A 57671-nucleotide genomic window follows, 5' to 3' on the forward strand; every position below is an offset into this window, starting at 1 on the left:
ATGCTTTCTGTACTGTCAAAACACTGATATGAAGTGATTTTGCCATTGAACGAATAGACGGGATAGCCTCACCCGCTTGTAGTTCCCCACTCATTATCAACGCTTTTATCTGGTCTGATATTTGTTCGTATATAGGTTTACTTGTGTGGTTATTAATAAATAATTCCAACTGTCCTCCTCCTGCTCATACTGTATTGCTTAAACAAGTACAGTATAAGTCATGGTAAGGCAGATGTCAATATAAATATGCCAGAGATTTCTCCCTGCCATTAATATGTCTATGTGTAAATAATTTCTTCGTTCACAATCTCCCTCGCACAAGCTCTTATGTTATTCATTCTTCCTGAAATCCAAACTTAGGAGAAATCCAAACTTTTCTGAAAATGGCTTGATAATAGGGGATTCTTGTAGAAAAAAGTTTGGATTTCATTTCGCCAAATGCAATGCTCCAATTATGACAAAATGAGAAAAACACTGTTATTTAGCTCTGTTCCAACTAATTTATTTCCATTTTTGACAAAAGAAAGCCAAAACAAAATCCAAACTTTTTGTCAGAAAACGCCTTAAATAAAGGATTTACAGAAGAAAGTTTGGATTTCTCAAAAGTTGGGATTTTCGGGAAAATATAAACTTTTGGATTTTCCCCATCCATTCTAAGGCGTTTTCCTCCTTCAACTGTTCCGTTATGCCTTGTGCCTGTTTCATGCCCTCTATGAGCCTTTCAAAGCGTTCCTGCGCCTGCCTGTCGATGTCGGCAAGGTAGGTGTTGAGCCTGCCGCTTGTGAGAAGATTGGTGTATGTAACCTTATGGCACTGTTTCAGATAGTCCAAGTGCCGCTGTCCCCATATGCCTATCGGCTGTTCTTCTTCTGCGGGTACAGTTAAGCACGGTATTAAGTAATCTCCTCGCCGTTCGTATTTGCCGCCCAGTTCCTCAAAAATCGTCTTTGCCATTGTCTGTTACCTCCACATTCTTTTTTATTTTGAATGTCCGCAAAATCCGTCCTACATCCGAGGGTCGCCAAGGGCAGTCGCAGTTGTGAATTGCGATTAGCCTGTCCTGTACATTCGTACCCGCCCCCATCTTCGGGGTAGAGCCTAAAAGGACACGCACCTCGCCGCTCCTTACCTTTGCAAACAGCTCCTTTTTCTGTGCGTCGGTATTCGCTTCATGGATGAAACGCACCTGCTCCGCAGGGATTCCACGGGCTATGAGCTTCTCTCGGATGTCGTCATAAATATTAAAAGTTCCGTCATTCTTCGGCGTTGAAAGGTCGGAGAAAACAAGCTGCGCCGCCTTTGTGTCGGCGTGTTCCTCCCAGATGCGGTAGATATTGTCCACGCAGGCGTTGACTTTGCTGTTCGGGTCGTCTGGCAGCATCGGGTCAATCAATCTCTGGTCTAGGGCAAGCTGCCGCCCGTCGTTTGTCACTTTGAGCATATTATCTGTTTGTGGCTTTACCAGTTTGGCTCGGATTTTCTCTGCCCGTTTCGCAAGCCCCGCCACCATTTCCGTCTGGATTTGGCTCGGCTTGGTCTTGATGTTGTGGTAATTGACCTTTGGCACGGGCAGCTTTAGCATATCGGCGGTCTGGATGTCCGCAACCTCACGGAACATCTGCATCAATTCTGGCAGGTTGTAGAACTTCGCAAACCTCGTCTTGGCTCGGTAATTCGTCCCCTCTGGGGCAAGTTCCAGAGCTGTGACCGTTTCTCCGAACGTGGAAGCCCAACTGTCAAAATGCTGCAATCCGTTCCTTGCGAGGGTGTCATACTGCAAGTACCTCTGCACAGAATACATCTCGACCATCGAGTTACTTATAGGCGTTCCTGTTGCGAAAACTACGCCACGGTTGCCCGTGATTTCGTCCAGATAGCGGCACTTCATAAAGAGGTCGGAGCTTTTCTGGGCTTCGGTCTGGGCGATGCCGCCGACATTCCGCATCTTGGTGTAAAGGTAAAGGTTCTTGTAAAAATGACTTTCGTCTATAAAGAGCCTGTCTATGCCCAATTCCTCAAAGTTTATCACGCTGTCTTTCCGCTTGGTATCGTTGAGTTTATCGAGCTTTGCCTTGATTGCTTTCCTTGTTTTCATGAGTTGCTTGACCGTGAACTGCTCCCCGTGGGATGCCTGCACGTCGTCTATCCCCATCTCTATATCGTCAAGCTGGCGCATAAGCTGTTCCCGCTGTCGTTCCTCGCTGATGGGGATTTTCTCGAACTGACTATGCCCGATAATCACCGCATCATACGCCCCCGTCGCAATCCTGCCGCAGAACTTCTTGCGGTTTCCCGTTTCAAAATCCCGCTTGGTAGTCACAAGGATATTGGCAGATGGATAGAGCCTTAAATACTCCGACGCCCACTGCCCGACAAGGTGGTTCGGCACGACAAACATGGATTTCTGGCATAAGCCGAGCCGCTTGCTTTCCTGTGCGGCGGCGACCATTTCAAAAGTTTTTCCCGCCCCTACTTTATGGGCAAGGAGCGTGTTGCCGCCGTAAAGGATATGGGCAATCGCATTGACTTGGTGTGGTCTTAGCTGGATTTCTGGGCTGATGCCGCCGAACGTGATATGGCTTCCGTCATATTCACGGGGTCGGATGGAATTAAATGTGTCATTATAATAGCGTACAAGCCTGTTCCTCCGCTCTGGGTCTTTCCATATCCAGTCTTGAAACGCCTGCTTTATCACCTCCTGCTTTGCCTGCGCCGCCGTTGTTTCCTTATGGTTCAGCACCGCTTTTTTATTGTTGTGTTCGTCATAAACATAGTCAAAGATGCGGGTGTCACGGAGATTCAAGGTGTCCTCCATGATGCGGTATGCGCTTGCCCGCTTCGTGCCGTAAGTGCTGTCCGCCTTGACATTCCCTACGTCGGAACTCTTATTCTCAATGAACCAGTCCCCGTTATATGCCGTGTAGCGTACTTTCAATCTGCCCGCCGCATAGCTTGACGGCGTTAAAAGCTCCATCATAAACTGCTGTATATCTTCCTGCGGTATCCATGTCGTGCCAAGACGGACGGAGATTTCGCTTGCGGGCAAATCCTTTGGGATGACCTTTTCCAGAGCCGCCACGTTGACTGTAAGCTCTGGGTCTGACTTTGCCGCTATCCCTGCAATTTTCAGTTTCTCCCGCACATTCCCCGACAAATACTCGTCTGCGGTCACATACCTTGCAGACTCGGATGACGGCACTTTGTAGATTACGCCCTGCAATTCCTTAATGATTTCTTCCTCTGACCTGCAAGTGAGCCGTGCCATATATTCCAAATCGACACGGGCTTTCTCCACGATAGAGAGGGCGAGGGCTTCACTGGCGGTTTCCACAAAGGTCACTTCTCGGTGGGGCTTTATCGTCCGTTTCGTGAACATATCCGCCTTGCGTTTGAATTTCCCCTCATCGTCAAGCACTTCAAGGGAACAGAGTAAGAAATAACTTTCATCCGCCGCAAAAGCGAGGTAGTTCCCCCTGCTGTTAATCAAGCCGTACTTTTTGGTAAAGGCATCGTATAATCGGTTTAGGTTTTCCTGCTCGGTCTGTATCATTTCCTCTGGGCAGTCGTCGGTCTGGTATTGGATGAGCTTCCTCACGCAGTCACGAATTTCCAGCAGCCCCTTGATGCGGCTCTCCGCCGTCATGGACACGTTTGCAGGGGTCATCTCGTTATTCTCTCGGAAGTAGACTTTGCCGCCCACAAGGGCAAACGAGAAGTTCCGCACGTTCGGGTCGGCGGGGATGGCTTTCTCATTCTCATCGGATATTTCGTCAATCCCAACATCCTGCTCCGTGATTTCGCCGTCTATCCGCTGCATGGCTTCATGGAGAAGCCCCGCAAGCGGCACGTCTGGGTAGGCTTTGCAGGCACTGTCCATGCCGAACCTTGTGCTTTCCATCCTCATCTCGCCAAGCACCATCTCTGGATGCTGGACAAAGTAGCTGTTCATCGTGATTCCATTTGCATCTGTGTCAAGGTGTACCCACTCTGGCTCAATGTCAATTATATTGTCACGCTTTTGCAGGATAAGGATGTCGCTCGTGACCTCCGTTCCTGCATTTGCCCGAAACGTATTGTCGGGAAGCCTTACCGCCCCTAAAAGCTCGGCTCTCTGTGCAACATACTTCCGCACCTCTGGGCTTGCCTTGTCCATCGTCCCCTTAGAGGTGATGAACATCACAACGCCGCCTGCCCGCACTTTATCCAGAGCCTTTGCAATAAAATAGTCGTGGATTAGGAACTTCTGGGCGTTGTAGCGGCTGTCGTTGACTTTGAACTCCCCGAACGGGATATTGCCAAGCACCACGTCAAAGTGGTTGTCTGGGAGCTTCGTTTCCTCAAATCCTTCAATGGCGATGCTGGCTTTCTGGTAGAGCTGCTTTGCAATCCTGCCCGATAACGGGTCAATCTCGATGCCGTGCAGCTTTGATTTCTCCATGCTTTCGGGCAATAATCCTAAAAAATTGCCCGTGCCGCAGGACGGCTCCAAGATGTTCCCCTGTGAAAATCCCAGACGGTCAAGTGCTTCGTACATTGCCTTGATGACAATGGGCGGCGTATAAAAAGCGGTCAGCGTGGATTCCATAGCGGCATGGTATTCTTCGTCGGAGAGTGCTGATTTTAATTCCTTATATTCATTTGCCCAAGCCGCATTGCTGCTGTCAAATGCCATCGACAGACCGCCCCATCCGACATACTTTGCAAGGGTTTCCTGTTCTTCGGGCGTGGCAAGGCGGTTTTCTATCTGAAGGTCGTGGAGAAGTCGGATTGCTGCCATATTGTTTTGGAACTTCTCTTTCGCACCGCCAACGCCTAACGCATCGTTGGCAATGCGGTAGTTGCGGCGTTCAGCGGAGAGGGCAGGGGCGGACGGTTTCGCCGTAACGGGTGTTTCCCTCGGTTTCCCATGCTCTGGCTCGTCAAAGCGTATCTTCTCCACCACAATGTCATAGGGAAGCCCGTTCTCCACGGCAGGGTACTCCGCCACGGTTTCCGTAGTCGTCTTTACGGGAGATTCTATCTTTTCTTCGGGCTGTGGTTCTTTTTCTGCCTGCTCCAAGAGCCTGCGGACATAGCTCACTTTCTCCACACGGTTTATCGGGAAGCCCATGTTGTTCTGAAATGTGATGTCACGCATGGAAACATCGCCGCTGATTTTCCCGACGCTCTCGATAAGATAACGGCGGTTGTCAATCATAAGCTCTTTGCCGATAAGGTCAGAATTATCCTGCTTTTCATCCGTCCCAGACGGGGCAGGCTCTGATTTCTGCTGTTCCTCACGCTCCGCATCTTTCGCTGCAAATAGCTCCGTGATATGCTCCGCACTGTTTAAGGTGTCGGCGTATTCCTGTGCTTCTTCCTCGGTTTCAAAGGTCTGGTAGATGCCGCCTACGTCGTAATATCGGTCGGTACTGTCCTCTGGGGCTTCATTATTCCGTATGATAAATGGGTCAGCAAAAGCATCGGAAGTCTGCTCTACCGTGTAATGGGGCTTCTGTTCTGTTTCATCAGAGATGATGTCTGGGCTTGGGTTTTCAGCCGCCTTTTTGTTTTCCTCCCGATAGAACGGCTCAAGCTGTTCCTCCGTCAAGGACACTAAATCGTGGTAGTACAGATTAGAAAGTGCGTTCTGGATAAGGTCTGCAAGGTCATTATACTGCGTATATTCTGCAAGAACGCCGTCCACATACGTTTCCATGCGGTACTGCAAGAGGTTGGCGGATGCCTGTATCCCGTGCAAGCCGTCCTCGGTATTCTGAAAGGCAATCTTGACGTTGGATAAATCCGTATAGTCCACTTCGGCATCGCCGCCAAACTCCGCATCGCAGTATGCGTCGATACAGCCTTTCGCCTGTTCCAGAAGTTCTTCCTCGGCAGGCTCTTTCCTCCTGTGAAACCAGTCATCCTCGGTAGCCATTATCTCGCCAAGCCGCTTTTCATCCTCTGGGAACAGCTCGGTGTTTCGCTCTAAGAACGGGATAAACACGTCATGCCCCAGACGCAGGGATTCCATTTTCTCTCGGTAATAATCTTCGCCCTGCCGTTTCCATTCTGGGATAAACGGGCAGTCGGGGGAGAGGGAATATTCATAAAAATTTCGGATATGGGCGATTAAATCCCCCTCGCCGTCGCCGATGTCAAACCGCCCTTCATAATTAAATTCCTCGCCGCCGATGACGGCATGGATTTCAAAATCGGTCTTATGATACCATCCGACATGGTTCTCCTCATTCTCCCTTTCACGGTTCTGTTTTTCGTCCAGAATGCCGAGCAGTTTATTTCCCAGAGCGAAACTCAAATCCGTAAATCGGTCGTTCAGCTCCTTGTCATAAAAAGCGGGATGCTCGGAGAAGCCGATTGAGAGGGTGATGCTGTCGGGCTTTTCCTCGGCAAGTGTTTCTGTTTTCTGGCTTTCGGTGATGACCGTTTTTAAATGGTCGTTCGCAGGGTTCTCCTTTAATTTCTGCTCAAAATCCTCCCTGCTAAACTCTTTTCCGAACAACGGGAACTCCGCATTTCGCAGGGACACGGCGTTCTCATCAAAGGCGGTAATCTCATATTTGTCCGCCCCGATATACACCACGTCGCCCTCGTGGTAGAGGTAGCGGAGAGGGTAAAGCTCTGTAAGCTCCTGCGAGAAACGCCACGCATTGCTGCGGCTGTAAACGCTGGTCGTCTTTTTCTGCACAAGGGAGAGGAAGTCTAACATCTCCTGCACGTTGTCTGGATGCTGTAATGTCTGTTCCATAAGGTCAGCGGGCATATCCGCAAAATCCCTACATCCAATCACGCCCAACAAGTCTTTCTCATAGCCGTCCAAGTCACGGATAAAGTCAGAAAGCCGCAGGGCGAGCGTGTCCCGCTTGTCCGCAGGGGGCAGTTCCCTTTTTTCCTCAATAAAACGCTGCCTTGCCAGTTTCCTCTGGGTGTCGATTTCATACTGCGGGGCAGACACGCTTTCCAGATAATCGGCATAATGGTCTTTTTCTTTGGGATTGAGGTAGCGATTATCCTTAACCAGCTCACGCAGCCGTTTTTCCGCTTTCGACCAGCTCAGAACAAGGTCGTGTTCGGTGGAAATGCCGTCACGGTCAATGGTGATGCCCTTGCCGCTGTACCACACATACCCCTCCGTGCCGTCTGAAAAATCAACGAAAAAGCCGCCCGTGCCGTATTCCCTTTTCAGAAAATCAATGTTCTTCTTTTTATCTTCCTGCTTCTGGAACTGATGATAAATACGGTATTTCCCGTTCGCAACGCTGTTCCCTTTTACAAGGACGGCATCAATATCCTCCTGTGAAACGGCAAAAGCAGAGGCTTTCTCGTCCTCTGCTTCAGCTATCCTTTCAATCTGTTCGTCCACGGTCGGGAGATTTGCGGCAACTTCTTCCTCATTGGCAACGCTGCCTTTTTCTGTCTGTCCTTCTGGCTCTGCCGTCTGTGCCGCAGCTGCTTTTTCTTCCTGCCTGCCGCCGTCCGACTGCGGCTCTTGTTCTGAATTTCCTAATTGTAAATCAGTTCGCTCAAGATGGCTTCCTCCGCTTGGCTGCGGATATTGTTCATCATGCCGAGCCACTGCATCGGGGCTTTCTCTTTCAGTTCCTCCGTCACTCCCTGCTCGGCTGCTAACTGCTTCGTCAGAAGCTCCAGCCGCTGCAACGCCGTCTGCTCGGTCTGGTATAAGTGTGCGTTCAGCCTGCCCGACGTCAGCAGATTGAGATAGGTCACTCTTTTGTGCTGTTCCAGATAATCCCTGTGCATCAAAGCGTACCTGCCAAGCGGAAGCTCTGGCTCTGTCGGTAATGTCAGGTCGGGTATAAGGTAGTCCGCCTGTTTCGTGTAAGTGATTTCGCTCATTATTTTCGCTCCTCGTATAATAAGTTTGTAAGCAAGAAAAACTGCTTACAGACTTATTCTTTTTGATTAGACAGAAGGATAATTCTAAACATCCTTTCCGAAGATTCTTCTTCAATCACGCTGGTTCATCCATTCTCTGTCTATTGGTTAATAAGTTACTTTATAGTCATGGTCCCAGATGTTACAATAAGTTCCATAAGAATTGTAGCTATGGTCATTGCTTCATCGCTCCTGCAAAGCGTTTGCTATTGCCAAGAAAGCATGCAACCCTAATACTGCGCTAAGACTTATTACACAAATGCTGCATCCTGGTATCTAGCCACCAGCAGGGTATTTCTTCCAGGTAATGCTCATAACGCGAGGTTTAGGCCGGCGTAGTGGTCTGGGATAACCCATGATTACTCTTCTTCACTTTTATTGAAAGGTGGTGATGATCCGTGAAAGAACATATTGATTACCTCTCAACACTGTTTGTTGGGATTGATATTGCATCCCGTGTTCATGTTATCTCTGCACTTGATTTCAACGAGGAATTCTACATCAGGATGAAATCTGTAGAAAACACTCAGGAAGGTGCAGCTTTTATTGAACAGATGATTTCTGATGTATTAAAACACAACCATCAGTTCAAATACGTTATGATCGGTATGGAAGCTACTGGTTTCTATGGTGTCCATCTGGCGAATTATCTTTCTGCCAGTGACCTGCTTGCTCCATTCTCTGTCAGAGTTTACTGTCTCAATCCGAAAGAAGTTAAGAACTACAAAAAGTCCTTTAACGATATCGGAAAAAATGATGGCATTGACTCTTATGTGATTGCCGATTTTGCCCGTGTGGGACGTATTGCAATCAAACCCTGGCGTGGCTCCCAATACCTTGCCTTACAGCGTCTTACCAGACACCGTATGCACATCACTGAATGTATCGCAAGAGAAAAGACTTACATGCTTAACAACATTTATCTCAAGTTCAGTGAATACGCATTACTCCGTGATGGGCAGCATCCATTCGCAAACAAATATGGTGCTACAGCCGAAGCCATTCTTACCGAGTACACAACGAATGAAGATATCGCAAAATCATCCGTAGAAGACCTCGTTGCTTTTATTAACTCCAAGAGCAAAGGCCGTATTGCTGATCCGGAAGAAACAGCAAAAATCTTACAGGCTGCAGCCCGCAACTCATACCGGCTTGATAAATGCCTCTATGAGCCGCTTACTATCTCAATCGCTTCTTCCTTTAACTGTATCAGTTCCTTTGAAAGAGAACTCAAAGCGATTGATAAAGCAGTCCTTCAAACAGTTCAGGGACTAAACCCTGACGAGTACACTGTACTGAATTCCATTCCTGGGATTGGTAAAGTTTATTCAGCCGGTATCTTGGCCGAAATGGGTTCCATTAAGGCTTTTCCTAATGCCAATGCCCTCGCAAAATACTGTGGTATCGTTTGGAACGATAATGACTCTGGCGATTTCGTAGCCGAAGACAAACACATGAGCAAAGCTGGCAACAGATATCTGCGCTACTACATCATAGAAGCTGCCGGAAGTGTTATAAGACACTGTCCTGAATACAAAGCTTTCTATGACAAAAATATGCTGAGACAAGAAACCATCAGCATAAACGAGCACTCGCGTTGACTTCCCGTAAATTTATACGTCTGCTCTTTGGTCTGCTGGACAAGGGCCAACTCTACTCTCCGGAAAAGAGTAGGTAATCCATACTGCATATCGAACTTACGTTCTTAATAGACCGTAGGTCTATTAAGGTTACCCTTTTCCAAGAAAATCTTTTTCATTTTCCTCTTGACATATTACCAAATTGCTTTCGGGTTGTTTCCTGCCTTTATCATACTGGCTTGCAATGTTCCTTGCAAATGTGCGGTTCTGACATTTTGCTTCGATTTGCACATTTCGGACTGCCGCAGAGATTTCCCTTAACGCCATCTCGGAAATGTCACTTGTGGCGATGCCGATGGCGTTCAATGTCTGGGGCGTGTTGAAATTTATAATCTCCGCAAAATCCTCACGCTCAAAATACCCGTCCGCATACAGTCCGCAGCGGCTCAACAGCATATAAGCGACGCTGTTTGCGGCAAGCCGTCTGTAAATCACTTCTATATTATAGTCGTCCAGCTCCTCCAAAAAGCTGTCTTTCATGCAGTCCTTTAGCTGTGAGAGGTAATCGGGTAAATTGTCCTCCACGGCGTTCTCCGCCGTCCCTATTAAAAATGTGGCAAAATCGCCGCCCTCCGTGCCGCCGAACCTGTCCGCAAGCCGTTCCATGACGGGCTGCTCGTACCGCTTATCCATCCGCCATATCGGGACGGGTCGGCTGCCATAATAGCCCTCATGGGTGTCGGAAACGTCAAAATAATATTTCAGCGTGTTCCTGCGTCCTTTCGGGTCAAAGACCGCTATGCCTTTGCTGTCCTTATTCACCCACCTTTTAAAAAGCCTGTTCCATGTGCCAATCTCGGCGACTGCCGTGGCGTCTGGGCGTTGGGCGTAGATTAAGAGCTGCTCGTCAAAGCGGCACTTGTAATTGCGGCAGGCAGAGGATAAAAAGCCCTGCCACGCCTGCGGGTTTCTCGTGACGTCCCTCCCCGTGCGGCGGTACAGCTCTGTAATAAGCTGGTATTTTGCAGCCACAGGCTCACACCTCCTTATCGTTCCAAATCTTTGTTTTTCTGCTTCCTGTCGTATTCCCCGCACCGTTCAGCGATTTCGGAATACATCTTTTCCCTCATGTCCCGCTCATAGGCTCGGTATTCCTTTGCCTTTTCCGTGGGCTTGTACCAGACGCTTTTCTGGTCGGCTTCGTCCATCTGCCCATAGCGGTCGTCTATATTATCCATATATTTCTGATAGACGGCACGGGCGGCGGGTGTATCCTTTGCGTATCGGTAGCGTTCAAGGCTCTTATGCGAGCCACGCAGTTCGGCATACTCGTAGAGCATACGGATAACCTCACGGTCAAGCCCTTTCTGCCCCTCGGCGGCATAGATTTCCGACAAGCCCCTGCACCTCCATGAATGATACGGAGAGGTGTCGTTGGAGCTGTGGGAAGATACATACACGCCGTCTTTCTTTACTGTGATACGGTTGATAAGCTCGGTACTCAATCCCTATCACCGCCCGATAAAACAGTCTGTTCCATAAAAATATCAATCCTCCTGTTGTCCATGCCCCGCCTTTAAGCAGGGGCATAGCTGATTCTGTTTTGTTCCATCCTCTGTGCAAACTCCCGAACGGCACACCTTACGCCGTCAATCTCTGCATGGGTTTCGTCCAGATAGCGGCAGACGGCAAAATAATCCTCCCCGTTCCCATAAAACATACGGATGATGTCGCCATCGGGGACAGAAAAAAGCGTCCTGCCTTTGCTGTCCGTCATGCAGACCTGCCTTGCTGCGTTCACTCCGTGCCACCTCCCAGAAATGAGATGACCCTGTTCCCCTTGATGCTTTTTTGCAGCTCGTTGATGAGCGTGATGTCCGCCACCGTGATTCCCTGCATGGAGAGAATGTCGTCCATCGTCATGGCGGCGATAGCTTTTTCTTCGGTAAAGCCCGCTTCAAATATCTTATTTAGAACCTTAACGGCTTTCTGGTTGACTGCCATATCCCATACCTCCTATCGCTCATGGTCTTTGTGCTTCGGGGCTTTCTGTGCGGACGGCGGCTCTTGCGGCTTCGGTTCGCAGCTATGCCCGTTCCTTTCCATACGCTCGGCAAACTCGCAGATGTGGTAGAGGTTGCTGCCCACCTCGGTATGGTATTCGTCAATGAAACGGCAGCTTTTTTCCGCCTTTTCTCCCCAATCATAAGTGATAATGATTTTCCCGCCGTCTGGGATGCGGAACAGCTCTTTGTAATGGGGGTCAATAAAGCGGATTCCCTGTTCTGCTCTGGATATATGCCTGTCGAGCCATTCTTTCACATAGCAGTAGCAGTAAAAATTGTAATCGCCCTTTGTGGGGTTGCAGCGGAGCAGGAAAGCGTGCTTGTCGATGTCCACACGGAAACCGTACTCAGTACAGTAGTTCCCCATAAAGGCGGCATCGGGGGATTGCCTTGCAGCCGACGACATATCACGGCGGCTGTGCAGAAGCCCCTTATCTTCACGCAGGGCATTGATTACATCGTCAAGCCCCGACTTAAATTCATCGGTTTTCCACTGTTCCCTCGTATCAGACCAATCGGTATGAAACTCGTTCCCAGAGCCGCCAAAGTCCCCACGGAGATGCCCAATGCATCCCGTCTGCCCCTCAAGCTGCATACTCTGGGCGTAGGTGTATTTCTGTTCGGATTGCGTTAAAGCCCGTATCTCCATCAGCGTTCCTCCCTGCTCTTTGATTTCTTCGCCTTTTCCTGCGATTGGATTTTTGCGAGGGCTTCTTTTGCCCAGACGGGCATCTTCTCTGGCTTGATTTCCCCAAGCACGTCGCACCGTTCCCATCGGGCGTGCTTTCCGTCCGCAAGGGAAGTGCCGAACACCGCCTGCCCTCTGCCGCCCAACGCACCGTGACCGCCGTCCGCCAGTACAAGCTGGTAGGCAGAATGCCTGTACTCATGGCGGTTGACCTCGGCATTGATGACAACGACCTTTCCCACAATGCTGCCGCATTTGTCGTCTGGGATGCAGTCGTCTATGGTAAACGGGGTCATGTCAAACTTGAACTGTTCCTGCTCGGCTCTTACACTTTCTATCTGTTCCTGCACCCTGTCGGTAAACATCTGCATGGCTTCCAGATAGTCGTCAGAGCCGACCGCATCCGTTACCCATTCTGCGGACAGCGGGTTGTCGTAAGTGCAGCAGCAGACAAGATACGGGTATTCCTCTTTCTCATCTATGCCGAACACGACTTCCTTTTTTCCGATGTGGATGCTCTGCGTGACCTCATAGGAGCTAATCATCCGTTTTTCTTCATTCTCCATCGGGGTTCTCCTTTCTTTGCTTTTTCTCCCTCTGCTCATCTAAAATCTTTTGGATGCAGACATCGCAGAAAATAGTACGGCTGTCCTTATATCGGGGATAAGGACAGGTCGTGCAGTCATATTTCTTATGGTTTTCATTGCTGCTCATGCTACCGCTCACGCCCATCGTGCTGCTTCACTTTTTTATCTGGCTGTTGATTGTATGGCATCTGGCACTCTGACTGGTAGCGTTCGTTCAGCTTCTCCCTCGCCGCTTCAAGGGTATTGCAGTAACAGCCCCAGTAATAGTTGTCGCCGCCCTTGCAGTACCAGCATACATACGGGTTCGGGGCTTTCGGGTGATGCCCGATGACAAGCTCCGTGTTCCCGATTGTGCAGCCCTCTATGATTTCATAGCCCTGATTGGAGCGTGTTTCACCGTCCATAGGCGTTCCTCCTCTCTTTCAATTTTTTACTCACTTCAAGATTCTTTGGCATATCTGCGGTATGCCTTTTCCCCTTTGGCTCTGATTTTCTGCATCCGCACACTCCCTAAAAGTTCTGGGCATTTCTCCTGCAATTTGCGGCGTGTCCTGCCCACGCTCTCAAAGCTCGGCAAGCCAAGCTCCTTATGGTTCAAAAGTATCTGGGCAAGCGGCATATTTCCCGCATCTTTCAGATAAAGGTTGCAGAGGGCAAGGTACAGCACCATGTCGTCGTTTCTGGCGTCCTCATTCTCTTGCAGGACGGCTCTGACTTTGCCCTCAATGGTTTTCAGACTGTCCATAAATTCCTCCGTTCCGTGTGTTTCTTTGCACAAACATCCTTTATAAATGGAAAGAGAGCGGTATTTTTCAACCACCCCAATCCACATCAATCTGTCTTAATTTATTTCTTCCTGTTACGGATTTTCAGCCATACCGCCGCACTTACCATGAATACGGCAAGAATGGCTGCAATGATTGTCTTTCCCCTCATCCTGCTTAGTCCTCCTTTTTCTTTCTTCCGCACTGGTAGCCTGCAAACCCGAAGATTCCCGCACCGGCTGTAAATGCCGCCGCAAGGCTCACCCACAAGCCAAGATTAAAATCGTCGCCTGTTTTCGGGGTGTCACGCAGTTCGTTGTGCATGGTTACGGTTGCTGTTTCATCTGTCTTAATGGTCACTTTCTGGTCGGCGGGCAGGATATAGCCAGAGGATGCCTTGTCGCTGACCTCGGACACGGTGTACTCGCCGATACGCAAGCCGTCAACTACGATTTCGCCGTTCTTGTCCGTCTTGAATGTCTGGTCGTAATCTTTGCCGATGACACGGAAAGAGAATCCCTCCACTTTTCCGTCAGAGGAAGTCTTGACGATTTTAAGGCTTCCTTTCTGTGCTTCATTTAAAAATCCTTTGCCCGCTTCATTCTCCACGTTGTAGGTCTTGCCGTTTTCCTCAATGGATACGGGATAAACATTCTCGTCCAGAACAAAGCCTGTCGGGGCGGTTTTCTCACTGACAAGGTACTTGCCGTATCTGAGGTCGTTCATCTGGTAAACGCCTTTTTCTACCTCTCCCATCTCGCCGAGCAGTTCATCCTTTTTATCCAATTTCCCGTCGCCGTCCGTATCAGCGTAAACCTCAAATACCGCACCTGTGAGCTTGTTGTCTGGGTAGTCCTTGTCTACTTTCGTCAGAGCGATGTTGCCCATAATAAAGTAGTTGACAAGCTCTATCTCCACAACTTCATCAACCTCGCTGATTGTCACGCTGATTTCTTCCTCGGAGAGTACATATCCTTTCGGGCTTTCGATTTCACGGATTATCCATATGCCATACGGAACTTTATCAAAAGAAAAACTGCCGTCATCCTCGGATGTGGCAGTGGCAATCGCATTTTCCTTTGTATATTCTGTTGTCCCCGTCTGAAAGATGCCGATGAACGCACCGCCTAAATCCTCGCCATCCTCGTTGGACTTTTTGCCGCTGACAGAGCCGTAAATCAGTTCGTTTTCAATGGCTTCTCCCTCGTTTGCCGTGATATTCACGACGGCTGTTTCCTGCCCTGCGTACTCAAAATCAACAGGGTACTTCTCGTCGCTGACAAGGTAAGCGACATTTGTTGATATTTCCTGCACATAATAGCTGCCTATCGGCAGGTCGCTGACTGCCTTTCCGTGACCGTTCTCGTCAAGGAAAATAACTTCAATCAATCCATCGACAGGGATAACAGAGCCGTCGGCGGCGGTCAGCTCCTCGGCGGCATACAGACCGAACGTAACGTCTTTGATTTCGCCGTTGCTGCCCACGCCGTATGCTTCATCAACCTCAAGGCTCTTGTTTAAATCAATTTCTACACGCTGACGCTCGTTGTAAAACTCCGTGCCTGTTTCCGTCACTTCGATTTCCTGCCCCGCATACACAAGCTCAACCGCATGGATTTCATCGTTTAATACCATGCCATACGGGGCGGTCACTTCCTTTACCCCATACTTTCCGAGATAAAGCTCTTTGCTTTCCGCCGTGCCATCTTCCCCTGTGGTAAGCGTGTCCACGACCTCGCCTTTCTCGGCTCTGACCGTTCCGTCCGTTGTAATAATGTCCTCGGCTGCGGTAATCTCGTAAACTGCACCCTCTAAATTATCCACGGCAAAAATCGGCTGGTACAGCCCCTTGTTTCCCGATACCCTGCTGAATACCTCCCCAGACTTGGATACTGTAATCTTGCCTTTCTGTGCCACGTTGGAGCGTTCTACCTTGACAATAGTGATTCCGCTTTCCTCCTCGGAGTTTTCCTGCTCCACGTCAAAATAAACTGGCTCGGAATCCAGAACATAGCCGTATGGGGCTTGCACTTCCACAAGCGAATAGCCCTTGCCGTATTCTAAGGTCTGCGGCGTGATAAGCCCGCCGTCCGCCGTGGTGTAGAACGTGTCAATCTCCGTCACTTCGGGATAAGTGAATTTCATTGTTACAAGGTTTCCCTCTGGGTCGTAAATCTGGAAGCCTGCGCCCGCATACGGGATAACCCTGCCTGTTTCTATATCCTTTTTCACAATCTTGATATAGCTCTCAAAGTTGGCGTTGTTGATAAGGTAGCGGTAAGTCTGGCTGTCCTTGCAGATGAACACGTCAAAGTCTTTCATCAGCTCACGCCCATCCCATCCAGAGGTCTGGTGAACCGTATAGATGCCGTATGGCATATCCTTTGTCTGGGCAAATCCGTTCTCATCACAAATGAGCGTGTCACGTTCCGTTTCCTCCGCCGCATCAAAGCTGCCTGCGGATTTTAAATATACCTCAAAAACAGCCCCCTCCTCTGGCGTTTCAATCTGGGTTTCGCCGTTATCGGTATGCTTGATGATAGCGATATTTCCCTTAATGACCTGCTCGTTTACGTCATTCTTTGCAGAATTATATTCCACGGTGTAAAGCTGCGGCTCTACACCTACATGGTGGATTGTGGTGTCCAGAAGATAGCCCTCGGACGGGGTAATCTCACGGATGCTCCAGTCATCGCCGCAGATATAATATTTCGTTGTGAACTGCCCGTTTTCATCGGTGGTGTAAGTGTCAACCAGTTCCTCCCCTTTATAGATGCCGTAAACCGCACCTGCAAGGGAAGCGTCGCCCTGCGGCTTCTTTCCTGTTTCCACGTCGGTCTTTAATACCGTGACATTGAACTTCTTCAAAATGTTGTGGAAGCTGCGGTTTGTGACCTTTTTCCACTCAATCGGGGCTGTCTGGGATGCAGGCACAACATAGCGGACTGCCGTATCCACTTCCTCAAGAGTATAAGGCGTGCTGCCGCTGATAAGGACGTTCTCAAACTTTGCCAATCCGTTCTTATCGGTTATGGCATATTCATCAATAGCCAAGCCGCTCAATGATGTTCCGTAAAGGTGGAACTTCACGCCCTCCACAAGATTATCCTCGGATGTTTTTACAACTTCCAGACTGCCACGTTTTAAAGTATTGCTGAATGTGACCGTAGAGGTTTTCCCTCCGATAATCGTCACGGTCTGGGTTTTCTGCGGCTCATAGCGGTCAATGGACTGCTCGGTAACGGTATAAGTGCCAGGGAATAAGCCCTCCACTGTGATATTTCCATTCTTGTCGGTTTTTACAGTCTTATTGAAGCCGTCACCTTTGATGGTAAAGGAAATCCCCACAACAACGCCGTCCTCAGAAGTTTTCTTTAAAGCTACTGTTCCTGTCGGGGTTTCCACGTTGATATATGCCATCATGGTATCTACGTTTTCCACGCCCGTAATGACGTCCTGCAAGTTGGGGTCGCCGTAAGCAATCATCATCGCCCCGCTGCTGACCGTTGGCGTGTTGTTCCTCGTTGCCGTAATCCTCGCCTTGCCGTCAATCGCCTTTTTTGACGTGATGGTGAGCTTGTTCCCAGATTTGGAAACTTTCACATTGCTGTCGGAACTGGTAAAGGAATACTCGGAAAGAGCATTATTCTTATCCGTCAATGTCAGACTGTACTTCCCGTCCTTATAGGCAAGCTCCTTTGTGATGTCTTTCTTGCCCGCCGACATGAAGCTTGGAATCGTGCTGTGCCTTGTCATCAGCGACACAATCTGGTCGTAAGCCGCCCTCGCCCCGCTGTTGGCATAGTTAGAGCCAAAGTGCAGGCTGTAAACGGTCGTGCTTGTCTGGCTGTACGGGCTTGTGGCGTTGCGGCATCCCGTAACAAACTCCCATACAAGGGTCTGGGTGGCAAGCCATTTCTCGTCATCGCTCCCAGATAAATTCCCGCTGTTGCCCTGATAGCCGTAGAGCAGGGCAAGCCCCACCGCCTTTTTCTGGTCTGCGGAGAGGGCGTTCCAAGCGTTGGAAGAAGCCTTTGCCAATGTGTTCCCCGTTTTCAGCGGCACGCCTGGCTGAAGGCAGAACGCCGTTTCCCCGTCCACATACATACGGTATTTGTATTCGCCTGTCCCTCCTGCGGTATGACCGCCAATGTTGGCACTGGAATTATATCTGATTGCGTTCCCTGCACCGTCATAGGTGTGGGTAAAGCTAATCGTGCCGATGTCGCCCGCCGCAAACGCTGTCGTGGCAGGGACGGCAGACAGTGCCGTGACCGCAACAAGGGCAAACGCCGCAGCCCTTTTGAATAATTTACGAATCTTCATTCATTACCTCCTGTTCGTTCTCATGTTGATAGTTGCTCATTGATTTGCTGACAGAAAAAGCTGCCCCTCTGGACAGCCTTTACGCCGAATAACTCATGACAATGCACAAGTCATTCGGCTGTCGTGGCAGTCGCCAAATGTCCGTGCAAGCACGTCCGATTGGCTCGTTGCCTACGCATATTTCTTTTCTCGGATAGTTACTGGCAGTATCTAGGGGGAGAGGTGTGGAGAGGGGGAAATTCAAAAAAATTTGCTATCCCCCAAAGGGCGGACTTCTCCCCAAGTGTGCGGTTATCTTTCCTGCCCCCGCTGCCTTTGCAGATGGCGGTTGTAAAACTCCAACGCCTTTACGACAAAATCCGTTTCCTGCCCTCTGGGGATGGATTTCGGTATGAGCTTGGTTATCCGCTCGTCCTTAAAGGCGGGCTTCTCTTTCTGGTTCGGCTTTTCCTCCTGCATGATGCTCTGGATAACCTCATCCGTGAGTTTTCCCTCCTGCATGAACTTTTTCATCTTGATAGCCTGTGCAAGAGAGGGCGTGGCATCATTGTAGCCCATTGCTTCAAGCAGGGTGTATTGCTGTTCCTCGGACAGATAGGAGATTTCCACCGCAGGGCGGAAAGCAATCTGGCGTTCATCAACCATTTGCAGGATTTCGGGTACAAGCTCGGTCAGACGGATATAGCGGAAAATCTGATTTTTACTTTCCCCGACTTTCTCAGCAAGTTCATCACTTGAAGTAGCAAATCCAAAATTATTACCCACTGGGGAATAATTATCTTTTGTGGGTCTGCCTGCCTGTCGCTTCATAGCTTCAAGCCGCATCTTATACGCAAAGGCTTTCTCACTCGGCAAGATAGTAGTCCTTTGGAGATTGCTCTCAACCATGACAATAATCGCTTCGTCACGGGTCAGCTCCTTGACCTCGCATTTGAGCGTTTCAAGCCCTGCAAGCTCGCAAGCCTTTTTCCTCCTGTGACCGCTGATAAGCTCATACCGCCCGTCCTCCTTTTGGCGGACTGTGGCAGGGGTCATTACGCCGCTCCGCCTTACGCTGTCCACAAGCTGCTCCATGTCCTCGTCCATTAAGACCTTGAACGGGTGGTCTGGGAACTCGTCAATCTCCGCAATCGGAATTTCCCTTATCCTGCTTAGATTCGCTTCCGCACGGCTCTCGTCCGTTTCAAAGAGGTCATCGTATGCGGTCAGCTCGATTTTGCTTTCTCTGTTTCTCGCCAAGCTCCGCCACCTCCTTTCCGAACTGCTCGTAAGCTACGGCTACCTTGCCGCCTTTGTGGTAGGCAAAAATGCTCTTTCCCTCTGCTGTGGCTTCCACGGCACGGATGGAGTGGGGTATCTGAGTGTCAAATACCTTGATTCTCTGCCCATAGGCACTCTTAACCGTTGCCGTAATTTCCTTAGAGATGTTCGTGCGTGGCATTACCATCGTCATAAGGATGCCGTCAATCCGCAGGTGCGGGTTGATTTGCCGTTTGACTTTTGATACGGAGCGAAGCAACAGCTCTAAGCCTTTGGCGGAAAGATAATGGGGCTGTGTCGGGATAACCACGCTGTCAGCAGCCGCAAGCGCATTGATGGTCAGCATACCCAAGCTCGGCATACAATCCACGAGAACCGTGTCGTAATTCTTTTTTACTTCATTGATGCAGGTTTTCAGTACGCTTTCACGGCTTATGGCGTTAATCAGCCTTACTTCCAGCCCCGACAGCTCAATGTTGGACGGGAGCAGGTCAACGCCCTCGTCATGGTGCAGGATGCTTCTGGAAACATCGACGGGTTTGTCGTCAATAATGTCCTGCATGATAGTCGAGAGCGTATCGGGCAAGTCGTCTGGTCGGCTGTAACCGAGCGACATGGTTAAATTTGCCTGTGCATCGGCATCAATCAGCAGTACCTTTTTGCCCTGCTGTGCCAGAGCCACGCCCAGATTGACCGCCGTGGTGGTCTTTCCAACACCGCCTTTCTGGTTGGTTAAAGCGATTACTTTGCAATTTGACATAGGGTGCGTCCTCCTTTCGCATAGATTTAGCCACTTTGTCAAGGTGGCTATGTAAAGGATTTATGGCAATAAAAAAAGCCGACTGGCTGTTTTATTTGCTAAACTACACCAATCGGCTATGTAAAAGTCTATTCTGTTTTATTCTCTGCCTTATCTGCTCTTACATGATAAGGCTTTCATTATTCTCTCTGTATCCCATTTTTCTGGGAACAATACCGCCATAATATGAAACGCATCCATCAGTCCTGCAATATACGCATGAGTGCCGTACTCAAAATCCTGCTTTTCCCTGCAATCTATAAGACGTTGGCAAACTTCCCTTTGTTCCTCCGTCAAATCAAGCTGGTTAAAGGCATCCTCCGCATATCCCTCATCCTTACTGTCTTTTTGATAACTGGCGTCAGCCTGTAACAGTTTCAATACGGATTCGTCTTTTAATTTTTCTACTGCTATCTTCACCAGTTCTTTAAATTCCTTATCGCACATCACTTCCCCCTGCCAGTTCTACTCTTAATTTTTTTATAGGTGCATGGATAACCTTAAAAATAAGTTCGTCAACGCAGTCCGTATATCTGCCCTGCTGTATGAGCTGATTTTTCAGTTCCACAAGGCTATGCAGCAAAATACTTCGTTCCCCACTATCCACATACAAATGATTTTTCTTTTCTCTCATAATCAACACCAACCTTTTTTGATTTCATTATATAGACGAATGGCAGAATGTTCAAAGATGCAAATGAGCGAAAAAAATAAGCGTACCACTATTTCTAATGATACGCTCACGGTTTTAAATAACCTCAAAGTGTTTCAAAGCCTCCTTTATCGCTTCCGCTTTCTCCGCCGTCGGATGCTTCCTCGGCTGTTTCAATTCCTCTACCGCATTAGGGGCATCATACATCGGCAATCCTAACTCCCTTTTTACCTCTGCGATATATGCGGTATGTACTTTGAAGCCATACTTCGCTTCTATGTATTCCTTAATCATCTTATATGTAACTCGCTCTTTCGGCTTGTATGCTGCGGCTCTCTTGGCGATATTATCAAGCGGTACTTTACCCTCACCCTCGCCAAACTCCACTTTTACGTTGATTACGCTATCAGGTTTTTTGTGGGAAAGCATTACAACCGTCTCCACATGATAAGTCCCCGGAAACAAATCAACCCCCCTAATCCTCTCAACCCGATACCCTCTCCCTTCAAGCATCTCCAAATCCCTAACCAAGCTAGTCGGCTTACAAGCAATATAAACCATCCTCTCCACCCCAAAATCCGTAATCTTCCGAAGGGCCTTCGGATTCACCCCATCTCTAGGCGGGTCAAGCACAATCAAATCCGGTGTCTCCCCCAATTCGTCAATCACCTTCAGCACATCCCCTGCCCAGAACGAACAATTAGAAAGCCTGTTCCCTTCAGCGTTCTCCTTCGCCGCCCTGACAGCCTCCTTTACAATCTCCACCCCCGTCACCTTGCCGGCAACCGGTGCAAGAATCTGCGCAATGGTCCCCGTCCCACTGTACAAATCAAAAATCACCTTGTCCTTCGTCTCCCCAATATACTCTCGAACCGTCTCATACAATACCTCTGCCCCAAGAGAATTGGTCTGGAAGAAAGAAAAAGGCGTAATCTTAAACGTAAGCCCCAACAACTCCTCATAAAAATAATCCTGCCCATAGAGAACCTCTGTCCCCTCGTCCTGAACCACATCAGCCACGCTGTCATTCCTGGTGTGCAGGATTCCCACAATCCTTCCTCCAAGTGAAAGGGAAAGCAGCCGACTCGTCCACTCCTTCCCCCCAAAATCTTTGTCAAAATCAAACTGCCCTGTCGTCACAAGATCAATAAGAATCTCACCCGTCTTTGCTGCCTTCCTCACCAGCAAATGGCGGAAAAATCCCACATGGCGCATCCGATGATAGTAGGGAAGCCCACTCTCCCTGGCATATTCTAATGTGCAGGCAAGCACCCGTCGGAAATCCTCGTCCACAATCTGACATTTTGGTACATTGACGATATCATGGAAGCTTCCCCGCTTGTGCATCCCCAATGCCAGCGGTCCGTCTTTATACTCGTCTCCAAAGGAAAATTCCATCTTATTGCGGTATTCCTGCTTCAAAGGACTGGGTCTAACACCCTCCCAGACATAATCGCCAGTCACCGCCCCATCCATCATCTCCTTAAGCTGAGCCTCCTTCAACTTCAACTGCTCATCATAGGGAAGAGTCTGATATGTACATCCCCCGCACTGTCCGAAATGGGGGCATGGAGACTCAATCTCCATATCCGACGGGCAAATCACCTCCAATATACGACCCAAAGCCTTCCCCTTACGAACCTTATTGACAGAGAATTTCACCCTTTGACCTGCAATCCCGTTCTTTACAGTGACCACTCTCTCCTCCTCAGGAAGAAGAATCTTCCCATGATTCGGAAACTCCACCCTGTCAATTACACCTTCATACACTTGACCCTTTTTCATAATCCCCCGCTCCTCTTTCCAAATTTACTAATAATAATTTATCAGAATCCCTTCTTATATTTTGCCTTTAAAACCGTCCCCTCCTGCTCCACTTCAATCCGGTCAATACTCTTAACATACTGATTGAACTGTGCATACCCATAATCACTGATTTTAAAATCTGCATACTCCTCATACACCTTATTCCCAAGGGTGCTAAGCTCAATGCCGTTCCGTCCAGCCTTCTTCACCAGATAAACCACATACCGGTCAATATCCTCCTTCATGCCCCAGTCCTCTTTTAGCGCCACTGACACCAGGTTCCCATGCTTAATCAACTGAATACGAGAGAATTCCTCCAAAAACTTCGACAGCATATTATACCCATAGCTTCGGACGTCAAAATCCGGATACAAGCTTACAAGGCGGCTCCCCACTTCGCCAAGTCCAGTCACTTTATTGTCATCCTGATTCTCAATAATCATTTTAATAATGGCATCCTCAATCTTCTCCTTGCTCAGACTGTCATGAGGCTCCTCTGCCTTCGTACTCCCTGGCTCCTGCTCTGACAAAAGATTTTCCAATATGGTAAACTTATCACAGGCCTTACGGAAGGGCTCCGGCGTCTTATTCTCTCCCATGCCGATTACCATTTTCGCGCTCTCCCGAATCCGCGTCACCAGACGGGTAAAATCACTGTCGCTGGACACGATACAGAACCCGTCCACATCATTGGTATATAAAATATCCATGGCGTCAATAATCATTGCCGAATCCGTGGCATTTTTCCCCTGGGTATAGCTGAACTGCTGAATCGGCATAATAGAATTAGTCAAAAGCTCGTCCTTCCAGCTTGAGTGCTGGGTATTCGTCCAATCCCCATAAATTCTTTTATAAGTAATTACTCCATATTTTGATAATTCCGTAAGTATCGGTTTAATATATTTTGCAGATACATTATCAGCGTCAATCAATAATGCATAACATTGTTCATCCATCTCATTCTCCTTTCAATATCCTAAAAACACAGTCTTGCCTTGCCAAATAAACCCTCATAAAATTCTGTCTAAAAACTAGTCCCCAACACAATGCTTCCAGACAGCAGCCCCAATTATGAACCCTCACGAAAAAAGCAGGCAAGATGCCCTTTTCTTCATCTGATAGGCCTCCAACCTGCTTCCTCTATCGTACATCCTACGACATATTCTCTTATACCTGATCATCTTCATTGAAGAAATCATCATCAAAATCATCCTCAAAATCTTCTTCAAAGTCTTCGAGATAATCGGGTGTAAAAAAACAATATACCGCATAAGCGATTGCCGCAATACCTGCAACTGCGCCCATGATTGCAAGAACCCACAAAAGTGTCTTGCTGTTCTTGTCTTCTTCCTTCTTATTCATCAGCTCACTCAATCTTGATGCTGCAATCAGTTCTTCGACTTTATTCATGCTCCCACATCCTTTCCATATGCTTTTCCCAGCAATTCAAATATTATAAATATTATAACACTATATTTTTAAGATTACTACACATTTCTGGAAATCTTTTAAAAAGTTACACTATATCTTCTGAAGTTTTGCAAATGATGCGAACATCTTCTTAATTCCCCGCTCATCAAAATCCACTGTCACCTCATAATCCCGTCCGCCTTCCACAATGGCTTTCACGGTTCCTTCCCCGAATTTCCCGTGAAGCACCCTGTCGCCTGCCTCATAGGCAAGCTTCCCGCCTAAAGGCGTCCCAAACTGTTTTGCAGGTTTTTGCGCTGCATACAGCTTCGTCTGAAATGCCTGCTTTGCCTGTTTATAAACATTCTTAACCGGCGCCTCCACAAGCTTTTCCACCTTCACCCCTGTAGATACCAACTCCACAGGAACCTCATTCACAAAACGGGACATCCTGTTATACTGAGTCTCCCCCCGAATCATACGGCGTCTCGCACAGGTCAGGGTCAGGTTCTTACGAGCCCTCGTAATCCCAACGTAACAAAGCCGCCTCTCCTCCTCCAAATCTCCCGGATCCTCGGAGGTAATCGTCATATAACTGGGGAATATCCCATCCTCCAATCCTACCAGATACACATGAGGGAATTCCAGCCCCTTAGCACTATGTAATGTCATGAGAACGACATAATCCTTGCTCTCGTCCATGCTGTCAATATCCGCCACCAGGGCAACCTCCGCCAGAAAACCACTTAAAGTCACAGGCTCATCCATTTCCTCGCAAGTCTCCTCGTAGGCGACAATCTTACTGATTAATTCGTCAATGTTCTCAATCCTTGCCTCTGCTTCTTCGTCTCCCTCAGCCTTCAGGCTCTCCACATATCCTGTCTCCTCGATGATCTCCTCCATCAGCTTGGACACAGACATGTCCTTTGCATCTGTCTTAAAATGCTCGATTAAGGCCACAAACGATTCAAGCTTGGACGCGCCTCTACCAATATCTGGAATCAACTCCACCGCCTTAAGGGCATCATAGAAGCCAATCTCCCGCTTTGCGGCATATTCCTGGACACGGTTGATACTGGTCAGACCAATCCCCCGCTTCGGCACATTTACAATCCGGCGCACAGCCAGGTCATCCTGCCCATTATCCACCGTTTTCAAATAACACAGCAAATCCTTAATTTCACGCCTTCCATAGAAGTTAATGCCTCCGACAATCTTATACGGAATATTCTCAGTTACAAACTTTTCCTCAAACATACGGGACTGTGCATTGGTTCGGTACAGAATCGCATGATCCTGATAAGTGCGCTCCCCATGGGCTACATTTTTTTTGATATCATTCACAATATACTCTGCCTCGTCATATCCGGTATCAAACTGACGAAACGCCAGCTTCTCCCCCTCTCCGTTATCCGTCCAAAGAGTCTTGTCCTTTCTTCCCACATTATGACGAATTACTGCATTAGCCGCATTTAAAATATGCCCTGTAGAACGGTAATTCTGCTCAAGCTTAATAGTCCTGGCATCCTCGAAAACCTGTTCAAAATCCAAAATATTCTTAATATTTGCCCCACGGAACTTGTAAATGGACTGGTCGTCATCCCCCACTACACAGAGATTCCGGTACTTCGACGCCAGAAGCCGCACCAACTCAAACTGTACGGTATTCGTATCCTGATACTCGTCCACCATAATATAGCGAAAACGGTCCTGATAATATTCCAGAACCTCTTTCTGTGTCTGGAACAACTGTACGGTCTTCACAAGCAAATCATCGAAATCCAACGCATTATTGGCCCGAAGCTGCTTCTCATACTCCTCATACACCTCACCAATCTTCTGCCTGCCGAAATCCCCCTCTGCCCTGCGCCGAAACTCTTGTGGCGTCAGCAGCTCCTCTTTTGCGTGTGATACCGCGGCCATCAGAGCTCGCTCCTTGTAAACCTTGGTATCAATCTTCAACAGCTTACACACATCCTTCATCAAGGTTTTCTGGTCATCCGTATCATAGATGGTAAAGTTTGTATCATAACCAAGCAAGCCGATATGTCTGCGCAGAATCCGGACACACATAGAATGGAAGGTGCTGACCCAGACACTCTCCGCTCCGAATTCCACCAGCTTATCCACACGCTCCCGCATTTCACCCGCCGCTTTGTTGGTAAATGTAATCGCAAGGATATTCCACGGATTAACTCCCTTTTCTTCGATTAAATAGGCAATCCTGTGAGTCAGCACCCTCGTCTTTCCTGAACCTGCCCCTGCAAGCACCAAAAGCGGTCCTTCTGTATGAAGCACCGCCCTTTTCTGTTGTTCATTTAACGTATCGTATATACCCAATCCTCTTGTGTCCTCCCTCATCTGCATTGTTAAGCTCTGCATTTTACAAAAGTAACTGGATATATTATAGTGTTTTCCTGTGAAAACTGCAACAATATTTCACATATTTGTTGCCGCTTACGCCTGAGTGGGAAGCAACAGCAAATATACTTACATCTGGCTCATCAGGTTCACCATCTCAATCGCTGACAGGGCGCAATCATAGCCCTTGTTGCCCGCTTTACTGCCTGCGCGGGCGATTGCCTGCTCAATATTCTCCGTTGTCACTACTCCGAATATTACCGGTACGCCCGTAGCAAGTCCCACCTGAGCCACACCTTTAGAAACCTCGTTGCACACATAATCATAATGGGAGGTATCCCCGCGAATCACAGCCCCCACACAGACTACCGCATCATACTTGCCTGACTTCGCCATCTTAGAGGCCACCACCGGAATCTCGAAGGCGCCTGGCACCCATGCTGCCGTGATATTTTCCTCCTCCACGCCATGGCGCACCAAACCGTCCACAGCGCCGCCCAGCAGTTTATTTACAATAATCTCGTTAAATCTGGACGCTACAATTCCCACCTTCATTCCCTCTGGTGCAACTACTTTTCCTTCCAATACCTGAATCTGTTTCATGTTCATTTCCTCCTAAAATGTAATATTGTTAAATATATGTCCCATTTTTTCCTGCTTTGTCTTCATATAGTTGATGTCATACTTCTGAGGCTCAATCTCAATAGGCACACGCTCGCGAATCTCCAGCCCAAAATCACTTAACCCATAAACCTTATCCGGATTATTGGTCAGCAGACGCAGAGATTTCACCCCAAGCTCAGACAAGATTTGGGCCCCCACCCAGTATTCCCGCAGATCCGGCGCAAACCCAAGGCTTATATTCGCCTCTACAGTGTCCATACCCTCCTCTTGAAGCTGGTAGGCCTTCAGCTTATTAATCAGCCCGATTCCGCGTCCCTCCTGGCGCATATACAGGACGATTCCACGTCCCTCCTCCTCAATCTGGCGCATTGCTTCCTTTAGCTGATTTCCGCAGTCACAGCGAAGGGAGCCGAACACATCTCCGGTCATACATTCTGAGTGTACCCGACAGAGAACATTTTCCCCGTCGCCAATCTCCCCCTTGACCAGCGCCAAATGATGCTCGCCGGTAATATCATTGACAAACCCATGAATCTGAAAATGCCCGTACTGGGTGGGCATTTTTGCACACGCCTCCTCTATCACATGCTTTTCATGAATCCGGCAATAATCCTGTAAGTCTTTGATTGTAATGAATTTAAGGTCATAGGCTTTGGCAAGCTTCCACAGGTTCGGCGTACGCATCATGGTGCCGTCGTCCTCCATAATCTCACAGCAGACACCGCACTCCTTAAGCCCAGCCAGACGCATAAGGTCAACCGTGGCCTCTGTATGCCCATTGCGCATCAAAACCCCGCCTTCTCTTGCAATCAAAGGAAATACATGCCCTGGCTTCCTCATATCCTCCGGCCTGGTAGTATCGTCCACGCATTTCATCATAGTATAAGAACGCTCTGCCGCCGAGATTCCAGTTGTGGTATCCACATGGTCAATGGACACAGTAAACGCCGTTCCGTGGTTATCCGTGTTCTCCGTCACCATGGGCGGCAGACCAAGCCGAGACGCCACCTTTTCACTCATTGGAGTGCATATAAGCCCCTTGGCATGAGTCGCCATAAAATTAATGTTCTCCTGGGTTGCAAACTGCGCTCCACATATCATATCCCCTTCATTTTCACGATCCGGATCATCCGTTACCAGAATAATCTTCCCTGCCCTCAGTTCTTCCAGGGCCTCTTCCACCGTATTGTATTGATACTGCTGCTCCATATCATATCCTCCTGTGCGTATGTATTTTTCCTCATCGTTCTTATGCTGCAGCCTTACTCTTAGATTCCATATTCCTTCAAAAAATCCATGGTAAGCCCTGAAGCCCCTTCCTCTTTCTTTGTATTGCCAAGCCCCAACAGCTTCTCCACATATTTCCCTACAATATCATTCTCCAGATTGACCAGATCACCCGTCTTCTTCTTAAGAAGCGTCGTCTCCTCGCCTGTATGGGGAATGACCGATACCTGGAAGCCCGTCTCACTGACCGATGCCACCGTCAGGCTGATTCCGTCTATGCCTACAGACCCCTTTTCCACAATGAGCCGCAACACAGCCGGCTTTGTCCGGATTGTTACCCATACCGCGTTTTCCTCCCTGCGCAGCTTCTCAATCACGCCTGTACCGTCAATATGACCCGACATGATATGCCCTCCAAATCGCTCTCCCGCTGCCATCGCCCTCTCAAGATTCACCAAATCACCGACTTTTTGCTGTCCCAGAGCGCTTCTTCGATAAGTCTCTGCCATCATATCCGCGGTAAATCCGTCATGGCTTAAAGATGTGACTGTCAGGCACACGCCGTTTACTGCGATACTGTCCCCTACTTTAGTCCCCTCAAGCACCTTCCTGGCCTCTATCTGAATCTTTCCAGAGCTTCCCGCCAACAAAATCTGACGAATCTTTCCCATTTCTTCTACGATTCCTGTAAACATCTCTCCACCTGCCTTACTTTATATTCTATCAGCAAATCCTCCCCTATCTGCGTCGCCTTCCCAAATTCCAGCAAAATCCCGTCTTTAGGAAGTTCTGCGCCCACGCCTGCAACCGGAGTCCGTGCGTCATGTCCGCCGAAAATCTTTGGCGCGATAAATGCCTGCACCTCCTGAACGATCCCTGCGCGCAGGGCGCTGTCATTTAATATGCCGCCGCCCTCCAATAAAATACTGTCGATTCCCTGTTCTCCCAGAATCTCCATGAGTTTTTTCAAGTCAACCTGACCGCTTCCGTTAGAAACCATAAGCGTCTGCACGCCAAGGCCCTCTAACTTCCCTATCTTCTCCTGCAGCCGCACCTCCTGCACAGGGCCTCTCTCCTTCTTCCATACAGAAGCCTCACCGTCACTATTCAGGTCTGTGGCATATGCCACAATTGTCGGATATTCCTTTGCTGTTTGGACAAGCTGGCTGTCAAGGGGAATCCGTAAATGGCTGTCGCAGATAATCCTTATCGGACTCTTTCCCTCCAAAAGCCGGACATTTAACATCGGGTCATCGGCAAGTACCGTCCCGATTCCAACCATAATTCCCATGCATCTGTGGCGCAGCTTCTGTACCTTATTACGCGCCGCCTCCCCTGTAATCCACTTGGACGCACCTGTTTTCGTCGCAATCTTCCCGTCCGCAGTCATGGCATATTTCATAATCACGTAGGGAGTACGGCTGGTAATATAATGAAAGAAAATAGGGTTCAGGCTGTCGCATTCTTTGCGCATAAAATCTTCATCCACCTGAACGCCTGCGGCTCTTAAAATTCCTGCACCTTTCCCAGCCACTTTAGGATTGGGATCAGAAGAACCAATCACCACCCTCCTGATGCCATTTTCAAGAATCGCCTCCGTACAGGGCGGTGTCTTTCCATAATGGCAGCAGGGCTCTAATGTGACGTACATCGTCGCTCCCTGGGCCGACTCCGTCAACGATGCGATGGCATTTCGCTCTGCATGCAGCTCTCCGTACCGCCTGTGATAACCTTCCCCTATAATCCGACCATCCTTCACGATAACAGCACCCACTAGAGGATTGGGATTCGTCCACCCTATTCCCCCCTTAGCAAGCTCTATGGCCCGCTCCATATAGTCCTTGTCCGTCATATGCTTCCCTTCTTTCCTAAACATCCGTCTGCCGCCTTTACTTATCCCAGTCATCCATATCCGAGCGTTCGGCGGCAAAATAAAAACCCCCGCAGATTCGTCTACAGGGGGGGATACCAAAGGGCACACCGTAAAGCATACCCTTTGGGTAGGTGGACTACGTACAGCAAGGTATACCCAAAGGGCATACCGTAATACATGCCCTTCGGGCTGGTGGACTTCGTCCATTAATGTATAGCCTCCGATACAAAAGAAAATAAAATACTCTGAAACGGTAATCCATTCCAGAGCATCTCACACAAAGTATATTCGCAAAATAATACGATCATCTTCTTCCATCCAGACTATACTGTCGGCCTCGGAATCTCACCGAATCAACCTGTAAGAAAATCTTACGGCTCGCGGGCTTTACCGCCGGTAGGGAATTACACCCTGCCCTGAAGACACATTCTATTCACTTATGTATTATAGTATAACTCAATAACATAACAATTTCAAGAACTTTATTAGAAATTATGAGCCTCCGGAATACTCTGGTACATCTGGCTTAACTGATCCTCAATAGAGAAAAAGCTATCCAGCAGACGCGGATTGAAGCTTCCACACTGTCCGGTCCCAATCATCTCTATGACCATATCTCTGGAATAGGATGTCTTATAGACCCGCTTACAGCTCAAAGCGTCATACACATCCGCCAGAGACACCACCTGCGCCCACGGAGAGATACTGCTCCCCTGAAGCCCTTCCGGATATCCTTTGCCGTCCCATCTCTCATGATGATGGAGAGCAATATCACAAGCATAATCAAATATTCTGCTGTCATGAAGCTGCGGAATACTCTCCAGAATCGCAACTCCCTTGGTGGTATGAGTCTTCATCACCTCATACTCATCCGGCGTCAGCCGTCCAGGCTTCGTCAAAATAGAATCTGGTATAGTAATCTTCCCCACATCATGCATGATGGAGGCCAGGGCAATGTCATCAATATCCTCCTGGGCCAATCCTTTGCCAATAGAGGTGTTCTCAAGCATCATCCGCGTAATCTCAGATATTCTCTGAACATGACCGCCGGATTCCTCGTTTCGGAACTCAATAGCTGTGGCCAGCGCCTCGATCATTCCCTGGTTAAGCTCAATGATCTGCTTTGCCTGTTCTAAAAGCTTAATCTGCTGCTTCTCTACCACATGATTCAAATGACGCCTGGTCTCAAACAGCTCAATCACTGATTCCACCCGCCTCATCACCACAAAGGAGACGTAAGGCTTCTTGATCACATCCATAACTCCAAGCTGATATGCCTCTTTAATCACCCTGTCATTCGCCTCGGCTGTAATGAGGAACACAGGAATCTGTTTTAAAAGCCCCACAGATTCCATCTTCCTCACAACCTCGATTCCATTCATCTCCGGCATCACCACATCCAAAAGCACCGCACAATAATGATTCTTGGGATTCAGAATCTTCTCAAGTCCCTGCCGCCCGTTCACGGCCTCCGCCACTGAGTAAGAATCCGAAAATATTTTCCGCAAGATTGCACGATTGATTGCATCATCATCGACTATTAAAATTGTATTTCTTCCTGCATCATCACACTGTTTCATTTCTAACAACTTCCTTCTTCGTTATTATATGTGAATATATAATCAGGCATTCTGATACCGTCGGATACAATCAACGATATTTCTCTGGATTGGCTCTGCCTCCACAAAAGCAGATTTCGCCTCCACAATCCTGCCGTCGCGAAGCATCGCCAGTATCTCCGTATATCGTGTGAACAGAGGAAGAATTGAAAGATTTCCTGCCGCCCCCTTCAACGTATGTACCCGTTCGGTCAATTCTTCATGAACCTCCCCGTCAAAATCCTCTGTTTGGACTGGATTTGAACTGACGATATCTACAAACATGCCAAGCATCATCTGATATAATGCCTCATCCCCTACGACGCGGTCTACCCCTTCTTGCACATTAACGCCTAACCGCTTCAATTCCTCCATAAATTCCATACCAAAAAACTCCTTTCTTACTTTTAAGAACCCCCATACTGTCTTTTGCGCTCCAGTACCTCCTGGAATGTAGACTTTAACTGGTCAACAACCACTGGCTTAGATACATGTGCATCCATACCGGATTCCAGCGCATCCCGAATATCATCCATAAACGCATTGGCAGTCATGGCAATGATGGGCACGCTCTTTGCTGACGGATGACCACTGACACGAATGGCCCTGGTTGCCCCATAACCATCTAGGACAGGCATCTGTACATCCATGAAAATAACATCGTACTCACCGGCACTTGAACTGTTAAACATATCTACTGCCTCCTGTCCATCTTTTGCAATGTCGCAGACCGCGGCGCCCAAAGATTCCAGAATCTTTACCAGAATCAACCTATTGACCTCTATATCATCCACTACAAGAATATGTTTCCCCGCAAACACACTCTCTGCCTGACTATCTGTTCGTTCCAGCTTGTCCTTTCCACTGTCCATGAGACGCTCAACGGCCTCCTTAAAGCTATGCATGAAAAAGGGCTTTGTCAGGAAATTATTCACTCCCACCTCCAGAGCTTCTTCTTCAATCTCACTCCAATCAAAGGAGGTAAAAAACAGAATCGGAATCTTAACCGGATAATTCTTTCGGATTAGGCGGGCAGTCTCCATCCCGTCAAACCCCGGCATTTTCCAGTCTAATATCATCACATCATAAGGCTCTCCTCTCTCCCTTGCCGTACGCATCATCTCTACCACCTTTTTTCCACTGGTGGTATAGCGTATATCTACGCCTGTATGCTTCATGGCCTTTACAATGTTCTGACACACATATTCATCATCATCAGCAACCAGCATTCGTCTGACGCCATGCCTCTCCCAAAATGCCAAGTCATCTTCATCGTCCTCACAGTTACGCAAATCCAAATCCAATGTAAACGTGGTGCCTACACCTAACTCACTCTCCACCTCAATCGAACCTCCCATCAGGTCTACCAGGCTCTTAGTAATAGCCATCCCAAGCCCCGTTCCCTGTATCTCTCTCGTCGCAGAGCCTTCCTCCCTTGTAAACGGCTGGAAAATTACCTCCAGATAATCCGGAGACATTCCCTGTCCGTTATCCCTGATCACAAACTCAACCCGACTATACCCTTCAGTAACCCCAGGCAGCTCACAGACATTCAACTCAATACAGCCGCCCTCCTGGGTATACTTAACCGCATTCGATAAAATATTAATCAGAACCTGGTTAATCCGCAGCTTATCGCCCAACAACCGTTCATGCGTAAACGACGAAGCAAAAATCCGGAAATTCTGATCCTTCGCCTTACTCTGAGGACGGATGATTACATTCAATTCCTCAATCACCTCTGCCATGTTTACTTCCGAAATATTCAGCGTAGCATTGCCGCCCTCTATCTTGTTCATATCCAGAACATCATTAATAAGCCCCAAAAGATGCTGGCTGGCAGCATTGATTCGCTGGGTATATTCCAATACCCGCTCAGGGTTATCAGCTTCCTGGGACAGCAGGGTAACTAGTCCCATAATCGCATTCATTGGCGTACGGATATCGTGGCTGACGCTGCTCAAAAATGTACTCTTCGCTTTATTCGCCACACGGGCAAGATCTAATGCCTGAGTCAGAGTATTCTGCGTCTCCCGTTCTCTAGTTCTATCGGAAAGATAGACAACGATCTTCTTCTCTCCCTGAATCAGTACGCTGTAGACCGTCTCCCAAAACCACCTGTGCTGCCCTGTCTTTGCGTGAATCCGTTCACTCATCACAGGCTCAAAGGAATCCCCTGGCTCCATAGCCTCCAAATCTGTAAACTCCACATGTTTACCAGAACAATATTTAGCGCGCCCAAATATACGAATATCCTTAAGAACGTCCTCCACTGAAACGCCCAAGACCCGCACTACATTGGAGCTCACATATTCGACTCGTCTCTCCCTGCTGTTCAGCATGATATAGACATCATCTGTATTGTTAGACAGATAGGTAGAAAAAATATCAAACTGCTGTTTATTGTATTCAATCTCCTGGTCCTTTTTACTGATCTCCTTATGACTCCGCCAATTAAGAAACAGGCATCCCGTAAAAAACATCATAACAACTCCCAGGAATATGATTGTAAACTGGGAATTTTTGATAATCTCATCCGCTTCCTCCATGACCGCTGAAACAGGAACCACGGAGATTAGATACCACCCCTCCACATTCTCCACAGGCACATAAGTACAGATCTGCTCTCCCTGTATATTTTCAAATACCGCAGTACCTGTCTTTCGATTTCTCAGCATCTCGATAAATTCTTCTCCTCCGCCTTCTGTATCGTCTGCACTCACTACCATGTCAAACAGATTATTATAAGAATATTTATCCTTTTCGCCATTGGAGCGCATCAGAATCTCTCCTTCACGGCTCACAATATACCCCCGTCCCTGCCCGTTATAGAAGGACAAGGAAAACTCCTCTGACACTTCCTCACTTTCATATGCTTTCTGAAACAAGCCCTGTACACCGTCAGCAAATTCAAATCTCTCATAATACCCAAATGCCGTACTGCCTGAATACAGTCCAGGATAAGGATCCCGTATATCAGCTCCCGTAAGGGAACGATAGACTTCAAGCTCATCCCCCTGCATCAGAAACACCTGCTCAGATTTGTTGTTACAATATTCACCTGTTTCAAGATTAATGACTGAATAATACGCATCAATCTCCGAAAACACTTTCAGCTTTTCACGAACTCCTGCTGTATCTTTTGAATCCGTATGGGAAAAATATGTGGCATAACTGTGCAGTCTCTCCCTGTCTGCTGAGATAAAGGTATCAAACGACTGCTGCTGCTGTCTTGTTACATTCAGTACATTGCCTATCGTCTGTTCCATCAAATTACTGCGAAGTATCACGATATAGGCTACCCCAGCGCCTAAGATCAGAGCAATACATACACAAATCAGGAAGTTTACCACATAATACCGCTTATTCTTTTCTCTTTCAGTTCCTTCCACATTCATTCGCCTTCATATTCTCTCATTTTATATTTCTATTATTATACATAGATAGCCAATAAATTACAATAAAAAAACCTTAAAACCAAATATTAATAATTATCTTTTTGCGATCTTCTCGATTGCCTCCAGAAGAAGCGTAAAATCCAGAGGCTTGGAAAGACAGGCATCAATCCCACATTCCATTGCCCTGCCCTTATTGCTGGCAAGTATGTCTGCCGACAGTGCAATGATCGGAATATGAGCCAGAGTCGGGTCTTCAAGCTGCCGGATTGCCGCAGAAGCCTGCCACCCATCCATCACAGGCATCTGCAAATCCATGATGACCAGATCGTAATCACCAGGGGACGCGCACGCCACCTTATCAAGCGCAATCTTTCCATTCTCCGCAGGTTCCACAGTGAAGCCCATCCGTTCCAGAAGTTCCGTCTCAATCTCTAAATTAATCTCATTGTCCTCCACCACCAGGATACGCAGGCTGGTCCCAGAAAAAACTTCTTCTTCTCTGGATGCATCATGAAGGGGCTGTGCCCGAAAGGTAAGACCTACAGTAAAAGTACTGCCCTCATTTACAACACTTTTAACCTCAATATTTCCATGCATCATATCTACAATGCTTTTTGCAATCGTAAGCCCAAGACCAATCCCATGTACGCCGCTTAGTGTGGAGTTCTTCTCTCGGCTGAAAGGCTCGAATATCCTTCCCAAAAATTCCTCACCAATTCCGATTCCATTGTCCTCCACCACCAGATTGTAGACCACGTAGCTGTTGGGAAGCTCGTCCTTCTCCGTAAGACTGATCTTCACCATACCGCCGGAATTCGTATAGGTCACGGCATTATTCGCAAGACTTAACACAAGCTGCTGCAGCTTTCCCTGATCCGCATAGATAATATTATGCTTCACACTGTCGCAGTCCAGCTGGAAGGATAAGGACTTCTCCTTCGCCTGAGGCATCAGAAACTCATATGCCTCCCGCACCGTCTTACACAGGTCACATTCTACCTCCGCAGGTCCCGCCGCATTGGATAAGGCAGAAATATCCAGTACCTTTGTAATCATATCAAGAAGCTGACGACTGGCAGTATCAATTCGGTCCAGATAACCTGCAACCTTCTCCGGCTCTCCAATCCACGCCTTTGCCAGAGATGTAAAGCCGAAGATTGCATTTAAAGGTGTACGCATGTCATGGGAAATATTCGACAGAAATGCATTCTTGGCCTTAATCGCCAGGTTCGCACTCCCCAACGCCTCGGCAAGCAGCCGCTTCTGCTCTGTCTGCTGCCTCTTTCTCTCATCAGTGGACTCTCCAATAAATACATAGAAGATATCCCCTACAGCTTCATTCTTAATATAATGCCCGTAATCCTCTACCAAGATTACAGTCCCATCCCTGCGCTCAATCCGATACTCCACAAAATCCAGATCAAACTTATTCTCAAAAATCTGCCTTTTGATGCTCTTATTCACTTCGTCCCAATCTTCCGGATGAACAACACCCCGAAAAGTATTGCCAGTCAGTTGACGAAATTCCTTTCGTGTCTTGCACTGAAAAATATTGAGCAGGCTTTGGTTTACATATATAATCTGCCCGTCGCCTTCTGCAAAATAGATTAGGAAACCGCCTGGAATCTCATCCATAAACCTGAGAAATTCACAGGTTTCCGGAAATCCCTCTCTATCCTCCAAAGAAACTAGTTCTTTCGAGAAATTTTCCTCTCTGATGTTGTCTGGCTCAATTCCATTTTCATCCAGAATACGCAGTAAATGTATTACACGCTCTATCAAATGCCTTTCCTGTCTTACGTTCATACGAAAACACCCCCTCTTGTCATATATCTTAAAGTCCTAAAACTTTAAATAGCTTTCTCACGCCATTTGCCCCGTTTATATAAAATACTCGTAATAACTGCCCCAAGCACCCACGAAATCAGAAGCGAGATATAGATACTCTCCTTGCGGCCCCCTGGGAACTCCGTACTCTTTGTCAGGTATACCAGTCCATAGGCGATAGGCACCCGCAAAAAGATTGTCATCACAATAGAAATCCACATAGGAGTCACCGTATCCCCTGCCCCGCGCATCACTCCAGATAAGCTCTGAATGATTGCCATTGCAATATAACCCACAGCCAGTATCCTCATCATGTTCATACTAAGCGTTACCAGCTCCTCCGTGTTCGTAAAAATTGCCATCAAATGTCTTCCAAATAACAGAATCAGCCCAGTAATCGCTGCCGAGAATCCAACTGCCATCAGAGTTCCCTGCTTCGCCCCTTTGGCGACACGGTCATACGCTCTTGCTCCCACATTCTGTCCGGCATAAGTAGTCATTGCCGTTCCAAAAGAGAAGTTGGGCAGCATTGCGAAGCCGTCCACACGCATGACGATAACATTGGAGGCAATGAACTGCTCTCCGAAGCTGTTTGTAAGTGACTGAACTACCAGCATCGCCATGGACATAATCGCCTGAGTCACACCCGAAGGAACCCCAAGGCGGATAATATTCATTCCATGGCGGTTAGTCAAACGGAAGTACTGGGTCTTAAAATCAAATAGGTCCTTCATCCGCATCAGCTTCAACAGACACAACACAGCCGAAATCGCCTGGGCAATCACGGTTGCCAGCGCAACGCCGCTGACCCCCATCTCAAACTTAATTACGAATAACAAATCCAGAGCAATATTCAACAGACTGGACACAATCAAGTATACCAACGCGGAAATCGAGTCCCCAAGCCCTCTTAAAATCCCGCTTAAGATGTTGTAAAACGCAAGTCCCGATACCCCCAGAAACAGAATACGAAGGTAAGACGTACACCAGTCAAGGATACTGTCCGGCGTCTTTAAAAGTACCAAAAGCGGTCTTGCCGCCACAGTAGCCATAATCATCACTATAATAGAAGAAATAGCCGTCAAAACAATACTGTTGGCAATAGCAATAGAAAGATCCTCCCTCTTGCGTGCACCGAAATACTGAGATACCATGATGCTGGCTCCCACGCTGATACCAATAAACAGGACGATCAGAAGATTCAAAATGGGTCCGGCGCTTCCCACCGCCGCCAGTGCATTATCTCCTACATAATTACCTACCACCACGCTGTCCACTGTATTATATAACTGCTGAGCAATATTGCCTATTAGCATCGGCACAGTAAAAATCAATATATCCTCCCAGGGCTTCCCCACGGTCATATCAACCGGAGCAAATAATTTCTTCAGTATACTCATATTCTTCCTCCTCATTTCCAAACCCTTATATCAGTTATAACACAAATTATTAAATTTTGATAGAGTATTTAAAAAATCCTTGTGATATAGTTTTAAAAACTATATAATAGTTCCATTGAGGTGATAATATGACAATTAATACAAAGGACATGTTAAACAGCATTCTCTCCAGTATCTCACGAATTGAGTACGTAAAGCCGGATTCCATTCCCAATATAGACCTTTATATGGACCAGGTAACTACATTTATGGAGGAACAGCTCTCCTCCTCCAGACGACACAAGGAGGACAAGATTCTGACCAAGACCATGATTAACAACTATGCCAAGAATAATCTTCTTCCCCCTCCGGTGAAGAAGAAGTATTCCAAGGAGCATGTTCTTGCGCTGATCTTCATCTACTATTTTAAGAATATCCTGTCTATCAAGGATATTGAAACCCTGCTCTCCCCCATCACGGAGAAATACTTTGACACAGGTGAAGCCCTTAATATGACCTCCATCTATGAAGAAATCTGTCAGCTTGAAAAGTCCAGGATTGATGCGCTGCAAAAAGACGTGGCAAGATCTTACCACTGTGCCATGCACAGTTTTGCTGATGAGCCTGAGAAGGAACGTGATTACCTGCAGCTCTTCTCCTTCATCTGCTCACTAAGCTTCGATGTATATGTCAAAAAACTCCTGATTGAAAAATTAATCGACAACCTTCCGGAGTCGTCGCATGAAAAAAAGAAGAAATAAGGCTTCTACAGTCTTGTTTCTTCTAATCTTTCTATTCTATTGACGCGTTCCTACCCCTTCTTCCTCTGAAGCAATACGAGCAAACACCATATCGTAGCCATCATTGCCATAGTTCAATGAACGGTTCACCCTGCTGATCGTGGCAGTAGAAGCGCCTGTTCTCTCGGCAATCTCAAGGTAAGTCTTATGATCCCGCAGCATCTTCGCCACCTCGAATCTCTGGGACAGCGACAATAACTCATTAATCGTACAGATATCCTCAAAAAATGTGTAGCACTCCTCTTTATTCTCCAAGCTTAATATCGCACGGAACAGAAAGTCTACTGCCTCCGTCCTGATCTTCTTACTCATACAACCTTATCTCCTTCACAGCCATCTCAATTACCTTTATATTTTAGCACACTAAATTCATAAAGTCTATACCTTTTTCCTGTGTTTTAGACAAGACTTTAATTTTTCCAGCGAGGTATTGGCAATCAGCTCATCCGGAAAGTTTACCTCTAAAAGAGCACTGGAGGCATACTGATAATTCGCAATATCTGTATCCACATGGGAATCGCTTCCCAGAACCACCATAGCCTCCTGTTTCCGGCATTCCCACAGCATATCTCGACAATTCTCCATGGTATTCATACGAAAACTTTCCGGACTCAAGGAGGAATTATTCACCTCCAGCAAAGTCCCCGTCTTCTTTGCCTCCCTGACTAATATTTCCATATCCACAGGGAACCTTCCATCGTCGGGATGCCCAATAATATCCACATAAGGATTCTGCATCACATTCACATAAGCCCGCGTCACCATTTCCCTGGTGCACTCTCCTTTATAGCAGGGAAAATGCATACTGGCGATAGCAATGTCCAGTTCTTTTAAAAGCTCCTGTGAAAGATCTACCTCTCCTTTTTCATTCAGGATATTAAGCTCCGTTCCCATCAAAAGCTCAATCCCATGCATCTGTCTTGGCACCACCCGCAGATTTTGGAAATAATATATATGGCAGGTTCCCGGCATCTGTACTGCATGGTCTGTAACCGCAAGTCCTTTAAGCCCCTTGTCCGACGCTGCTGCCGCCATCTCCTTGATGGTATTGTACGCATGCCCGCTGGCAAGTGTATGGGTATGTGTGTCAATCTCAATTTTCATAAATATTTGTCCTTCCTTCTCGTCATTTCATTTTGCACTTGGAAATATTATACAGTATATGTCCGGCTTTTTCTACACAATCTAAAATGAATCTTATATAAACGTAAAAACGGAGGTAAACCATGAAAGAGAAAACAAATCAGGAAATCATCGATGAATTCGATTACCTGTCCAACGCAGCCTCATCGCAGGACTGTACCGGACTTATCCCTTCAGAACCCACTTCCACGGAAGAAGTGGAGGCATATGAAGAACTGTATCATTTTTTACCGCCCCACGGGAGGGCTTCTTCTATTAAGCCTGACGAACGCCTTAAGTAATCCCGCATATACTAATGAAAAAATGGAGTTTTCATCATGCCTTCTAATAACTTAGTTCCAGTAAACGGCGTTATCCAGAATATCTCTGCATTTGACAACAACTGCTGTATGCTTGAGGTTACAATACGCAATTCCGATGGAATTACTAATTTTATCGTAAGCCCTGATACTTACGTAATCAGCGAGGTCCGCTTACGAATTGGGATGAACGTCACCGCATTCTACGATGCCAATCTTCCCATCCCTCTAATCTTTCCGCCCCGCTACCAGGCTATCTTCATCGGGCGCAGGAACCCGCGTGAAAACATCTATGCTGGGGAATTCGACGATAACCTGGAATCTCTTGACGGGACATTAAAGCTTACAATCGGACGGTCCACTGAAATCGTAACATCCAACGGACAGCCATACGACTGCTCTCTTGCAGCACAGATGCTAATTGTATACTACAGCACATCCACCAGAAGTATTCCGGCCCAGACAACGCCGCGGAAGATTATCGTAATCTGTTAAAAAATTTATTTTTTTCTTTCCTTGGCCTTCCAACTGTGTTATAATCATCTCACGGGGCATTAGCGCAGTTGGGAGCGCGCCACACTGGCAGTGTGGAGGCCACGGGTTCAAGTCCCGTATGCTCCACTTCAGAACCCTTGATTTTACTGACTTTGCGGCACATGGGTAATCAAAAGGTAATCAGACACATGTTCGATTATTCTGCATATTGATTTGAAATTCGGGAATACTGTTTAGTATTTCCGCTTTCTTTTCATTAGTCTTTCTATTTCGGCCATAATATTTGTTTGTGCATTTGATATCAGTATGCCCCATCAGATCAATAATAACTTTTTCTGATACATGATTATCTAATAGAATACTTGCATATGTTTTTCTGATTTTATGCGGAGAACGTCTTGGAATTCCTATTTGGTCGCAAATATGATATAACCTTTTCCTAAATGAGTATGTTTTTGTCCTGTTTCCATCTTTTTCAAACATATATTCCCCAAATGGATTCATATAACGTATTTTCCGAACAATCCATTTACATTGTGGTGGAAGAACCACTTCACGGATTCCAGCTTCGGTCTTAGGCGATTCCTTAATTTCATATACATATTTGTCTGTATCATCCTTAAATCTTGTTTCTGTACGTTGTATCTGAATAGAACTACCATCATAATCTTCCCATTTCAACACTGCCAATTCTCCTACTCGGATTCCTGTAAAAAGCATGAGCAATAGACCAAGATTAGTCAGATCCAGTTTTTCCATTAGACATTTTTCAAGTTTTTCAAATTCTTCATCATCGAAGACCTCTTCACGATCCGCTTTTCGACTGCTTTTAAATATCTTTCTGGATATATCCATATTGTTTATTACTTCTGTGATTCCAAACTGAACATACTTTTTCTTTCTAGCTCTTTTAAAAATGCCATATATGATAGTCCTTAAATTAGAATATCCCTTTTGTGTCAGATTGAATTGTGTAATGCAGTCTATTATAAAGTCTTCTATCTCATCTTCTGTAACAGATTTAATCTTTCGCTCTCCAAATATCTGAAAATACCGCTCAAAATCAATCTTGTATCTCTCATATGTAGGTTCTTTTATTTCGCCTGTTTCCAGCTTACGGTCAATCCATTCTTTAAAAACATCTTTAACCGCTGGATTTTCCATTTCAGCTTTCCAAAACGAAATTACGACATCCTCAACTGCTTTCTGGGTATTCCTCTTTATCATTTTTCTTCCAGATTCTTTATCCGGAATATATGTTCTCCATTTACCATCCTTTCCTTGACCAATTTTATATGGATGTTTCTCTAATAATTCCTTTCTCTTAGCCATCTCTATTTTTTCTTGCACGTATGATAGGTCAATTATATTATTTTCCAGCGCATACTGCAAGATTTCTTTCTCATTTAATTTCTCTATAGTAACTTCATCTCCTACTTTATATATAATTATGGGCTTGCCAGTCGTGCCGATAAGCCTCGGATTATTCAAAAATGGCAGTAGACTACTATTGCCTACTGCCTATACAAATTCAAAATGTCGGCACTGCTTACTATGCAAGACCGACATACTACTAAAATTATATGGTTACGTTACTATTTTTTGGTTCTCTATCTCAAATCCTATTTCTAAAGTTCTCTTTCTTTCCTAAGCGTTTACAACTGTTTACAGGCTCTTAATTTCCCAAATTCTAAATCGTCTCGAAGGTCTTCTTAATACTTCTCATATCTTTCATCAATTCAGTATATTTCGCTTTTTCAGCTTTCAAATCGTCTAATGCGTCCTGCCATTGTTTCTTGATTCCCTCTAATTCAGAAATTAGTTCATCCACTCTCTTGTTTTTAGATTCATCGGCAGATTTGGCATTCTTCATCTTTAGTGCATCCAGTTCTTCCTGTAATTTTGCATTTCTCTTTCTTAATACTTCGATTGTCTTTTCCTGTGTCATATATATTATACCTCCAAATATTGTCTGTCTTTTTTGATGATTATTCAGTTTTTACTATCTTTTTTGATGAATTGTTGTCGTGTTACTACATAAAAGGGTAGAGAAAACTAATTTTCAATGCCCTTTGTTATACCTTTACTTAGAAGAACGAAACCACTCTCTCTAAATTTGGATACTAAATTTCTCAAAAGAGCTACGCAACCCCCCTGATATTGGGTTCAATGCTATAATCTGTACCAACTTTTCAAATTTACGGTCTTTCCGCATTTGCCTAAGAAAATCATTGTAATCTTGTACGTGGTCAACATTCACATTAAACTGTATCTCATTCTGAATAGTAGTAGCAGGTTTCTCATGTATTACAGGCTGCAGATTCTCAGCCGATGGGGCATTAGGATGGAACCTGTTGATAAACTCTCCAGGACGGTTTCCCAAATCCCAAATGTTTTTCGCTGCGGCACTATTATAGATCTGGTCGCCACGGTGTACTCTGGTAAGGATTGCACCATCTGACTTTCTAATCACTGTCTCAGGCTGATGATTCTCATTCGTCCATGCCCATTGGTCTTTATCTACGCTTTCCGTACCACTCTTATATCCTTTAAGCTGATTAAGACTTACCCATCCAAGATCTCCTGAGCCTAGCCTAGAACCTCTTGAAATATGATATGGTTTCGTTGCCCAAGATTTATTATTTATCTTTGTGATATATACAGTTTGACCTAACATCTGGCTTCCGTTAGGATTCAATCCATCAGAACTATAAAAATATTTCCCGCTTGCAAATGTAACCGCATCACCAACTCTTGGGACACCATCACCGCCGCCATTAGAATAAGATGGTCTTACACTTGGAGCTGATGGTGTGGAAATGGATGGTCTGGAGGTCTGTTCTGTTTGTTGCTTATTTGCATTGTCAATGTTTGTCTTTGCCTGTTCATTTGAAGCGTTTACGGCTTGCTGGATAAGATTTTTTAGATCATTAATTGCTGTCTGTACACCAGTGAGAGAGGATGTAAACTTATCACCATAAGTGGTGATGACACCAGTAATTTTATTCGTGCTGTCTGTCCATACCGTTGTCATGGTATCTGTCAGCTTATAACCAACACTTTCAGCTTCAGAAACGAGGGTATCACGAATAGCAGATGCTTCAGAGTTGACATTTCCGATTACATCCATAATCAGAAGATCAATATTATCAAGTCTTAAATTCAAAACAGTTTCATATTCTGTATACAGTTCATCCAGAAGTTTCCTCTGTTCTGCAATCGCTTTCTTATACTGTGTCTCTTCCAAATCGGTTTTGAGTTCATTCAGTTCATTCTTTAGTTCCTGACGGGTAGCAGCACCTTCTTCGGAATCATCACCTTGGAATGATAAAAACTGCTTTTCAACCTCATTGATTTTCTTTTGTTTTTCAGCAATTTCTTTCTGATAGTCGTACATGTCTTTCTGTGCATCCATCATGTCATTGTACTTATTAATGAGGTCTTGCAAAGATTCTAGCTGTTTATTAATTCCATCTTCAACAAGATCTTTAATTGCTTCTTTTTCATCCTCGGCTGCAAGGATGGATTCCTGCTGTAATTCCAGCAATTCCTTCCTGCGGTCAACTAAGGTCTGGTTGTATGGGTCTTTTGCCAACTCAGATTGGATTTTCTCCATCTCTTTGCGGTATTCATCAGCCTGGGACATGTAAGTATTGTAATTGACCCCATGCAGCCCCATGGTTGCCTTCCCTTTATCCGTAATAATTCCTTTATCATCGAATAGTTTGTTGGATGAAAGTAACTTCACCAGGAAATCAGATTCATCCGTAATGCCGGAGATACGGTCTTGTATCTTGTCAAAGATTTCCCACTCGATATCACGGATGGAATTGCCAAATTCTATCAGGCTTGTATTCGCTTCCTGGATAGCTTCATTTACGCCGTTGATTTCACTTTGGAACTCATACCATTGTTCAGAACCTTCCTCGATATTGCCATTTGTGATTGCGTCATTCATGGAATTGATTAAGTCCTGGCGTTCTTTTGTTAAATCCTCCAGCTTGTTTAATTCGTTAGAAATTAGAGCATCGTAATACTTTGTGCTGATGATATATCCCTGTGCTTCAGTCTGGTCAATGTAACCTTCAAGGATATTCTGCCTGTGTTCAAGCTGACCAAGGATACCGTCATATAGGGTGACTACGTTATCAAATGCTTCTGTATAGAGATCCCTTACGGATTCTTTTAATTCCTCAACTGCGTCACGGCAGTCAAGGGCTTTTTCATACCACTGTTGATATTCTTTGATATTCTCAGCAAGTGTTTCATCGGTAATCGTACTGATGTCAATCGCGCCGTTTCTTACCTGACTCTTATAATTTTCGGATAAGGATACGGAATTTGCTTGTTGGATATATCGGTCATATCCGGCTTGCTGGGTTGAGATTTCTTCTGTGATACTTGAAATTTGGTTTCGGAGTGCCGTGTTCCTTTTGGAGAAGGTGTTATAAGCACTCCCGGCTACTCGTTCGAGATTCTTGATCTGACGCTCGATGCGGTCAATCTTCATCTCAATATAGTCAATGGTTTCTTTGAATTCTTCTGCCTTTTCGGATGTATCGGATGAATTGGAGGAAGATTTGGAAGAGTTGGATTTGGTGGATGAAGAGGGTTTTGAGGATGGTTTCTTTTTGGAGGAACCCGTATTATTTGTAACTGCACTTGGCAACCTCCATCCATTAGCATATGCATTTCCTAATGTTCCCTCTGCATAAGCCCTTGCATGACCATTTGTTTTTCCTGTATTTAATAAATCTCTGGTCTGTTCAGCGGTTAATACAATGTCGCCTTTCTTGAGGCTCTGTACATGCATACCTCCTGGTAATAACATCCATTTCCCGTTTCTAATGATGGATTCGGTACCCAATTCATTAACTAATGCTTCTTCATCTTGCGATAAAGAAATCTTACCATCAGAATAAGCGGGTTTATAGTTGATTACATTATATCCTGTACCATTGGCATGGGCGGGTAGGAGAGTACCGCTGGCTTTTGAACCGCCGATTGACTTACCAATATTAGCAACTGTGCTTGCAATACCGCCAGCATTTACAGATGAAAAATCAGCTTTGTATACCACTCTACCTTGGAGGGTAGGGGCAGAACTTGGGAAAGAGCCACTATAATTTGCCTTTCCATTTATAGACGGTGCAGTTTCTGGGTGTTTTCCAAGAGTAAAATCTGCTTCACCTTCTGCATTTGGTACTTCTTCTGGTGATTCCCCCAGTATATAATTAACTGTTCCATCTTGATTTAGCATCGGCAATACTTGTGTCTGAACACCATCTACATTAGCAGTATATGTAAGAGTGCCATCTTCATTTTTTAGAACTTGGATTTCTGATTCTACCCCACTTACATCCGCCCTGAAAGTAATTGTACTGCCAGCAGAAAGTTCATTTATCTTTGATTCTATTTCACCAGCTTGAAATTCACCATCAACCTTAAGATGTATGGGCTTTGATAGGGATTCCCAATTTACGTCAACTAAATCGCCAATTTCATCTTTTGCCAGACCAGTAGATTGAGAGATTTTTTCTACAACATCGTCAATTTGTTTTGAACCTAAAAATTCTTCCCAATTAACCGCCTGTCCACTAGAAAATGCTTCTAAATAAGCGGATTGCAAATCTAAAATTGCAGACTGTTGGAGTTGGATTTCTCGTCGTTCATCTTCGCCTAATTTCTTATGTTCGGATTTCAGCTTTTGAGACAAACCATCTAATTTTTCTAATGATTTCTGATATCCAGAATCTTCAGTAGCACCAGACAAACCATCTTGGGAAGATAATTTATCCCGGAGGCTTCTTTTCTTACTGTTTAATGAACCCCATTCTTTTGTATCTCCACCAGTAAAATCAATATCATTTTGTAATTCTTCAATCTCAGACCTAATACTTGCAAGGTCATACTGGAATTCGATCTTTACAATCTGGTCTTCCGTGAGAGTGGATAAATCAGCTTGATATCCAGCAAGTTCACTGTCCCAGTTTTCAATAAGGTCACTAAGTTTCTTTTTTGACTCGCCTTCCTCCATGGAATCACGGAGACTCTTAATCCCTTCCAGTGCGTTCTCATATCTTTTAAGACCTTCCCCACTGAACATGACATCATCAAACTCAGCACCGTAAGATTCAAGGTTGCGCATGGCAACTTCAGCAGCTTCAACACTAATCCCTAATTCCTTTGCAGCTTTGGCACTAGTTTCAAATTCCCAAGTAATATCATCACCTGCTTTAGAAGCAAGTCCTTTATCAATCAAATCATTAGTAAAGTTTCTTGCGCTGGTGATTGGATTTTCAGAATCGAAATACCTCTTTACCTTTTCACGGGCATTCTCCCATGCAGCAACATAAGCATCAGCATCATATTTAAATCCTTCTGCGTCTGGATTAATGATATCTGGTGATATGAATTGTACAGCAGATTTAAAATCGTCTGTTCCAATCTTACCTGTGTTTTTATATATGTCCTCAGCCTGTTTTAAGTATTCAGACATGGAATTCCAGTCAGCGTCCTTATTCTCGGATTCAAATGCAGCCTTTACGCCGTCTACAGAACCGTCAATAGAGTTAATGGCTTGCTGTGCTTCTTCGGCAGATTGCACCAGTCCACTAAAGTAATCATCAAATACAGCTTTTTTACCGTCCCCAGTGATACCGAGGTCATTAAGGGTAATACCCATTTCATGAAGTGTGTCAGTTGCGCCCTTACCCGATTTGGCTGCTTCTAAGAGCTGTTCTTTGAGATTATTTGAGACTTTGGAACCGTTGAAGTAGGATTCAATTTGTTTTACTTGCTTTTCGATTGGAGAGAGATTAAAGTTATTTATTAAGTCATTTAGTTCAAGGTTTTCTTTGACTTCTTTCTCAAACCCTTTCAGTATTTCGCCAGTCTGTTTGTCATAAAAGTTCTCTGATTCAGCGTTTAATTCTGCAAGAAGTTCTGTGGCTTCTGACTTATATTTTTCCAAGGATTCTCTGGCAGAATCAAACTGACCTTCATAAAGTTTTCGGTTTTTCTTGGAAAGTTTATCATCTGCCAGTTTCTCTTGCGCATCTTCAATCCTCTTTTGTGCCTCCTCCATTTCCGCTACAAGTTCTTTTATGTACTCTTTTCGGTTTATGGATTTAGAAATATCAATACCGTTCCTGTCCATATGAGTATCCAGACTCTTTTGGGAAGCGTAATTAATAGATTCCTTCGCTGCCTCGGCTGCTTCAATCGCTTGTGTATCTGCTAATTGTTTCTTGGTGTTGAGTTGTGTTTCAAGTAAGGAATTTTTTCTCTCTAATTCTGCCAGCTCAGCTTTGTCGCCAGGTAGTAATTTATTCTGACTTCTTAATTCGTCAATCCTTGATTGTGTCGTGGCAAGCTCGGAATTAATAGATTCGATCTCGGAAACGGTAGATGAATATGCTGTAGCTGATGAATCTACTTTCTCTTGTAAGTGGTCTTGCTTGTAAATTAATTCATCGGCAAGTTTTGTGATGGCTACAAGCGATAATTCTACTCCAGCCGATGCTAAAAATCCAACTGCAAAATTTGTAAAAAATGCTTTGGGGTTAAATGCTTTTTCAAATTCTATACCTGTATCGGCAAGATGCTGCCTGTATCCGTCAAGTGAAGCAGATCCGTCTTTAACTGTGGAAATATATTTTTAAAGTCTTTATTATCTTTCTTAAAAGCATTATTAAAATCCTTTACAGATGTTCTTCCTCTTAGACATTGGATATTCCAATCTGCTATCGCCGTTTCCGCATCCTTAAAATATTTCTTTTGCTCTCCTAGTTTAGTGAAATCTATACCAAACAAATCACCTTTGATATCCAAGCCTTTTCCATCTTTATCAAATCCAATATCAGTAATTCCTTTGCCCGTAAAAAGATTTCTAAGTGCCATAATACTTGAAATCATAGTTGGAATAAATAACTGTTTATCCTGCAATGTATCAAATGCAGATATCATATTATCAAGAAATGAAATTCCACCCTTCATTGTATCAGCTTGTACGAAGTTATTGACAAATTCCAGCCATTGATTTTGCAACGATGCTAATCTACCAGCCCACGAATCTGCTGTCTTTTGTGCCTCCCTCATTGCTGAACCTTCACCAGACGCAAAATCTTGGAGCATTTTCTCATAAAGCTCCCAGTTTCCCAACAAAGAACTAAGCGCATTGGCATGAAATTTCCCACCTATATCTGATATTAATCCTTGTTTATCAGCACTGTTATTAGGAAGTGAACGGTACACCTCACTTAGATCTTTGAGAATATCAATCGGGTTACGAAGTGTAGCGACACCATCTTTCATATACTCAAGTTCTACTCCTAATGAATGGCAACGTTCTTCGACTTTTTTAAGTTGCTCTTCATCTATGACTTCTCCATCAAATTCACCTGAAACCTGTTGCAGATTCAAAAGAATTGAACGGAAAGCACGTCCCATCTCAGAACCAGATCTTTTTGTCACAGCCGACATTGTACCTTCTGCTGCTGTTAATTGATCAATAGTTACTCCGGCTTGTGCAGCAAATGATGCTGAAACTGTGGCAGCTTTCGCCAGATCTTCGACCTCTACACTATTTTTATTTCCAATATTGTTCGATCCATCAATAACCTTTGTAAGCTCCTTCACTGAACCTCCATACTTGTAAGCAGCGTCAGTAGCAATGAGGTACTTATTCGCCAAGTCTGATGTAACGTTTCCTGCAATTTGTGTAAGCATAGCCGTTTCAGTAATTTCATCCAAATTACTATATCCTGCTTTTGCGAATTCTCCTGCTGAATTCATATAATCTTGCACGTATGCACCAAATTTAGAGGCCTCATCAAATGAACTATTTGCTAATGATTGTAAAGCCGTTTGTGTCAAATTAGATGTCTTATCTATCTCTACGAGTGCTGTATTTAACTCTTTTAGTTGACCGATTGCTTCTCGTACCTTATCTATCGAAGCGTCTAATGCATTATTTCCACCAGAAAACAAAGAAAACAGTCTATTAGCGTTATCTGTTAATTGCGAAATGGTATTCTTACTTACTTTATAATCAATCTCTAAAGGCTTCTTCTTTGTTTGCTTTTTCGTTTCCTCAAGCGTTTCATCTATCCCTTTTTTCACAGACTTTGCATTAACATCTACATCAAGTTTTACTTTTGAATTATCTTTTGAAATGTCTTTTAGTTTTTTCTGTGCTTCCTCAATTTTTGAATCGTCAACATCAAGTTTAATTTTCTGGTTTTTCTCTAAATCCTTTAACTGAGCTTCTGCTTTACTGGTATCTAAAACTGCCTTAATTTGTGCTACGAAATCTGACATATATCATTTCTCCTTTCTTTTTGCATAATAAAAGAGAGACTACTGTAAATTAATCTCTCTTAGTTATATTTTCTTTATTTAATTTTCAATTTTTTAGAATCTATGTTTGCAATTAACACATACTCTCATAACAGAATTTGTACGATAGCCTGTTAAGATCGACCATTTCTTAGGGACGAGCTGAACTGATGTACATCCGCACCGAGGGCAACGTACTATGGGATCTAGTTTGGTACTTGCAGAAGGAGTTGCAAAAGCTGTTGGGTCATACTCTTTTCTAAGAATTTCTTTAGCTGCATCACAATCTCCATTTTCATCTCTAGGTGGTGCTTTAAATGTATAAACTAATTTTGAATTTTCATCATCTTCCATATAAACATCATCTAAATAATGTGAAGATTTTCCTACTGCATAATAATACCACGAAATTAAATCATCATTCTCTTCCGGTGCTAATTGAGGTTCATCCATATCACGCAATGAAGCACCGCATACCAAACAATTCTCTGACTTTCTTTCAATCAATACTTTATCTTCAAAAACCGTATTACATTCTGTACAGATTTTTCGTCCCATATCAGCACCTCCAAGCCCCAAATTTAACTACCTATATCTTACCACACATTACTTCATTTAGCAATACAAACAGAACATATTTTCTGTACTATTTTCTACAATGCTACTACCTATCTTGTTATCGTATTAATCAGTGTATCAATTCCAGATTTCTTATATAAATAACCCGCCATGCTACTAAATAAAGGGATTGTATCTTTAATTTCATCAAAATCATTCACAAAATCTAATACAGCATCTAATGTAGATTTCCTTTGATCATATAATTTTTTATTCTCGTTTTTATAATCAAGAAGAATATTTAAAAACTCTACAATCTCATCAGGACTCAACTGTAACATAAAAACCAAATCCTTTTTCTCTTCTTCATGAAGGTTATCCCAAGTCTCTTTATCAAACAGAAAATTACCTATGATCCTGTCGCTTGGCAACACATTATCTTCATCATCAAGACATTGAACGTCATATTGTGCTTGAAGACTAGCAAAAAATTCTTTTCGTATATTAGGATCTATCAACTGGATAGATGTGATCTCATCTTCATATAAATCTGCATATTTTTCTTTGCCAAATAAAAACCTATAACTTCTCTTTGGTTCCCCATCAATAAGATGTTCATTTTTTGCTATCAACATACCCGAAATTACAGTACCAGCTTCTAAGCTGACCATGTAAAACTTCTTGAGTTCCAATTCTTTCTCTGCTACACTATTTTCGTTCTCCAAATATAATATTCTCCTTTTTAAATTTATTTTCTTGTATTTTTCAATATTCAGTTGTCTAATTTTTTGTTTGGAATCCTTTGGCTGAATTTGAATTGCCGATAACCAAGACTCTGTTTCATAATTTAATGCCTTAAAAATCTTATTGATTTTACATAGCTCATTAATATCGGTCGAAGAATAAAATCTTTCATTTAATAGTTGTATCAAATAATCATACAATTCATCATTAATAGTCGCTCTTACAATAACTATCGCCCTCTCTTTCCATTATTTCATGCACTGATTTCAAAAATTTTCCATCAAGAAATTCATGCACTTTTTTTATTTGTATTTTCCTCAACTTACATTCTCCACTGAGCCACCTGCTACAGCGTCCTTGGTCGCATCCAATATAGTCGGCAAAATGGGTGATACGAATCCCATTTGCTTTTAAATATTTCCTTGCGATAACATTTAATGTATCCATCCTCACACCTCCCGTCATTTAAATATTTCTATGTTGATGTTGCAACTTTTAACCACTCGAAGAGGGGCGCCACTCCTCTCTTTTCTATACAAATCTACGATTTTTAAAAAATGCTTAGAACACCCTATTTTAAAGGCTTTCTAAGCACTCATATTTATATCAAAACTCCCAATTATTCTATGTGTTCTATAACTATTGCTTATTTTTGTTTCTCAGTTCATTTATCCTTGAACATTTCGGACTGCATGTCTTAAAATTCCCGCCTACTACGATGAATTTTTTCTGGCAAACGGCACATGTTTTTACTTTCGCTTCTTTTGAATACATATAATAATCAATCATTGGATTGCTATCATTTACCCAAAACAATTCTTCAGGTTGATAATCTGGATCTTCATTATCTAAAGGATAATTTTCAGGTAAATACAAATATATTTTATCGTAATCCATACCATATATTATTTTGACCAAACCCTTTTTTACAAATCTCTCTAATCCTTTCTTAGCAATAGTCCTTCCTATCCAACGGTCTATTGTAGTCCGTGTTATTTTCTGATAGCGGGCATTATTATAAATCTTAAAGTGATTGAGATTGTCATCTGTAATAGATTCCTGGTCTTCCAGCCCATCCAAATATTTTTTCTTTCTTTTATAAAGAACCAGCAAAAGATATAATAAATAGCGGTCAGTCTCACATCCCTTTCTACATGAAAGATTGCTTATCCAAGAATATTCATAATCCATAATCGGAACCGCATATTCATCCAACATTTCTTTTTGCACTGCCTTAACCATGTCATTGATCATATTTTCTTTTTCTTCTGACTTTTTATAGGCATTTCTTTTGACTTGAAAAAGTTTTTCTGGTTTATGCCTTAAATTATATAACAGATTTTCATATAAGATATCTCCAAAACAACTCCAAAGGATAGATTTGTCGGAATCCCTATTTTCTTCTTGAAAATATTCAATATCTATAAGATACAAGGCCGTCTTTCTACGGAACCCAATTTTCTCACTAATATCATATTTTTCCTTTACTACATTTTTCAAAATAGAATAACAATGAAAATAATAAACATCATAGCCCAAATTCTTACTTTGTTTACTAGCGTTGTACTTTTCCCTAAGTCTTTTTCTAAACTTCTCGGTATCCTTTATCTTTAATTTCATCAGTTTATCCCGTAATGCTTTATATGTATCAGAAGAACGGTCAACTTTAAAATCAACATCTTGGAAATATACAGGATTGAAGTCTTTGCCGTCAACTGGATTTACCCAGATATTTCCCTTATTACTTTTGGTATTATCCCCTATATATTTGCTTATACGATTAACATTACTTCGGTTATTGATTTTTTTGTTATCACAGCACTTATCAGTTCTTTTATCCTTTGCATATTTAAAAAAATATGGATACTCCCTTTCCAGCCACTCATGATACATTCCCTGATATTTTCCCAAAGAAGGCATGTATTGGGACTTGGGATTATCTATGCAGAAATTATTATATGCTGTCAATATACGGACAAAATCAACGTCTATCTCATATGCCATGTTCAAATATTTTGTCATGACATTCGAGATATCGCCTATCCTTTCATTTTTAAAGCTGCGCATTAGGCAGTCATATATATTCTGGTCATTTACTTCCGACGGTTCTGCCTTTTTCATTTCGTAATAAAGTGGCAGCTTTTTTCTATCTAATAAATCAATAAATGCTCTATCTGGTGTTAGGAGCAATTCATCACCATCTACATCGCATTGCAGAATCTTTGTCAATAAATCATGTGTGCTGATTACTGTATCCATACCAATGAACCATTTTTTACATTCATCTGATTTCTCCAACAAACGTATTCCATGCTCGCAGTCTGATAAATGTGGACTCCTTAGACAACATACTTCCGTCACATCTTCTTTTTCACAATATAACGCATTATATATATGATTCTTTGGTATGAGTCCTTCTGGTTCTTCCGTACCGCAGAACCAATATTCACATGCGGCATAGAGATCTGGGCAAATGTAATTGTAGTATCCTTTAATATATGGCCTTCCTGACATAGCTTTTTTACGTTCAGATTGGATTTTTTTATCAATCCGTTTTCTGACAAATGAATCCTGTAACATCTGGGGATATGCTTTGATTGACGCATAGAACGGATCAAGGCCATCTATTTCATCCATATCTGCCCCCATAATCTCAAGGGCAGTATCAGGATTGATTTTAGCGTCATTAATTTTTTCAATCGTCAATTTTGACAAATCCTTAATCTTTTCATCTGTCACATTTTCTCTTGGGATCGTCTGATAGAACTGATATGCGGACAAGACAATAGGATCTTCATTATTGGGATAATGCATCGTATTATTAATGCAAATCTTTAATCCATTGCCTTCAAATGCTTCCTTATAATCCTCCCACGATTTATAAAATTTCCACATTTTTAACTGACTGCCATTTAAAATCATCTTAATTTTGTCCCTGATATAATTAACTGAAATCTCATTTCCCCATACATCCTTAATTATGTCTTTCGCAATGCCTTTTTCTTGTTTCTCTATAATAAACTGCCGGAAATTGAATGGAAATACTGCTCCTTTTATCCATCCCCCTCGAATCTGACAGCTCTGTGGGAATACCCCTGGAAGAAATATTCCTGCACCATCCATATGATTTATGGGAACTGGCATTGTCCTTTCCTCGATTGTATGGGACTCCATATCTAAGTAATTTACTCTTTCAATTACATCAGTCTCAAACTCCGGCAAGACAAGAATTTCATTTATATCAATATCAATGGATGGTTCCACACTCTTTGAAAAAATCAATGATGTATATGCTAAATACTTTCCTGTATTACATCCACCATTTTGATTTATAATTTCTAAAGTCAGCCCACACATTAACCGTTTTTGGTTATTTTTTAAGAAATCCTCTTGCATTAAACAGACCTGCCGTTTTTTCATTTGGTTAGCAGATGATGAATACACCTTATATTTTTCTCCATTAATCAATACGCCTTTATCAATCAACTGTTTTAAAAGTATCTCATGCCAACTATGTTCATCTTTTTCTGATGTACCTGGACAGTCCAATATTATAATCTCTTTTATCAATGGAATTTCTTTCGGATTTTTTTCATCATAGACTAATGATTCTGATAAACGGACACATTCATTTTCAAATCCTGCAATAAGTTTACTTATAATAGGCTCATTATTTTTATAAAACAATGACTTTTTGGCGATTTCCCTAACATCAGGATAACTACTAACACTATTTAAAAGTTCTTCTTTTGTTTTCTGTTTTTCATCCGATTTATTGATTGCCCTGTATTGATTATATATTTCCCGTTCTTCCTTAGCCAAACAATCAAAAACTGATAAGTTAAACATCATATATCTTCTTGCTTTTGCAATTTCATTTTCTTTTATAACAATTCCTCCATTCCCTCTCTATTTTCCTCAGCAACTTTCAGAGCCAAATAGAATCTGATCTATCGGCTCTGAATATGCTTGTACATTTAATTATTCTCTTTTAATATCATAAACCGTATCAAAATATGCCATTGCATATTCAACGAAACTATCGTAAATCTGTATTTCAGAAGGCCAATCTATTTCTTCATTTTCAAGCTCTGACAGGATATAATTAACAACACATTCCTCTGTACAGATGACCTCTCCCTTTCCAATTCTGATAGGGAATTTGAAAATTTCACCTGAACGCACAAGATTGACACCGTACATCCAGTAATCATCACTGATCTTATTAATTTCGATCTCCAAGTACAATTCTAAAATGATCATATCACACCATCCATCTATATTCAATTATCAAAGTCCAATCATTCCACATAACTAGGCCTCTAACAACACAAGCAGTAATTTCTCCCTCATATCCCTTCACAAAAATCCCACCAACACGCCCAAATCTCCCGCTAATCCCATCCACCTAACAACTCCACACCCTCCCAATCCACCCCTCAAAATCATGCCTTAAAACGCTATATACCCCTAACGCATATGGCAGTTTCTATATGACTTGAAAGAGTGGTTTCATTGCCTTTTATTTCTGAATTTTTCAAAATCCACAATCTCAGCCTTACCACTACCATTATTCAATCTAACCTTATAATTCTTAAACTCTCCTAAATTCCACACTTCATCCTCTGGCACATCATCAACAGTCAAATCCGTGTGTTCACCTTCAATCGTCATAGAGAAAAATGAGATTTTCGTTACCTCATATAATCTATCTTCTACTTGCAAATACTTGATTTTTGTGTTGTTAATATCCGTTCCCCTCCAATTATTATTATCTTTTGAAAAAACTTAACATTTTAAAATATTTGTCTAACAAGTTCTAACTTTTATGAAATGTTAAGTTTTTGCATAATCTCCCTTTCATATCGTTCTATTAATTGTTCCTCAATATTAGGAATCTCTTTCTTTGCCATATCTACCGTATATTTACCTTTAAAAGATGATAAATCAATCGGTATATGGATCTTCTCCAGTTGCTCCCTGTATTTATCTGCCATTATCCGCATAAATGCCGTTTCTCTAACCGCCTTATGGTCTATATTCAGTGAGTCTTCTAAATTTATGGTAGGCAAATTATTAACGCATGATAATTTATCTTCCAGCATTTCCAATATCTGTCCTGTCGTGAACGCATTAAGTTCTACACGCCTATAAAATGTACCTGCATCAAAAAATCTTCTGTATCCATAAGATAAATTATTCAATTTTTTCTTGTCTTCCTTTTTGATTTCCACTTTTTCAGGCTCGATATGGTACTTTTCTACATCAGACAAAGTAACACCAAGATCTTCCATGTAAATGCACTCTTTAAATTTTTTGTTTGGAGTACCAAAAGATTCTAAAATATATATTCCTGATATATCCAAATCATGTAAACAATATAACTTCAACCCCATTTTCTGAAACTTATATAATAACATTTTGGCCGCCCTTGTAGAGAACCCCTGTCCAGATACAATAATCATATTATATTTTTCGCCAATCTTCTCAGCTTTAAAGATTGCATCAAAACCTGTTTTTTCAATATACAGCACTTTGTCATATTTATAAATCAAGTCAAAATCTGGATCTATATGGATATTACTGCTAATTCCTCCATAGCATCTAAAGATATTTTGGGATGTTCCAATCGAATTAATAAAACTTCTTACATTTGCAGTCCCTAAGCCATTTTGAGAACCATTTACAAAAAAATTCCCCCTGTCACTGAAATTGACCTTATCTTCATATTCTGGATTATCGTCAATCCATTCTGTTAAGATTTCTTGTGTAAAGTCTGCGTAGGTGTGTTTCTTCTCTTCTACCCCCGAAATCTCACGCATTTTATACCATATTTGACGTGCAGTAATCGCATATCTTCCATTGTCACTTGCCATATTGAAAGCATCCGTTACATAATCCCTCATAACGGCTCTGTTATTAGTCCTCTTATTATCAGAACTAAAAATACGATTTTCCTTTGCTATGGCCTTATTGAGCTTTTCTAGTAATTCATTAAAAAAGCATGTTATGTCAATCCTTGTTTTCCCTGCATCTGTAAATTTCAGATATGGCGAAACAATATGGAACACAAATGAAAAATTGGACATATCTTTTAATAGATCATCTAAATCCCTTGCATATACAGACTTGTTTCCTATTTTGTACCATCCACCATCAAATCCTATGCTCC

General features: G+C 44.2%; 47 protein-coding genes, 1 tRNA gene, 1 pseudogene and 1 riboswitch (2 of these 50 running past the window's edge). Of the genes and pseudogenes, 5 read left to right on the plus strand and 44 right to left on the minus strand.

Annotated elements, in window-relative coordinates; genetic code table 11:
• From GN277_RS17590 to GN277_RS30350, 4 genes are all read right to left on the minus strand, one after another.
• A protein-coding gene (locus tag GN277_RS17590) for a GntR family transcriptional regulator (RefSeq protein WP_159752208.1) crosses the window boundary here: on the minus strand, nucleotides 1–169 show its beginning. Its footprint begins 206 nt before the window's first position; 169 of the gene's 375 nt are visible here — the first part of the coding sequence; the start codon lies at nucleotides 167–169; the stop codon falls past the left edge of the window.
• 407 nt (nucleotides 170–576) lie between these two features.
• A complete protein-coding gene (locus GN277_RS17600) occupies nucleotides 577–954 on the minus strand; it encodes a TnpV protein (protein WP_159752210.1) in 378 nt (125 codons plus the stop codon).
• Nucleotides 935–7576, minus strand: coding sequence for an LPD25 domain-containing protein (locus GN277_RS17605; RefSeq protein WP_244324772.1), 6642 nt, complete (start codon nucleotides 7574–7576; stop codon nucleotides 935–937). Before GN277_RS17605 ends, GN277_RS17600 begins: the two co-directional genes overlap by 20 nt.
• Nucleotides 7504–7857 carry a TnpV protein gene (locus GN277_RS30350; protein WP_244324773.1) on the minus strand — a complete coding sequence of 118 codons (354 nt, stop codon included), beginning with the start codon at nucleotides 7855–7857 and terminating at the stop codon, nucleotides 7504–7506. Before GN277_RS30350 ends, GN277_RS17605 begins: the two co-directional genes overlap by 73 nt.
• Before the next feature lie 437 nt (nucleotides 7858–8294).
• Here GN277_RS30350 and GN277_RS17615 point away from each other — a divergent pair, with 437 nt between their 5' ends.
• Nucleotides 8295–9497, plus strand: coding sequence for an IS110 family RNA-guided transposase (locus GN277_RS17615; protein ID WP_244324712.1), 1203 nt, complete (start codon nucleotides 8295–8297; stop codon nucleotides 9495–9497).
• Nucleotides 9498–9638: 141 nt separating this feature from the next.
• On the opposite strand, the pseudogene GN277_RS17620 reads toward GN277_RS17615, so the two are convergent.
• From GN277_RS17620 to GN277_RS17745, 27 genes and pseudogenes are all read right to left on the minus strand, one after another.
• Nucleotides 9639–10508 (minus strand): annotated as a pseudogene (locus GN277_RS17620) (LPD25 domain-containing protein); the annotation flags it as partial.
• A gap of 14 nt (nucleotides 10509–10522) precedes the next feature.
• On the minus strand, nucleotides 10523–10981 hold the full coding sequence (locus GN277_RS17625; protein ID WP_159752212.1) for a DUF3435 domain-containing protein: 459 nt from the start codon (nucleotides 10979–10981) through the stop codon (nucleotides 10523–10525).
• A 71-nt stretch (nucleotides 10982–11052) separates the two neighbouring features.
• Entirely contained in the window at nucleotides 11053–11277 is a 225-nt protein-coding gene (locus tag GN277_RS17630) for a hypothetical protein (protein WP_120481502.1), read from the minus strand.
• Entirely contained in the window at nucleotides 11274–11480 is a 207-nt protein-coding gene (locus tag GN277_RS17635) for a hypothetical protein (RefSeq protein WP_120481501.1), read from the minus strand. Before GN277_RS17635 ends, GN277_RS17630 begins: the two co-directional genes overlap by 4 nt.
• 12 nt (nucleotides 11481–11492) lie before the next feature.
• Entirely contained in the window at nucleotides 11493–12191 is a 699-nt protein-coding gene (locus tag GN277_RS17640; RefSeq protein ID WP_159756905.1) for a hypothetical protein, read from the minus strand.
• Nucleotides 12191–12796, minus strand: a complete 606-nt coding sequence (locus GN277_RS17645; RefSeq protein WP_159752214.1) for a hypothetical protein — start codon at nucleotides 12794–12796, stop codon at nucleotides 12191–12193. Before GN277_RS17645 ends, GN277_RS17640 begins: the two co-directional genes overlap by 1 nt.
• Nucleotides 12786–12944 (minus strand): hypothetical protein, encoded by a 159-nt coding sequence (locus tag GN277_RS29510; RefSeq protein ID WP_199735667.1) that lies wholly within the window; start codon nucleotides 12942–12944, stop codon nucleotides 12786–12788. The genes GN277_RS17645 and GN277_RS29510 overlap by 11 nt, the downstream gene beginning before the upstream one ends.
• A 1-nt stretch (nucleotide 12945) precedes the next feature.
• Nucleotides 12946–13221: a hypothetical protein gene (locus tag GN277_RS17650; protein ID WP_159752216.1), complete on the minus strand. Its 276-nt coding sequence runs from the start codon at nucleotides 13219–13221 to the stop codon at nucleotides 12946–12948.
• A 35-nt stretch (nucleotides 13222–13256) separates the two neighbouring features.
• Nucleotides 13257–13562 (minus strand): hypothetical protein, encoded by a 306-nt coding sequence (locus GN277_RS17655; RefSeq protein ID WP_120481515.1) that lies wholly within the window; start codon nucleotides 13560–13562, stop codon nucleotides 13257–13259.
• A 196-nt stretch (nucleotides 13563–13758) separates the two neighbouring features.
• On the minus strand, nucleotides 13759–17907 hold the full coding sequence (locus GN277_RS17660) for a SpaA isopeptide-forming pilin-related protein (RefSeq protein WP_159752218.1): 4149 nt from the start codon (nucleotides 17905–17907) through the stop codon (nucleotides 13759–13761).
• Between the two features lie 291 nt (nucleotides 17908–18198).
• Nucleotides 18199–19146 (minus strand): ParB/RepB/Spo0J family partition protein, encoded by a 948-nt coding sequence (locus GN277_RS17665; protein ID WP_120481496.1) that lies wholly within the window; start codon nucleotides 19144–19146, stop codon nucleotides 18199–18201.
• Complete coding sequence (locus tag GN277_RS17670; protein WP_159752220.1) at nucleotides 19100–19927, minus strand: ParA family protein; 828 nt, start codon at nucleotides 19925–19927, stop codon at nucleotides 19100–19102. The genes GN277_RS17665 and GN277_RS17670 overlap by 47 nt, the downstream gene beginning before the upstream one ends.
• Before the next feature lie 150 nt (nucleotides 19928–20077).
• Nucleotides 20078–20413 carry a hypothetical protein gene (locus GN277_RS17675; RefSeq protein WP_120481494.1) on the minus strand — a complete coding sequence of 112 codons (336 nt, stop codon included), beginning with the start codon at nucleotides 20411–20413 and terminating at the stop codon, nucleotides 20078–20080.
• The gene (locus GN277_RS17680; protein WP_016303374.1) at nucleotides 20403–20600 is read right to left on the minus strand and encodes a hypothetical protein; all 198 of its coding nucleotides are present in this window, start codon (nucleotides 20598–20600) and stop codon (nucleotides 20403–20405) included. Before GN277_RS17680 ends, GN277_RS17675 begins: the two co-directional genes overlap by 11 nt.
• Nucleotides 20601–20714: 114 nt before the next feature.
• Nucleotides 20715–22403 carry a 23S rRNA (uracil(1939)-C(5))-methyltransferase RlmD gene (gene rlmD / locus GN277_RS17685; protein ID WP_159752222.1) on the minus strand — a complete coding sequence of 563 codons (1689 nt, stop codon included), beginning with the start codon at nucleotides 22401–22403 and terminating at the stop codon, nucleotides 20715–20717.
• Between the two features lie 41 nt (nucleotides 22404–22444).
• Complete coding sequence (locus tag GN277_RS17690) at nucleotides 22445–23380, minus strand: NYN domain-containing protein (protein ID WP_159752224.1); 936 nt, start codon at nucleotides 23378–23380, stop codon at nucleotides 22445–22447.
• Nucleotides 23381–23591: 211 nt separating this feature from the next.
• On the minus strand, nucleotides 23592–23834 hold the full coding sequence (locus GN277_RS17695; RefSeq protein ID WP_159752226.1) for a DUF4366 domain-containing protein: 243 nt from the start codon (nucleotides 23832–23834) through the stop codon (nucleotides 23592–23594).
• Nucleotides 23835–23945: 111 nt separating this feature from the next.
• Nucleotides 23946–26174 carry a DNA helicase PcrA gene (gene pcrA, locus GN277_RS17700; protein WP_159756908.1) on the minus strand — a complete coding sequence of 743 codons (2229 nt, stop codon included), beginning with the start codon at nucleotides 26172–26174 and terminating at the stop codon, nucleotides 23946–23948.
• Between the two features lie 150 nt (nucleotides 26175–26324).
• Nucleotides 26325–26798, minus strand: a complete 474-nt coding sequence (gene ribH / locus GN277_RS17705; protein ID WP_159752228.1) for a 6,7-dimethyl-8-ribityllumazine synthase — start codon at nucleotides 26796–26798, stop codon at nucleotides 26325–26327.
• 12 nt (nucleotides 26799–26810) lie between these two features.
• Nucleotides 26811–28028, minus strand: a complete 1218-nt coding sequence (locus GN277_RS17710) for a bifunctional 3,4-dihydroxy-2-butanone-4-phosphate synthase/GTP cyclohydrolase II (RefSeq protein WP_159752230.1) — start codon at nucleotides 28026–28028, stop codon at nucleotides 26811–26813.
• 59 nt (nucleotides 28029–28087) lie between these two features.
• A complete protein-coding gene (ribE, locus tag GN277_RS17715; protein WP_159752232.1) occupies nucleotides 28088–28741 on the minus strand; it encodes a riboflavin synthase in 654 nt (217 codons plus the stop codon).
• Nucleotides 28723–29898, minus strand: a complete 1176-nt coding sequence (gene ribD / locus GN277_RS17720; RefSeq protein ID WP_159756911.1) for a bifunctional diaminohydroxyphosphoribosylaminopyrimidine deaminase/5-amino-6-(5-phosphoribosylamino)uracil reductase RibD — start codon at nucleotides 29896–29898, stop codon at nucleotides 28723–28725. The genes ribE and ribD overlap by 19 nt, the downstream gene beginning before the upstream one ends.
• A gap of 323 nt (nucleotides 29899–30221) precedes the next feature.
• Nucleotides 30222–30347: riboswitch (FMN riboswitch) on the minus strand.
• Between the two features lie 57 nt (nucleotides 30348–30404).
• Nucleotides 30405–31499 (minus strand): response regulator, encoded by a 1095-nt coding sequence (locus tag GN277_RS17725; protein WP_159752234.1) that lies wholly within the window; start codon nucleotides 31497–31499, stop codon nucleotides 30405–30407.
• Between the two features lie 42 nt (nucleotides 31500–31541).
• Nucleotides 31542–31901: a hypothetical protein gene (locus GN277_RS17730; protein WP_159752236.1), complete on the minus strand. Its 360-nt coding sequence runs from the start codon at nucleotides 31899–31901 to the stop codon at nucleotides 31542–31544.
• A 23-nt stretch (nucleotides 31902–31924) separates the two neighbouring features.
• A complete protein-coding gene (locus tag GN277_RS17735) occupies nucleotides 31925–34915 on the minus strand; it encodes a hybrid sensor histidine kinase/response regulator (RefSeq protein WP_159752238.1) in 2991 nt (996 codons plus the stop codon).
• Nucleotides 34916–35008: 93 nt separating this feature from the next.
• Nucleotides 35009–36721 carry a hybrid sensor histidine kinase/response regulator gene (locus tag GN277_RS17740; RefSeq protein WP_159752240.1) on the minus strand — a complete coding sequence of 571 codons (1713 nt, stop codon included), beginning with the start codon at nucleotides 36719–36721 and terminating at the stop codon, nucleotides 35009–35011.
• Nucleotides 36722–36765: 44 nt separating this feature from the next.
• Nucleotides 36766–38142: an MATE family efflux transporter gene (locus GN277_RS17745; RefSeq protein WP_159752242.1), complete on the minus strand. Its 1377-nt coding sequence runs from the start codon at nucleotides 38140–38142 to the stop codon at nucleotides 36766–36768.
• Between the two features lie 128 nt (nucleotides 38143–38270).
• Between GN277_RS17745 and GN277_RS17750 the strand changes: the two genes are divergently transcribed.
• A complete protein-coding gene (locus GN277_RS17750; RefSeq protein ID WP_159752244.1) occupies nucleotides 38271–38882 on the plus strand; it encodes a DUF1836 domain-containing protein in 612 nt (203 codons plus the stop codon).
• A 36-nt stretch (nucleotides 38883–38918) separates the two neighbouring features.
• On the opposite strand, the gene GN277_RS17755 is transcribed toward GN277_RS17750, so the two are convergent.
• Nucleotides 38919–39233: a YerC/YecD family TrpR-related protein gene (locus GN277_RS17755; protein WP_159752246.1), complete on the minus strand. Its 315-nt coding sequence runs from the start codon at nucleotides 39231–39233 to the stop codon at nucleotides 38919–38921.
• 66 nt (nucleotides 39234–39299) lie between these two features.
• The gene (locus tag GN277_RS17760; protein WP_159752248.1) at nucleotides 39300–40025 is read right to left on the minus strand and encodes a phosphatase; all 726 of its coding nucleotides are present in this window, start codon (nucleotides 40023–40025) and stop codon (nucleotides 39300–39302) included.
• A 122-nt stretch (nucleotides 40026–40147) separates the two neighbouring features.
• Here GN277_RS17760 and GN277_RS17765 point away from each other — a divergent pair, with 122 nt between their 5' ends.
• From GN277_RS17765 to GN277_RS17775, 3 genes are all read left to right on the plus strand, one after another.
• A complete protein-coding gene (locus tag GN277_RS17765) occupies nucleotides 40148–40345 on the plus strand; it encodes a hypothetical protein (RefSeq protein ID WP_159752250.1) in 198 nt (65 codons plus the stop codon).
• 36 nt (nucleotides 40346–40381) lie between these two features.
• Nucleotides 40382–40858: a hypothetical protein gene (locus tag GN277_RS17770; RefSeq protein WP_159752252.1), complete on the plus strand. Its 477-nt coding sequence runs from the start codon at nucleotides 40382–40384 to the stop codon at nucleotides 40856–40858.
• 53 nt (nucleotides 40859–40911) lie between these two features.
• Nucleotides 40912–40984, plus strand: a tRNA-Ala gene (locus GN277_RS17775).
• 54 nt (nucleotides 40985–41038) lie between these two features.
• On the opposite strand, the gene GN277_RS17780 is transcribed toward GN277_RS17775, so the two are convergent.
• The 11 genes from GN277_RS17780 to GN277_RS17830 form a co-directional block, all read right to left on the minus strand.
• Nucleotides 41039–42349 carry a tyrosine-type recombinase/integrase gene (locus tag GN277_RS17780; protein ID WP_244324775.1) on the minus strand — a complete coding sequence of 437 codons (1311 nt, stop codon included), beginning with the start codon at nucleotides 42347–42349 and terminating at the stop codon, nucleotides 41039–41041.
• Between the two features lie 199 nt (nucleotides 42350–42548).
• Entirely contained in the window at nucleotides 42549–42806 is a 258-nt protein-coding gene (locus GN277_RS17785) for a hypothetical protein (RefSeq protein ID WP_159752254.1), read from the minus strand.
• A 162-nt stretch (nucleotides 42807–42968) separates the two neighbouring features.
• Nucleotides 42969–48017: a Smc domain-containing protein gene (locus tag GN277_RS30355; protein WP_244324776.1), complete on the minus strand. Its 5049-nt coding sequence runs from the start codon at nucleotides 48015–48017 to the stop codon at nucleotides 42969–42971.
• 425 nt (nucleotides 48018–48442) lie between these two features.
• Nucleotides 48443–50179 carry a phage tail tape measure protein gene (locus GN277_RS17795; protein WP_159752256.1) on the minus strand — a complete coding sequence of 579 codons (1737 nt, stop codon included), beginning with the start codon at nucleotides 50177–50179 and terminating at the stop codon, nucleotides 48443–48445.
• 93 nt (nucleotides 50180–50272) lie between these two features.
• Nucleotides 50273–50755, minus strand: coding sequence for a hypothetical protein (locus GN277_RS17800; protein WP_159752258.1), 483 nt, complete (start codon nucleotides 50753–50755; stop codon nucleotides 50273–50275).
• 110 nt (nucleotides 50756–50865) lie between these two features.
• Nucleotides 50866–51687 (minus strand): hypothetical protein, encoded by an 822-nt coding sequence (locus GN277_RS17805; RefSeq protein WP_159752260.1) that lies wholly within the window; start codon nucleotides 51685–51687, stop codon nucleotides 50866–50868.
• Nucleotides 51688–51706: 19 nt separating this feature from the next.
• Nucleotides 51707–51946, minus strand: a complete 240-nt coding sequence (locus GN277_RS17810; protein ID WP_159752262.1) for a helix-turn-helix domain-containing protein — start codon at nucleotides 51944–51946, stop codon at nucleotides 51707–51709.
• Nucleotides 51947–52138: 192 nt separating this feature from the next.
• On the minus strand, nucleotides 52139–55351 hold the full coding sequence (locus GN277_RS17815) for an RNA dependent RNA polymerase (protein WP_159752264.1): 3213 nt from the start codon (nucleotides 55349–55351) through the stop codon (nucleotides 52139–52141).
• A 129-nt stretch (nucleotides 55352–55480) separates the two neighbouring features.
• Nucleotides 55481–55762, minus strand: a complete 282-nt coding sequence (locus GN277_RS17820) for a hypothetical protein (RefSeq protein WP_159752266.1) — start codon at nucleotides 55760–55762, stop codon at nucleotides 55481–55483.
• Between the two features lie 249 nt (nucleotides 55763–56011).
• Complete coding sequence (locus GN277_RS17825; protein WP_159752268.1) at nucleotides 56012–56173, minus strand: hypothetical protein; 162 nt, start codon at nucleotides 56171–56173, stop codon at nucleotides 56012–56014.
• A 152-nt stretch (nucleotides 56174–56325) separates the two neighbouring features.
• On the minus strand, nucleotides 56326–57671 hold the 3' portion of the coding sequence (locus tag GN277_RS17830; protein WP_159752270.1) for a hypothetical protein. The gene runs 1039 nt beyond the window's last position; only the last 1346 of its 2385 coding nucleotides appear in the window; the start codon falls outside the window, past its right edge; its stop codon occupies nucleotides 56326–56328.

The organism is Sporofaciens musculi (genome assembly GCF_009830285.1).
Classification (GTDB): Bacteria; Bacillota; Clostridia; order Lachnospirales; family Lachnospiraceae; genus Sporofaciens; species Sporofaciens musculi.

Excerpts from the sequence above, each read along its gene's own strand:
- GN277_RS17765 (WP_159752250.1), top strand. The coding sequence starts at position 40,148 with ATGAAAGAGAAAACAAATCAGGAAATCATCGATGAATTCGATTACCTG.
- GN277_RS17680 (WP_016303374.1), bottom strand. The coding sequence starts at position 20,600 with ATGAGAGAAAAGAAAAATCATTTGTATGTGGATAGTGGGGAACGAAGT.
- GN277_RS17750 (WP_159752244.1), top strand. The coding sequence starts at position 38,271 with ATGACAATTAATACAAAGGACATGTTAAACAGCATTCTCTCCAGTATC.
- GN277_RS30350 (WP_244324773.1), bottom strand. The coding sequence starts at position 7,857 with ATGAGCGAAATCACTTACACGAAACAGGCGGACTACCTTATACCCGAC.
- GN277_RS17730 (WP_159752236.1), bottom strand. The coding sequence starts at position 31,901 with ATGGAATTTATGGAGGAATTGAAGCGGTTAGGCGTTAATGTGCAAGAA.
- GN277_RS17675 (WP_120481494.1), bottom strand. The coding sequence starts at position 20,413 with ATGTGCGATAAGGAATTTAAAGAACTGGTGAAGATAGCAGTAGAAAAA.
- GN277_RS17655 (WP_120481515.1), bottom strand. The coding sequence starts at position 13,562 with ATGGACAGTCTGAAAACCATTGAGGGCAAAGTCAGAGCCGTCCTGCAA.
- GN277_RS17600 (WP_159752210.1), bottom strand. The coding sequence starts at position 954 with ATGGCAAAGACGATTTTTGAGGAACTGGGCGGCAAATACGAACGGCGA.
- GN277_RS17635 (WP_120481501.1), bottom strand. The coding sequence starts at position 11,480 with ATGGCAGTCAACCAGAAAGCCGTTAAGGTTCTAAATAAGATATTTGAA.
- GN277_RS17735 (WP_159752238.1), bottom strand. The coding sequence starts at position 34,915 with ATGAATGTGGAAGGAACTGAAAGAGAAAAGAATAAGCGGTATTATGTG.
- GN277_RS17755 (WP_159752246.1), bottom strand. The coding sequence starts at position 39,233 with ATGAGTAAGAAGATCAGGACGGAGGCAGTAGACTTTCTGTTCCGTGCG.
- GN277_RS17770 (WP_159752252.1), top strand. The coding sequence starts at position 40,382 with ATGCCTTCTAATAACTTAGTTCCAGTAAACGGCGTTATCCAGAATATC.
- GN277_RS17815 (WP_159752264.1), bottom strand. The coding sequence starts at position 55,351 with ATGATGTTTAACTTATCAGTTTTTGATTGTTTGGCTAAGGAAGAACGG.
- GN277_RS17690 (WP_159752224.1), bottom strand. The coding sequence starts at position 23,380 with ATGGATGAACAATGTTATGCATTATTGATTGACGCTGATAATGTATCT.
- GN277_RS17725 (WP_159752234.1), bottom strand. The coding sequence starts at position 31,499 with ATGAAACAGTGTGATGATGCAGGAAGAAATACAATTTTAATAGTCGAT.
- GN277_RS17745 (WP_159752242.1), bottom strand. The coding sequence starts at position 38,142 with ATGAGTATACTGAAGAAATTATTTGCTCCGGTTGATATGACCGTGGGG.
- GN277_RS17650 (WP_159752216.1), bottom strand. The coding sequence starts at position 13,221 with ATGGACGGTGAAACACGCTCCAATCAGGGCTATGAAATCATAGAGGGC.
- GN277_RS17825 (WP_159752268.1), bottom strand. The coding sequence starts at position 56,173 with ATGACGATTGAAGGTGAACACACGGATTTGACTGTTGATGATGTGCCA.
- rlmD (WP_159752222.1), bottom strand. The coding sequence starts at position 22,403 with ATGAAAAAGGGTCAAGTGTATGAAGGTGTAATTGACAGGGTGGAGTTT.
- ribD (WP_159756911.1), bottom strand. The coding sequence starts at position 29,898 with ATGACGGACAAGGACTATATGGAGCGGGCCATAGAGCTTGCTAAGGGG.
- GN277_RS17800 (WP_159752258.1), bottom strand. The coding sequence starts at position 50,755 with ATGGGACGAAAAATCTGTACAGAATGTAATACGGTTTTTGAAGATAAA.
- GN277_RS30355 (WP_244324776.1), bottom strand. The coding sequence starts at position 48,017 with ATGGACAGGAACGGTATTGATATTTCTAAATCCATAAACCGAAAAGAG.
- ribH (WP_159752228.1), bottom strand. The coding sequence starts at position 26,798 with ATGAAACAGATTCAGGTATTGGAAGGAAAAGTAGTTGCACCAGAGGGA.
- GN277_RS17820 (WP_159752266.1), bottom strand. The coding sequence starts at position 55,762 with ATGATCATTTTAGAATTGTACTTGGAGATCGAAATTAATAAGATCAGT.
- GN277_RS17760 (WP_159752248.1), bottom strand. The coding sequence starts at position 40,025 with ATGAAAATTGAGATTGACACACATACCCATACACTTGCCAGCGGGCAT.
- GN277_RS17795 (WP_159752256.1), bottom strand. The coding sequence starts at position 50,179 with ATGTCAGATTTCGTAGCACAAATTAAGGCAGTTTTAGATACCAGTAAA.
- GN277_RS17670 (WP_159752220.1), bottom strand. The coding sequence starts at position 19,927 with ATGTCAAATTGCAAAGTAATCGCTTTAACCAACCAGAAAGGCGGTGTT.
- GN277_RS17640 (WP_159756905.1), bottom strand. The coding sequence starts at position 12,191 with ATGGAGATACGGGCTTTAACGCAATCCGAACAGAAATACACCTACGCC.
- GN277_RS17660 (WP_159752218.1), bottom strand. The coding sequence starts at position 17,907 with ATGAAGATTCGTAAATTATTCAAAAGGGCTGCGGCGTTTGCCCTTGTT.
- ribE (WP_159752232.1), bottom strand. The coding sequence starts at position 28,741 with ATGTTTACAGGAATCGTAGAAGAAATGGGAAAGATTCGTCAGATTTTG.
- GN277_RS17740 (WP_159752240.1), bottom strand. The coding sequence starts at position 36,721 with ATGAACGTAAGACAGGAAAGGCATTTGATAGAGCGTGTAATACATTTA.
- GN277_RS17695 (WP_159752226.1), bottom strand. The coding sequence starts at position 23,834 with ATGAATAAAGTCGAAGAACTGATTGCAGCATCAAGATTGAGTGAGCTG.
- GN277_RS29510 (WP_199735667.1), bottom strand. The coding sequence starts at position 12,944 with ATGAGCAGCAATGAAAACCATAAGAAATATGACTGCACGACCTGTCCT.
- GN277_RS17710 (WP_159752230.1), bottom strand. The coding sequence starts at position 28,028 with ATGGAGCAGCAGTATCAATACAATACGGTGGAAGAGGCCCTGGAAGAA.
- GN277_RS17645 (WP_159752214.1), bottom strand. The coding sequence starts at position 12,796 with ATGGAGAATGAAGAAAAACGGATGATTAGCTCCTATGAGGTCACGCAG.
- GN277_RS17810 (WP_159752262.1), bottom strand. The coding sequence starts at position 51,946 with ATGGATACATTAAATGTTATCGCAAGGAAATATTTAAAAGCAAATGGG.
- GN277_RS17785 (WP_159752254.1), bottom strand. The coding sequence starts at position 42,806 with ATGACACAGGAAAAGACAATCGAAGTATTAAGAAAGAGAAATGCAAAA.